This window comes from Lactobacillus sp. ESL1191 (assembly GCF_058504435.1).
Window position 1 is genome coordinate 357,083 of the sequence record NZ_CP196365.1, and the last position, 57,671, is coordinate 414,753.

Consider the following 57,671-nt stretch of genomic DNA (forward strand, 5'->3'; position numbering starts at 1 on the left):
TCATGGCTTAATATGCGCTTTTTATTGATGGGCCTCTGGGTAACGATTTATGTATCAGTTATTTCGGTTGTTCTTAGTTTTATTTTAGGCTCAATTTTAGGCATTATTAGATATTCAAAAATAAAATTCTTTGGTATTTCCAAAATAGTTGGCTTTATTATTGACATTATTCGTAATGTCCCACTATTGCTGATAATCTTCTTTACCTACTTTGGTCTACCCAACTTTGGTTTAAGACCAGAGACGATTCCGGCAGCGATTATTGCAATGACTGTGTTTGAATCAAGTATGATTGCGGAAATTGTCCGTTCGGGTATCCAATCAGTATCATCTGGTCAGATGGAAGGGGCCAGGTCAACCGGAATGTCCTTTGTTCAGGCCTTGTGGCACGTCGTGCTGCCGCAGGCTTACAAGAACATGATTCCCACCATTATTAGCCAATTTGTTTCGCTGATTAAGGATACATCGCTGGCTACGATTATTGTGGTACCGGAGATGATGCAGCACGCACAAGTAATTTACGGCCAGAATGGTAACTACATGATTCCAATGTTTGTCGCACTGGCAGTACTTTACTTCATTGTCTGCTTTACCCTGTCGGTAATTGGCAATCAGCTGGGTAAGCATTTGACGTAAAATTAAAGTTTAACTTGATAAAATTAAAGTAGATTTCACAAATTTGTGAAATCTACTTTTTTATTTACTTTGATATATCAGTTATTTGTTTATACCATTTCACAATAAACCGAGTCGAATGACTAATTTTAGCTAATTGTGATTAAAATATTTTAAGAAAAAGCTTGACAGATTAAAATTAGACAATTATATTATTATATAACATCATATAACAATTACTGATTGAGAGGTTTATTAATGAAGAAAAAATATCAACAAGAAATTGCCAAGGTTGTTGCTGCAGTCAAAAAGCGGGGAGACCTTAATCACGTGTATTTTGCAGCTTGTGGTGGCTCCATGGCCTTCTTGCAGCCAGGTGAATATATCATCAATCGCGAATGTGACATTCCAGCAACGGTATTACCAGCACGTGAGTTTACCACTCGTAACCCCCACGACTTGGGAAAGCACAGTTTAGTGGTAACTTGTTCTCATTCGGGGAGCACGCCGGAAACTAATGAGGCAACCAAGTTTGCCAGAGAAAAGGGCGCAATGACGGTTGCAATTACGTTTGCTACTGGTTCAGACTTAGAACAGAATGCTGATTATACTTTGCATTATAGTTGGGGCAAGGGAACAGACGCAGCTGATTTGAACACAGGGGTTTTGTACGGGTTCATCTTTAGCCTATTAAAGGCAGTAACGGGTGACGGTAAATTTGATAAGGGCTTGGCCGCACTGGCTGATTTAGAAAAAATTGCGGCCAGAACTAGAGCACAGTTTGACGCTATCACGAAGAAGTGGACTAGTGAGTTAAAACGAGAAAAACTAATCTATGCAGTTGGTTCGGGCATTAATGCGGGTCAAGTATATTCGTTTTCAGCCTGCTGGCTGCAAGAAATGCAGTGGATTAACAGTAGTTATATTAACTCTGGCGAATACTTCCACGGTCCATTTGAAATTACTGACTTTGATGTTCCCTTCATTATCTGTATTGGCATGGGAGTCACGCGCGAGATGGACCAACGTGTAGCTAACTTTGCCCAGCAGCATAGTGAAAAAGTTTATCTAATCGACAATAGTAAGTTTAATTTGCATGAGATTGATCCAGAGTTCCAAGAGTATTATTCACAAATTCTTGCTGGTGTAGTCTTTCGGCAATTGGCTGAAGGCTTTGCTTATGAGCGGGGTCACTCACTTGATGTTCGCCGCTACATGTGGCACTTGGATTATTAGAAAGTAGTAACTGATGAAACTAATTTCAATTGGCGATAATGTAGCCGACACATATGTTAAACAAAGGAGTTATTTTCCTGGTGGGAACTGTGTTAACGTTGCAGTTGACGCCAAAAAGGCTGGGGCTGAGGTGTCCGCCTACCTAGGGATTCTGGGTGACGATGATCGCGCACAACACATTGAAAAATCATTACAAGCAGAAAAGGTCGATTTGGTTAATTGCCGCAAGGCATATGCACCAACTGCACAACCACGTGTTTTGCTCACTACAGCGGGAGATAGAACCTTTAAGGCTGGTCCGAAAAATTCGGCCTTGCATCTGCTGTCTTTGAGACTAACCCCAGACGATTTCAAAAAAATTGCTACTTTTGATGTTAGTCACTTGAGCATCGATTCTGGAATCGAAGCATATCTTCCTGAACTTCATCGCCTAGTTAAAGTTTCATTTGATTTTTCAGATTTACGCGATGATGATTACTTCAAAAGGGTTTTGCCTAACGTTGATTATGCTTTCTTTTCAGGGCCAGCTTTAGAAGATAAGCAAGCGGTTGAGTTTGCCAAAAAATACTTAACCTTAGGTCCTGAAGTTGTTGTAATTACCAGGGGTGAGCAGCCAGCATTAGTGTTAACTTCACAAACTGCTTGTTATCAAGATCCCCAAAAAGTTGAAGTCATCGATACAATGGGCGCTGGAGATAGTTTTATCGCAGGTTTTTTAGTTTCTTATTTTGACCACAAAAACTTGGTTCAGGCAGCGCAAGCAGCCAGCAAAAATGCTGCTGCTACTTGTCAAATAGCGGGTGGTTTTGGCCACCCAAAATTTTTTTAGAAAAGAGGGATACTCATGAAAAAAGGCACAAAAATATTAGCTGCTACTGCTGCATGTTTAGGTTTATTTCTGACTGCTTGTCAAAAAAATGCAGATTCTGGTACGAACAACCAGACTAAAATCACGGTTGTTCAGAATGCGGCCGTTGACTCGCTAGATCCAATTCTAGCCTACCAAAATACTTCGTCAACAGTGGTGGCAAATGTGAATGAAGGGTTATATACCATTGATGCTAATGACAAAACACAGCTAGGACTGGCTGGCAGCGTTAAGACCAGCAATCACGGATTGACAAAAACGTTTACCATTCGTAAGAATGCGAAGTGGTCAAATGGTGATGCAGTTACAGCTAACGATTTTGTCTTTGCTTGGCGGCGCTTGTCTGATCCTAAGTTGGCTTCAGCTTTCAACTTCCAACCGGGAGCTGCAGGAATCAAAAATGCCAATGAGATCGTAGCTGGTAAAAAACCAGTTGAGTCATTGGGGGTAAAGGCAGTTGACGCCAAGACCCTAGTGGTCAATTTGGATCATGTCGTCCCCTATATGGATAAGTTACTGGCTTTCAGCGACTTTGCTCCAGTTAACCAAAAGTATTTTGAACGGGCTGGTAAGAAGTTCGCTCAGGATTCAAACCACTTAGTTTATTCTGGCCCATACCAGCTCAAGGATTGGAAATTAGGGGATAACACTATTCAATTGGTCAAAAATCCCAAGTATTGGGATGCCAAGAACGTTAAAGTTAAAGAAGTTAAGCTTGACGTTATCACCGACCCCGAAAAGGCAGCAATTGCTTTCGAAAATGGTAGTGCTGATTATGTTCATTTGAGCGGTCAATTAGCTGCTAAGTACCGTAAAGATAAAGGCTTTGAAAACGACGTAGGGAACTTTACCCAATACATTATGTTTAACCTCAAAAAGCCCGGAATGAATAATGAAAACTTGCGGAAGGCAATTTCTCACAGTATTGACCGACAAGAAATCACTACCCATATTTTAAAAGATGGTTCAATTCCGGCACACTCAATGGTTATGAAGGATTTGGTTAAGAATCCGGCTAATAATAAAGATTTTGCTGACGAATCAACAAATAATTTAACAAATTATGCGCCTGCTGCTTCCAAACAGTACTGGAACAAGGCTAAAGCGACAACTAAGGTAAGAGACTTCACCTTGTTATACGATGATAGTGATCCATCTTATGCCAATGTGGCGGCCTATATTAAAGCTCAAGTTGAAAAACATCTTCCTGGCATGAAAGTCAACCTGCAACAAGTAGCCAAGAAAACCAGATTAGATAAAATGTCGAAGGCCACTTATGATGCAACACTGACTCGGTGGGGGCCGGATTATGCCGATCCAACTGCTATTTTGAGCATGTACCAATCTAAGAATGACAGTAATTATGGTCATTGGGCCAAAGCTGAATTTGATCACTTGCTAGCGCGAGCAGACCAGACGACTGACCAGAAAAAGCGCTATCAGCTTTTGCTAAAGGCCAACAATGTCTTAATTGATAGTGCTTCTTGCCCGCCGCTCTATCAAAACGGCGCGCCTGTTCTGAAGAGAACAAATATTGAGCACCTACCAATGCATATTGCCGGTGTACCGTTCTTCTTCAAGTATGCATCAATTAAGTAAATTAATTTAAGCAAAGTTGCAAACGGGGCTGGGATGCGATCTCAGTCCTGTTTGCTTATCTTAGGAAGTAAGGAGGGATAAAGTTGAAAAAATACGTTTTAAAAAGAATTTTAATTGCTATAGTAACCCTATTTTTGATTACCTTGATTTTGTTCATGCTGGAAAAGGCAATGCCGGGCTCCCCGTTTAACGATGAAAAAATGTCACATGACCAGGTTGCCGCTCTTTATCACAAATATGGACTAGATGGTCCTGTTCCGCTGCAATTTTTGAACTACCTAAAAAATATGTTGACTGGTGATTTTGGTATATCGTATACAGTTCAGGTTAATACTCCAGTTACGACGATGATTCTGCAGCACTTTACTATTTCATTGCAAATTGGCTTACAAGCAACTTTGCTAGGCGCAATTTTAGGATTCTTCATGGGAGTTTTAGCAGCTATCAAAAAGGGCACAATCTGGGACAACCTGATGACTGGTATTTCGGTTTTAGGCATTAGTTTGCCTAACTTTGTGGTAGCTTTGATTGTTTCTTTGTTGTTTGCCTACAAGTTGATGATTTTTCCAGGGACTTACCAGCAGACCCAACCATTTATTTCAAGCATTTTGCCGACAATTGCCCTCAGTACTTTTACTATGGCAAGTATCGAGCGCTATGTGCGCAATGACATGATTACTATTATGAATTCTGATTATTATCGATTGGCAGATTCTAAGGGAATCAAAAAAAGTCAACTAATTATGCACCATGTCATTAGAAATACCTTGATCTCAGTGATTACCGTTTTAGCACCACTGATGATTGACCTGATTGCGGGGAGTATGGTAATTGAAAAAGCATTTGCAATTCCCGGATTGGGAACGCTCTATATCAGCGCAATTCAAGCCAATGACTATAATGTCGTGCTTGGTATTACCTTCTTTTATGCTGTGCTGTTCATCGGCATCATGTTAGTGGTTGATATTCTTTATGGCTTAATTGATCCGCGAATTAGATTAGATGAGGGTGAATAATTATGACAAATAAAACAAATACTGATTTTACTTTTGTCTCTAAACCTGAAATAGTTGACCATTATGCGGGTAAGTCTGCTTCTTACGGTCAGCTGGTTTGGCGGCGCTTTTTAAGGAACAAGGGAGCGGTGGTTAGTGCAATAGTGCTAATTGTCATTGCCTTGATTGCATTTCTGGCACCGTATTTAAGTCAATTTTCACCAACTACACCGTATCCGAGCCAGTCTAATTTGGCTCCCGGGACAAGTGGTCATTGGTTCGGAACCGATAACTTAGGGAGAGATATCTTCATCAGAGTGGCAGCTGGAACTTCCGTTTCATTGCGCGTTGCCCTGGTGGCAATGGCCATTGATTTGGTGATTGGAACTAGCTATGGGCTCATCTCGGGCTATTTCGGTGGTAAAGTCGACTTGTTTATGCAGCGAGTTACAGAAATATTGAGTACCATTCCAATGATTATTATTGTTACACTATTAGTCTTAGTAATGCGGCCTGGGTTGGTAAGTATTATTACTGCGATGATGATCGTCGGGTGGATTAATATGAGCCGCATCGTTAGGGCACAGGTGCTCGAACTAAAAACAAGAGAATTTGTTTTGTCAGCCAAAACAATGGGAGAAGCAAATAGCAAAATTATCTTCTCCCAGATTTTGCCCAATGCACTAGGACAAATTATTACTACCTTTATGCTGTCTGTTCCTAATGCCATCTTTTTAGAAGCCTTTTTGGCCTTTATTGGCCTGGGCGTCCCGGCACCACTTGCTTCCTTAGGAACAATGATTAACGATGGCTATACCCAAGCAATTGTCTATCCTTATATGGTGATTTTCCCAGTTTTATTCTTGGCGCTAATTATGTTGAGCTTCAACATTATTGCCGATGGTTTGCGCGATGCGCTTGAAGGGAGTTAGGAGATATGTCTCAAACGGTGTTAGAAATTAAGAACTTACAGGTCGCCTATCAAACTGAACATGGAGAAGTGCAAGCAGTTAGAGGAATTGACTATCAAGTCCAAAAAGGTGAAACAGTGGCTTTGGTGGGAGAATCAGGTTGTGGTAAATCAGCCAGCGTAAAACCAATTATGGGTGAAAAAGAAGCCAATCAAGTAATTAAGGCTGGTGAAATTAAGTTTACCTATCAGAGTAAAACCGGCGAAAAGACAATTGACTTGTTAAAGGTCAATGCTAAAGTAATGCAAAGTCAAATTAAGGGTAAAGAAATCGCGATGGTTTTCCAAGATCCGATGACTTCGCTAGATCCAACCATGAAAATTAATAAACAGGTGGCAGAGGCGGTTAAAGCTTCCAATCCAGACCTAAACAAGCTACAAGTGAAGCAAAGAGTTTTGGAGTTGATTGCAACAGTTGGTATTCAAAATGCAGAAGTTGTGCAAGGGCAGTATCCCCATCAACTGTCGGGTGGGATGCGCCAGCGAATTGTTATTGCGATTGCTTTAGCAGGTAATCCTAGTCTGTTAATTTGTGATGAACCGACTACCGGACTCGACGTTACAATCCAAGCCAAAATTTTAAACTTGATTAAGCACATCCAAAAATCCAGAAAACTAGCAGTGATTTTCATTACGCATAACTTGGGCGTAGTAGCCAACATTGCGACCTTTGTGAATGTAATGTATGCTGGCAAAATTGTTGAAACAGGAACAAGTGAAGATATTTTCTTTGATCCTAGACATCCTTATACTTGGGGCTTGCTGACTGCTGTTCCTGACGTTAATGAACAAGTTAAGAAGCTGCCCACCATTGCCGGGACGATTCCTAACCTGACCCAGCCAATCGTAGGCGATGCCTTTGCCCCGCGGAATAATTATGCTTTAAAGATTGATTTTGAACAGCAGCCGCCAATGTTTAGAATTAACCAGCACCACTATGCCGCCACGTGGCTCCTGGATAAGCGGGCTCCGCGAGTTGAAATGCCGGCATTACTGCAAACACGAATTGCTAAAATGAAGGGAGCGGGTGAGGCTGATGGCAAATAATATTTTAGAAGTGCAGAATTTAAAACAGTACTTCCCGGCGTCCAATAAAAAGCTGGTTAAGGCCGTTGATGATGTTTCTTTTTCGATTGCCAGTGGTGAGACCTTTGGCCTAGTAGGAGAATCCGGTAGCGGCAAAACGACAATCGGTCGATCACTAATTCGTCTGTACAAGCCCACGGCGGGAACCGTCACCTTTGAGGGCGAGCAGATAGCTGGTTCATTAAATAAAGCGCAAGCGGCGAAATTACGCAAAGACATGCAGATGATTTTTCAAGATCCAATGTCTGCGCTTAACCCCCGTAAAAAGGTGGGTGAAATTGTCAGAATGGGACTTGATATTCATTATCCGCAGCTTGATAAAACGAAAAAACTAACTCGTGTTCGAAAGATGCTTAAAGTGGTGGGACTTGATAGCTCATTTATTAACCGTTATCCGCAAGAGTTGTCAGGCGGTCAGCGGCAAAGAGTGGGCATTGCACGAGTTGTGATTATGCACCCGCGGCTAATTATTGCCGATGAGGCGATTTCAGCATTAGATGTGTCGGTGCAAGCGCAAGTGGTCAACTTGTTGCAAAGCATTCAAAAGGAAAGTGGTAGTGCCATGCTCTTTATTGCGCATGACTTAGCAATGGTTAAACATCTCTCCAGCCACATTGGGGTAATCCATTTGGGGCATATTGTGGAGACTGGTCCCACCGCTGAGCTTTTTGCTAATCCGGTTCATCCCTATACTCAAAGTTTGCTTACCGCAATTCCATCAACCAATCCTTTGGCAGAACAAAACAAGCAGTTGACTGACTATCAGGCTAATCGTCAGCAATATGAACATAAAGCAATGAAAGATCTTGGTCAGGGGCATTTGGTCTTAGCCGATGGATCTTGGCCAATTTAAACTGATTAATTTAGTTATATTAATTTATACAGCTTATATAAAATAATATTACACAAAAAGCTTAAGCGATAATGTATTGCTTAAGCTTTTTACCTATTGTGAACGACTATGTCAACTAGTCAGTTAAGTTTGCACTGATTTGCCGTTTGAGTAAAGTCATATCGGCCGAGTTATTAGCGGCTTTAACGTTAAACAGCTTGACCTGAATCACATACGCTAGCAATGGGCTAATCAAGATGCGCAGAATTTGGAGAGGCGTCAACTTTTGATTGATTTCGGTAAAGCGATGCTGTAAGTTCTGACAATATGCCAGCACGCCGTTTTCACCAGCGACGTATTTTTTGATGAGGTTATGCATGTTCTGGTTGGTCAATAATTCCTGTACAAATAGGCTGAAAAAATCAAAGTTAATGAGCAAAAATTGAACGCGGTCCTCAACTACAAACGATATTAACTTGGATAAATCTTGGTAGTCATTTAGCTGCACAAAAAAGTTTTCTTGGATTTCTTTTAGTAGTAGACTTAACAATTTAGTCAAGAGATCATCCTTTGATTTAAAATACTTATAGATCGTCCCTTCACTTACGCTGGCTTCATGGGCTATCTCAGCTGTTGTAGTCGCGTGAAATCCCTTTTCAGAAAATAGTTTTAGCCCGGCTAACAACACCTTTTTTGGCCGGAAGGTATTTTTTTCTGGTTGATTTCTTCTTTGTAACTTGCTAAAACTTTTCCGATATACTGTACCTACTGTGCCATTGAATCTAGTGGAATGAGTCCGGAAAAGAAAACTTGTGGCACTATAACTACCGGAATTAGTTGCATCATTTGAAATTCAGATCCAGCTAAGGTTGAGAGCAATAACCCAAAAGCTAGTGCAACAAGGGCTAATATAAAACTGATTAAAATCACATTAAAGAGCCTACCAACAACTTCGACTTTTAACAACCAAATTGTTGCAAGTACAATAATCGTAGCCTGTACAATTGAGATCAGGCCGTAGCTAATTAGATAACCAAAGACAATTTCGCTTCGCCTGACAGGTGTGGCTAATAAGCGATCGAGGGTGCCACTGGTGCGCTCTTTGAGCAGTGCTATACCAGAAATTAAAAAAACAAAAAGAAAGACGAAGAAACCGAGCAAAATTGGTACAATTTTGGCAAAGAAGCCAGTGTCTTTGTTGCCGTACCGATAATGATTATTAATTTTTACCTTAGAAGTTTGCTTGGGTTGCTTTATCTTTGAAGCAATTAGAAGATCAGCCTTTAGCAATACTCTTTGGATTTGCTTAAGTTTACTCGTTAACGTTGAAAAGTTTTCTTTTGTTAGCGCTGCGCTCAGTGCTTGCTTAGTTAGGGCAGTTTTACCAGAATCGGTGTTAGCGAAAGTAACATCGTAAGTGTTATTTTGGTATAAAATAACGGCATCAATTTTGTTGCTTTTTAAGTTAGCGTTAGCGTGCTTCTTTGAGTGGTATTTCTTAACCGTAACATGGTCAATCTTATTAAGTTTCTTATTGATAGACTGATTAACGTTAATGGTGGCAATAGTTGTTTCTGTTTGCGAATTTGCTGAAAACATAACGTTCATCAACCACATGACTAAGATTGGTGCAAGAAACATTAGTATTAATGACCGCTTGTCGTGGAATAATTCCAACCAGACCTTTTTGGCAATAGCTAGAGTTCTCATTATTCTTGTTCCTCACTTTCAGCTTTTAGGAAAACTTCTTCAATTGTGTCAACACCATATTGCCGCTCAAGCTTTTTGGTTCCGCAAAGGCAATGATTTTTCCGCCTAGCAAAAGGGCAACCCGGTCTGTTAATTCAGCTTCGTCCATAACGTGTGTAGTAATTAAAACGCTACGTCCTTGCTGTCGAATTAAGGCCAGTTCATGCCATATTTTGCGGCGCAGAGAATGGTCAATTCCAACAGTCGACTCATCAAGCACAAGCAAGTCAGGCCTGCCCAATAGGGCAATTGCTAGTGATAGTCTGCGCTTCATCCCACCAGAATAATTGCTAACCTTTTTATTTAAGTCATTAGTCAATTCGACTACATTAGCAGTATAATCAATTTCTTCAGCAAGTTTATTACCTGTGACACCTTTCATATTACCAAAAACTCCAGATTTTCTTTAGCTGTTAGTGCTTCATACAGGGCATCAGACTGCGCCATATAACCAATTTTTCCAAGTATTTTGCGAGCCGGCATGGCGGTATTAAGAACTACTGCATCACCGGAGTCAACTTTTTCCATACCCAGCATAGTTTTAATAGTTGTCGATTTACCGGCCCCCGATGGACCACCAATCAACCCCACAATTTCTCTTTTTTTAACAGTTAAGCTAATATTATTTAGCACTACCTGCTTGCCATATGCCTTGTGCAGCTGGCGTAAATCAATGATGTTTTCCATGTTTTGCTTTCCTCCTTATTTAAGTTAGTTAATACTACCTTGTCAATCAAAAGTTAACTTAATTCAATTTTTTATGAACTGAGTTACTGGAACTAATAAATTGTTATTTCTTTTTTAATTTAGTAATATTGGAATGATGAAGGAGCAAAGAAATGAATTCCGATAAGACAATTGCGGCCGTTCCGCTCTATAGAAAAGTTTATCTGGATTTGAAGCGGCAAATCCAGCAGGGGCAATTAAAGCCAGAACAAAAATTACCAAGTGAACAATATTTGTGTGAGAAGTACCAGGTTAGTAGGATAACGGTGCGCCGCGCGCTCAAGTTACTGACAGAGGAAAGGTTAATTGCCACGATTCAGGGCAAGGGGTCTTATGTCAATGCCAAAAAAATGAGTGGCAAGTTGGAGCAGATTCAAGGTTTTTCAGAGTTTGCGCTTTCCCGTGCAAAAACTAACAAACAGCTTATTATTAAACGTGAAATATTACAAAATGCTGATGTTGCCAAAGTCCTGCTTTTACCTGAACAGGCGGATTTGATTTATATTAAACGCCTTTCCGAAATAGCGGGGACACCAATGGCAATCGATGAGGCTTGGCTTTCAGCGGAACGCTTTCCTGATTTATTGGTTAACATTAATACTGCTACTTCACTGTATGAGTACCTGGAAGAAAAGTACCATGAGAGCCCGGCAAGTTCATACCGGGAGATTGGGACCATCTTGCCTAATGCTAAGCAAACGCACTTGTTGAAGTTAACTACGACTGTACCTTTATTTGAAGTAAATAAGACGGTTTATAACCAGTTTGAGCAGCCGCTTGAGTTCTCTCACTATGTTGTCCGCGGTGATGAAATGACCTACACGATTGATTCGACTTCGGATAGCCACATCTACTTTAACAATAAGAAAATGTCGTAAAAGACCATAAAAAAGCCAGTTTGAACAGTCCCTTCGGGACCATTCAGACTGGCTTTTCTTGTTTTGGTTAGGTTGTTGCTGGCTTTAAGTGTTGTGCATATGCTCGGACATTGCTTTGGACAAAAGTTTCTGGAGAAACTTTAAAGACCGTGGTGGGATATGAATGTTGCATAATTGCTTGTCCGATATTCAGTAAAACTAAGTTATCAATCTCCACTGCAGGGTTAATATCTTGGGCAATTTCACCAGATTCTTGCATCTGAGTCAATTTTTCGGTAAGAATCTTTTTGACCAAATCGAGCAGCTCCTTGATTACCCGCTCAACCTCAGGTAAATTTTTGGATTCACGAATACTGGTAAGAAAGAGGGCAAGGTGCTGATTAATGAAGTCTTGATAGATGATTGCGAAATTCATCAAGTCTTGTTCTAAGTCTCCTACCAGGTGATAATTCTGGCCAACGGTTTGAATATCATCTGAATAGCTTGCCACCAGGCGTAACAAGATACCACGCTTATCCTTGAAGTGACGAAATAGGGTACTTTCATTGACCTGGGCAGTTTGAGCAATCTTCTTAGTGGTGGTTCCTTTGTAACCATAGTTTATTAATAGTTCCGAAAAAGCCGCTAAAATTTTTTGCTCAACATCTGTAGCCATGTGCTGACCTACCTAACTAAATCCTCGAACTGTAAAATTGGTTGTTTGTGTCTTATTGTAACAATTATCACATTGATGCACAAGACGCCGAGAATTAGGCAGATGAACCCAAATTCTTGCTGTGCAGTCAGGGTTCCGCCGTACAGCAGATTGAAGTCATTTTGAATTCCATAATAAGTAGGTGTTAGGTAATGCACAGCAGTGAAGAACTTGTTCATAGCAATAAGTGGAACTGCTCCGGCTCCAGAAACTGCCTGAATCATTGTTAGGATAATATTGAAAGTGGTGCCAATCTGACCTAGTAGGAGTAGCGGAATAGAGTTGAAGTTATAGTAAAGAAAGAGACTTAGCGTGTGGTTTAAGACAATGTTCTGGTAGTTTGACAAGGTAACTGGCAGAATTTTTAAGTCGAATATGCTGACTATCAGGCTGCTAATCAAAGCCAAAACTAAAAAAGTAACTTCTAAATAAGCAAATGAACGCCACCGTCTGAACTCAAGAGCAAAGCGGGCATACACGCCGTAGAGTAGAAGAGCGCCCATCATTGCACCTAAGTTCAGCGCCATGTTAATAAAGAAGGGGGCCAAGTAGTTATTCAAACCTTTGTTAACCTGATTTTCGTGGTGGACTTTACTGGTGACAGGAGTACTTTGCCGCTGGGCTTGTTCTTTGCTCTGTGCAATGATTGTTTGCTGTTGCTTTAGGGCCTGTTGCCGTACTTGCTTTTGCTGTTGGTTGACCGCTTTCTTCAGTTGAGCGGTCAATTGTCTTTGCTGAGCGACGGGTGCTTGGGCAATTTGTTGACGTGTAGCAACTACCTTTTGCTCTGCCTGGACTTGTTTGCTCTTGATACTAGCTTGTAGTTGTTTTAGGGCCGGTTTTGCTAGCCTGAGCATCTGTTTTTGCACGATAATATTTTGGCTGATGGCATGGCTCATCTTGGTTACGACCAAATTGAGCGAACTAACCAGGGACATTTGGTTAGAATCGTTAAGATAGAAGTGTACCTTGACGGCCTGATCTTGTCGGAGGTCCCGACTGAAATGCGGCGGAATGTTAATGACTAAGTAACTATCGCGGTTATTTAGCTCCCGCTTAGCAGTCGTGAGATTGTTTTTTTCCTTAACATGCTTGAAGGGTAGTTGCTTCTTCAACTGCTTTGCCAACGTCTTGCTACCTGAGTCTTGGTTAACAATTGTTACCGGCAATTCCTTGATGTCTCGCGGCAGGTTCTGGTAGCCGGAATCATAGATCCAAAAGATCATACTGCCAAAGACGACGGTAATGAGGAAGGCTAAGGCCGTTCCTCGATTACAGAAAAATTTTTTGATTTTCATTTTTTTAACCTCACTTTGTTTAAATTTTTCATTGGAGTAGAATAACACTTTCTATGTAACGTTGCAAGCAAGTACTTGCTTTTATATAAAAGCGGGTTTAAACCAAGGTTGCGGGCTGGTTTGCGCTAAAATAAATTGCTAAAAAAGTTGTTAATACTTTTTTTAGTGGGTGAATGGTTAAAAAACTAAAAAATAATGCAAAAAAGCTTGAGTTTGCGCAGGTGTTTTCTGTACCCTTAAACTAAGTGAAAATTGGAGAAGGTTAAGAATGAAGAATTTTTTGTTTCGGCTGTATCTGCGCCTAATGAAGCTGGGCGCGAGTTTGACGAAAATCAATCAAAAGCACCTAGTGATTTTGAATGGTGCGGGGAGATCGGGCTCCAATGGTTACCTTTTTGCTAAGTACATGAGGGCTAACCATCCCGAATACGATGTGACTGTGGTTGAACCATGGCCATCATCACATTTATCATTTAAGACCTGGCGCAAAATTGGCCGGGCCAAGTTTGTCTTGACTACTCATTCTCCCTTTAAGGTCCATGCTAAGCAGGTTAATATCCAATTTTGGCACGGCATTCCGCTCAAACGGATGGGCATCATGGCCAATAATACTACTAGTAGAGCCGATTGGCGTAATGCCAAGTTATGGCAAAAGAATGCTGACCTTGTTTGCTCCAGCTCTGACCTCTATGAAACCCTGATGAGTGCTTGTACTGCGGTAGAGGCAGCTAAGTATCATAAAGTAGGTTTTCCTCGCCTTGATGCTCTATCAAGGCCGGTGATTTCTAAGGATCAATTACTACAAGACTTGTTTAAGCAAAGGGATGAACAAGCGCGAATCATTATTTACATGCCAACTTTTCGCTATGAGCTGGCCGACCAGGAAGTTATGGCGCAAATTAGTGCAGGTAACTTTTTAACTCTACCGGATTTTGCTGCAGCGCGCTTGAATGAGTCATTTAGAATTAACCACCAGTACCTGATTGTTAAGCTGCATCCCTATGAGCTGAGTTTAATCGGCGACCTGAACAGTCACTTTTCCAATATTAGTTTTCTTAATAATGACTACTTAACTGAACACGATGCTGATCTTTATGAACTCTTGGGCAGTACGGATAGCCTGATTACCGACTTTTCCTCGGTTTACTTCGACTACTTGAACTTGGACAAACCAATCATCTTTGTGACTAACTACTTAGAGCAATATGAGCAGGAGCGGGGGCTACTGCTTGGTCCGTATGATCGCGTTGTCCCCGGTTCCTGTGTTAAAACGCAGGCTGAATTGGTGCATGCCCTTGCTGCACCAGATAAGTACCAAGCCCAGCGCAAGTACTGGCTAGACCTGACCAATCAGGTTCATAGTGATTCGTACTGCGCTGATATCTTTAATTTGATGATACAAAAAGGTGAAGAGGATAAACTGTGAAAAAAACATTTTTGAATATTTTATATAATGCGGTTTACCAAATTTTCCTTGTCTTAGTGCCACTGATTACGGTACCCTACCTGTCGAGAATTCTGGGGCCAAAAACATACGGGGTCTACAGTAATGTGAACAATATTGTCCAATTCTTAATGATCTTTTGTACATTATCAGTTTCTTATATCGGTATGCGGACAATTTCACAGACGCGCGCTTTTGGCAATAAGGCCGACCTTACCGAAGCGTTTTGGGGTTTATGGTATTTCCAAGCAATCGCTGGTGCAGTGACTATTGTGCTTTTGGTAGTCGTTACTAGTTTTTTTCATCTCAAGTACGGCCCCTACCTGTTGCTCATGGTACCCTACCTAATTTCAGCTCAGGTTGACATTTCTTGGTTTTTTCAGGGGCTTGCGGCCTTTGGCCGGGTGGTAGCAAAGAACACGGCAGTTAAACTTGTTTCCGTTATCCTGATTTTACTTTGGGTGAAAGAACCTGGTGACCTCTGGAAGTACATGCTGATTATGTCGGTGTCGACGATGTTGGGTTCATTTGTCTTTTGGCTTGATATTCGCCGTTATGTTGGTCGGCCAGTGGGGCAGTTTTACCAGTATCAAACGACGGTGCGAGCAATTATCACCTTGCTGATTCCGCAAATTGCTACCCAAATTTATACTTCACTCGATAAACCACTTTTAGGCCTTTTTCAGAACTCAACGCAGGTGGCCTTTTATGACAATTCGCAGCGTATTTCTAACATGGTTCTGGGAATCATTACCAGTATTTCACTGGTGATTATGCCTAAGATGGCCGGTGAAGGACAAGGTAAGCAGAAGGTAATCTTAAAAAAATCGCTGGAAGCGACGGTCATGCTGGGAACGATCTTTGCAGTCATCATCATGGCCAATACCAAGGAATTTGTCCCCTTTTTCTTTGGCCATAAGTTTATTCCGATGACGCCGTTGATGTTTTTCTTCACCTTGACCATTATTATGATTCCAATGGGTGGTGTTTTTGCCAATCAGTTTGCCTTGGCCAATCACCGAGATCGCGATTATGCTATTCCGGTAATTGTTGGTGCAATCCTTGAATTGGTGCTAAGCTACTTCCTTGACCGCTGGTACGGCGCCACAGGAGCTATGGTGGCCATTCTACTAACGGAATTCATTGTGCTCCTTTTGCGGCTCTGGATTGTGCGTGATGGTTATGATTTCAAATATTCCTTCCGTGAAATTCCTAAATATTTGCTGATTGCGGTAATTGTCTTAGCTGTTGGGATGGTACTACCGCAGCTGGTTTCGTCCGCCTTTCTGAATATGACCCTAAAGTCCATCATTATGTTTGTTTTGTATATTTTACTGATGTTGATGATGAAGCTTGACTTTAATGAAGATATAATGATGTTACTTAAACGTTTTTTTACACGAGGCTAAAATGATTCCCAAAATTATCCATTACGTTTGGGTTGGGGGTAACCCTAAACCCAAGAACATTCAACGTTGCATGAAAACCTGGAGTAAGCACCTGCAAGACTACCAAATTATTGAGTGGAACGAGCAGAACTTTAATATTCACGAAAATCCCTACATTGAACAAGCCTACCAGGAGCAAAAATGGGCCTTTGTGTCAGATTATATTCGGGCCAAGGCAGTTTATGAGCAGGGCGGCATTTACCTGGACACCGATGTATTGGTTTTGGATGATTTGACAAGCCTATTGGCCGATCGCGCGTTTGTTGGTTTTGAAAATAAAGCTAATCCCTTTACTGCTGTTTTTGGTGCGGAAAAAGGACATCCGCTGGTTAAGGACATGTTGTCCTACTATGACAACCGTGATTTTACCTTTGACACCAAAGACCAACTAGCAGGAGTCAACACGCTTTCCGTTTCGGACATCCTTAAAGACAAGTATGGCGCCAAGCCAACTAACCAGGAACAGCTATTGCCAACGGGTATTCATGTCTATCCTGACGGAATCTTGTGCAATCCCTCTGCTGCTTCTAAGACGATCCACGTGTTTACTGGTACCTGGATGGAGGGCGCTAAGCCCCTTAAGCGCAAGCTGGTGACAGCGCTAAAGGTCAGAATCAGAAGTAAAGCTGCTGCGGGACTTTACGCTAAATTAATCAGATAAGATGACTGAGCAAGAGTTACAAAAATTGGTAGAGCAGGTATCCCTTACTTACTTTGGTCGTCCCTTTAAGCATCGTGTAAAAATTAACCGCCGCTTAACCACCACTGGGGGACGCTACCACTTAGAAGACCATCATCTTGAGATTAATGCGCATTTTTTAGTAAAGCAGTATCAAAGTGAACTAGTGGGAATTATTAAGCATGAATTGGTGCACTACCACCTCCACTTAGCTCAACGAGGATACCGCCACCGTGATCTGGATTTTTCCAGGCTGCTTAAGCGGGTAAACGGTTCGCGTTATGCCCCAGACATTGGTTTGAGCCGCAAGCAATCGCCGCGTTATTGCTACACTTGCCAAAAGTGTGGCCAAAGCTATCAGCGGGTGCGGCGAATCAACGTTTTTAAGTATGCTTGCGGAAGGTGTGGCGGTCGCCTGAATGTTGGTACTCAGCGGTAAAGCCAAGTGAGAGGCGAGCAATTATCGGGGCGGGCTAGCAGCTACTTTGTTTGACAAGTGATTAGTAAGCAAGTTATAATTCAAGTATAATTTTAGGTACCTAACTATTTTTGAAAAGGAGTTATCTAATGAGTCAAACAAGCGATAAATTAATGAAACAACTAAGTTTTGTCATGCGGGCCAGTCGCTACTTTATGTTCGAAAATAAGCAGCCAATTTCGGGGCAAAAGCGGGTGTTAGCTGTACTCAAGTTGGGCGATGGCTTAACCCAGAATTACTTGGCAGAAATCCTAGCCTTAAGACCGGGATCGCTAGCTGAATTATTGAAAAAACTGGAACTAAAGGGTGATATCAGACGTGAAACTGATGACCAAGATAAGCGGGTAAAACGGGTATATTTGACTGAGGCCGGCAAGAAAGAGGCTAGTCTGCTTGATCAGCAGCAAAAAGAGTATGATACGGCAACTTTTTTTGCCGGGTTGAACGCGGATGAACAAGCAGAATTGAGTAAGTCGTTGGAAAAGATTTCTAATGGTTGGGATGAAGGTTTCCGTAAACAAACGCAAAGGTTTGTTGATCCGACTTACCGGATGAAAGCACTGGCTAAGTGGCACAAATTTTCTGACCAGCAAGATTATCGCACTGCGGATATGCAGGATATGCGGCGTAAAATGAGGGCGTGGCGGCACGATTTTAAACGAGAAGATTTTCCTGAAAACCACCATAAATGTGCTAAAATACGTCAATATGACCAAGACTTTTGGCAAAAGTTTTGGGATAATAAGAACGAAGAAAGTTGATTAAGAAAAAGTGCAAAAAGTTTTTCAGCTTATGAAAAGCTTTTTGTTTGGATCAAAGTACTAGAAAGGCTACCTTCATGACGGTTAAATCACGTAAAAATAAGAATAAGACAGTTAAGCTACGGGATTTTTTTCACCTGTTGAGCGGATTACAGCTGAAAAAGTCACTATTTGTGCTTGGTCTATTCCTCAGCTTGATTACCAGTGCAGCTAACTTAGCGCTGCCCCTACTAACCAGGAATTTGGTCGACACCAGTAAGTGGGATAAGTTTAATTACACCAGCATGGTAATCATTGTTGTAGTCTTTATCTTGCAGCTGGTCTTAAGCACGTTGGGCGGCTTTATCTTGCGCTACTTTGGCGAAAGCGTGGTCAAGACGCTGCGCGAACGGTTGTGGGCGCACTTGCTAAAACTGCCTGTATCGTACTTTGATGAGAATAAGGCTGGGGAAAGTAGTTCCCGGTTGGTTAACGATACTGGTGTCATTAAGGATCTAATTGCAGCTCAATTCCCCAACTTTATTACGGGCGGAATTCAGCTAGTTTGTTCATTGTTTATCTTGTTTGTGATGGACTGGCAGATGGCAACGTTGATTTTTACGATTGTACCGATTGTCGTACTTATTCTATTACCGATTGGGCGGATTATGTCAAGACTGGGTCGTAAGTTGCAGACAGCCACTGCCGAACTCAATGGTGATGTTAGCGAAAAATTAACCGATGTACGTTTGATTAAGGCAAGCAATGGGGAGCGGTTTGAAAAAGACCGCGGCGATGGCTTAATTAACAAGATTTTTGGTATTGGTGTGGCCGATGCACGAGTGGAGGCAATTCTCCAACCGGTCATGATGACTTTGATGATGGCGGCCTTTGTCGGTATTCTGGCTTTTGGTATTATTCGGATTGGTCAAGGAACATTAACTAGCGGTTCGCTAGTTGCCTTTCTCCTGTACTTGTTCAATGTGATTTCGCCAGTTGCTACCTTTGCCACTTTCTTTTCGCAAGTCCAAAAAGCACTAGGCTCGACCGAGAGAATTCAAGCTATTTTGAAGTTGCAGCCTGAAAAGGCGGCCTCGAACCAGAAGCTGGATTTAACTGACAAGACCTTGACTGCCAAAGCAGTCAGCTTTAGCTATAAGGTAGGAGAGCCAGTTCTCAATGAGATTTCCTTTACTGCGCAACCTAATTCGGTAGTCGCATTCGCCGGCCCTAGTGGTGGCGGAAAGTCCACTATTTTTGCCCTCTTGGAGCGTTTCTATCAACCTGCTAGTGGTCAAATTATGATTGGCGAGCGAGATATTCAGGACGTTGACTTGGACAATTGGCGGGCTCAACTTGGCTATGTATCACAAAATAGTGCGATTTTTTCCGGGACGATTCGGGAAAACTTAGTCTATGGCTTACCGCGCACAATCACCGACGATGAATTGTGGCAGGGTCTAGCACTCGCCTACGCAGACGGCTTTGTCCGGGAATTTCCCCAGCAAATGGAAACGGAAATTGGCGAGCGGGGCATTAAACTGTCTGGCGGACAGAAGCAGCGGTTGGCGATTGCCCGAGCCTTCTTGCGCAATCCAAAGCTTTTGATGTTGGATGAAGCGACGGCCAGCCTGGACTCGGAGTCAGAAGGCAAGGTTCAGCAAGCACTTGACCAGTTGATGGTCGACCGGACAACACTAGTGATTGCCCACCGGTTGTCCACGATTGTCAATGCTGATCAGATCTACTTTGTTGAGCACGGCCAGATTACGGGACATGGTACCCACCGTGAGTTGATGAGTCAACACGAACTGTATGCGCGCTACGTGAATGAGCAGATGGTTGATTAGCCAGTTTTTTCGCAAAAATAGTGCAGAAAGTATTGTGCTAAAATCAATTTTGGGTTATAGTATTGATTGTGCTTGCGGGCATGGCGGAATTGGCAGACGCGCAAGACTAAGGATCTTGTGATCGTTTTTAGATCGTGGAAGTTCGAGTCTTCTTGCCCGCACTGAATAAAAATGGAGCTTCGGCTCCATTTTTTGTTTTGCGCCAGGCTAACGCCTAACGCCCGGTTTATTTTAAAAAATAATTACATTGCATAATTTCACCGTAAGACGGGTATACTTAAGGTAATAAGTTAAAGGTAAGGGTTTTATATGGCGAAAAGACGGAAGAGCCGGAAGCAATCTAACTGGCAGATTATTATCCGAACGTTCATAATTTTATTTGTATTAATTGTTGCATTTGCCGCTTTTCGGTACTACCGCCGACAGGCAATTCAGTCTGAGCAGCTACGGCAGGAGCAAATTGCCCGCGAAGAAGCTAGACAAAAGATCATTAGACAGCATAAAGCCTTTATTAAAGAGATTGGACCGATTGCCAAGGAAGTCAACAAGTCTTTTGAACTGCTGCCGAGCATTGCTATTGCTCAGGCCTGCCTGGAGAGTGACTATGGCCAAAGCAGTTTGTCGCAAAAATATAATAATTTGTTTGGCGTCAAGGGGACCAATCCCAATACTTCGGCGATTTTATCAACTAAGGAATATGAAAAGGGTAAGTGGGTCGTAGTGAAGGCGCGTTTTCAGATTTATGATTCCTACGAGGCATCAATTCGGGCCCATTCACGCCTTTTTCAAAAGGGGACTAGTTGGAACGCCCACCAGTACCAGCATGTTTTGGCGGCGCAGAACTACCGTAAACAGGCTTACGCACTAGTCAAGGATGGCTATGCCACCGACCCAGAATATGCCGAAAAGTTGATTAAGTTGATTGAGCAATACCACCTTGACCGCTTCGACAAATAAAGGGCGATTCAATCAATTAGTCCTTATTTTTGGTACAATAAAATAGTTATAATTTTTCAGGTTGAAGGGAATTAGAATGAGCGAAGAATCGATTTTAGCAGGATTAAACCCGCAACAGCAACAGGCCGTTAAGACAACCGAAGGGCCATTGCTTGTCGTCGCCGGTGCCGGTTCGGGCAAGACTTCGGTTTTGACCCGCCGCATCGCCTACTTAGTTGATGAAAAAGGGGTATTGCCGTGGAATATTTTGGCCATTACCTTTACTAATAAGGCTGCTAGCGAAATGCGGGAGCGGGAACGAAAGTTACTCGGAGACCGTGCTAGCAGCATCTGGATGTCTACCTTTCATGCCCTGTGCGTGCGGATTTTGCGGCGTGATGCCGAAAAAATTGGCTACGGTAGTAACTTCTCGATTGCGGATGCAGCGGAGCAATTAACGCTGGTTAAACATATTGAACGGGAGCTCAACATTAACCCGAAGATGTACGAACCGCGGGGTATTCTGGCGGCGATTTCTAATGCTAAAAATGACTTATTAACACCCGCTGCCTTTGAGGCCAGCAGTTCTTCGCCGTTTGACAAGGTGGCCGCTGAAGTCTATCACGAGTATCAAAAGCGGTTGAAGCATGACCAAATCATGGATTTTGACGACTTGATTATGCAAACTTTAGTTTTGTTTAAGCAGGATCCAACCGTGCTGCATTATTACCAGAACAAGTTCCGGTACTTGCTTGTTGATGAGTATCAAGATACCAACCAAGCCCAATATGAACTGTGCCATGAACTTGCTGCTCAGTATAAGAATATCTGTGTAGTGGGGGATGCCGACCAGTCAATCTATGGCTGGCGCGGTGCCAACATGGAAAATATTATGAATTTTGAGCAAGATTATGAACAGGATGGGGTGCAAACGGTTAAGCTAGAGCAGAATTACCGCTCCACGGGACATATTCTTGCCGCCGCTAATGCGGTAATTAAGAATAACGGTAACCGTAAGGCCAAGAACCTGTGGACTGACCAGGGTGATGGTGCAAAAATCACCTATTACCGGGCCCAAAGCGGTGATGATGAGGCGCATTTTATCATTGCCAAAATTCAGGAAGAGGTTGAGGCCAATAAGCATGCTTACAATGACTTTGCCGTCCTCTATCGGACCAATGCCCAGTCGCGAACAGTTGAAGAGGCCTTTGTGAAATCAAATGTGCCTTATCAGATTGTTGGTGGCCATAAGTTCTATGACCGTAAGGAAATCATGGATATTATGGCTTACCTTAAGTTAGTGGCTAATCCAAGCGATACAATGAGTTTTAACCGCATTGTCAATGTGCCCAAGCGGGGCATTGGGCAGGTCAGTGTGGATAAGTTTTTGACTTTGGCTCAGGACAATAACCTGTCTCTGCTGGAGGCCTTTAATCATCTTAATATGGCAGGTCTATCGACCAGGGCAGCCGCCAAGCTGAGTGATTTTGGCGCTAAATTGCGCGATGCTATTACCTTTGCCAAAGATCACAGTGTAACCGGTTTGACCGAAAAAATTCTGCAGGACTTTGGTTATACGGATGCGCTTAAGGCAGAACATACCATTGAAGCTGAAACAAGATTAGAAAACCTGGATGAATTTTTATCGGTAACCAAGCGGTTTGATGATGAATATGAAGCAGAAGACGATGACGCCAGCGCGCTCAGTGATTTTTTGGCTGAGGTTTCGCTATTAAGCGATCAAGATGACCTGGCTAATAATGATGAGCAAGTTACCTTGATGACTTTGCACGCGGCCAAGGGCTTGGAATTCCCAGTGGTCTTTTTGGTGGGGATGGAAGACGGGCTCTTCCCACTGTCGCGGGCCTTAATGGAAGACGACCAGCTCGAAGAAGAACGCCGTCTTGCCTATGTCGGCATTACTCGGGCTAAAAGCAAACTTTTTTTGACTAATGCATATTCGCGGATGATGTATGGCCGCATGCAGAACAACCCACCTTCACGCTTTTTGGAGGAGATTGATCAAACGGACCTCGATGCCGAAAACGCGGTGGTAACCAGTAGTGTCAATAACGGCTTCCAAGTTCAGACGGCGCCGTTTGCTACGGCTGATGAACGGGCCCGGGCCCAAGTTTATACTAGTCCGCAGGTAAAGCCTGCTGGTGCAATCGGAGCTGAGAAGAAGGGCTGGAATGTTGGTGACCAGGTTGACCATAAGGCCTGGGGACGCGGCGTGGTTGTTAAGGTTAACGGCCAAAGCGAGGACATGGAGCTCGATATTGCCTTTAAGGATAAGGGGATTAAGCGGCTTCTAGCAGCCTTTGCCCCAATTAAACAGGTATAATGAAATAAGTAATAAGACAAGATTTTGAATCAGGAGGGGTAAAATGGCAGATTTGACTCTTGATGAAGCCAGAAAAGAAGTGGTCGCGCTTAGAAACAAGCTCGATAAGTGGGCAGATGAATACTATTCTAAGGATGAGCCGGAAGTCACAGATAAAGTCTACGACCAGAACTACAACCGCTTGCTAGAACTGGAGCAAAAGTTTCCGCAATTGGTGACGCCAGATTCGATTACGCAGCGGGTGGGCGGACAACTTGATAGTGCCTTTACCAAAGTTACGCATGAAGTGCCAATGCTTTCAATGGGTGATGTCTTCTCCAAGGAAGAATTGCGTGAGTTTGACGAACGGGTGCAGAAGCAGGTTGGTCATGCCGTTGACTACAATGTGGAACTCAAAATCGATGGTTTGTCGATTAACTTAGAGTACACCGCCGGAAAGCTAACGCGGGCTTCAACGCGTGGCAACGGGATGGTGGGTGAAGATGTGACTGCTAACGCTCGCTTCATTGCGGATATTCCGCAGACGCTGCCGGAAAAATTAACTACAGAAGTTCGGGGCGAATGCTATATGGGCAAGGAAGCCTTTGCCAAGCTGAATGCGCAGCGTGATGAAGAAGGAGCCAGTGCCTTTGCTAATCCCCGTAATGCAGCTGCTGGTTCGCTCCGCCAGCTTGATGCTAGCGTAACCAAAAACCGGCACCTTAGCACCTTTATTTACACCTGGGTTAACCCGCCAGCAGATATCACTAGTCAGCACCAAGCAATTGCAGAATTGGACCGGCTGGGTTTTCATACCAACCAAACGGGCCTCAAGCTGGCTAAGCTAGACGAGATCTTCGCCTTCATTGATGAGTACACCCAAAAGCGTGATGATCTTCCCTATGGGATTGACGGCATTGTCCTCAAGGTTGATGACTTGCAATTGCAACAAGCCTTAGGCAATACGGTCAAGATTCCGCGCTGGGAAATTGCCTACAAGTTTCCGCCTGAAGAACAAGCAACGGTTGTTCATGAAATCAAGTGGACGGTTGGCCGTACCGGTGTGGTAACGCCAACTGCCATTATGGATCCAGTCCAACTAGCTGGAACAACCGTTTCGCACGCTGTGTTGCATAATGCCGACTTACTGCGAGAAAAGGATGTCAGGCTTGGAGACACCGTTATGCTGCACAAGGCAGGTGATATTATCCCTGAAATATCGGAGGTAGTTCTTGCCAAGCGGCCTAAGGGGACGGAGCCTTATCCAATTCCCACGGTCTGTCCCTCCTGCGGGGAAAAGTTGATTCACCTGCAAGATGAGGTTGCACTGCGTTGCATTAATCCGGCCTGTCCTGCTCAGATTGAAGAGGGCATTACGCATTTTGCTTCACGTCCGGCCATGAATATTGATGGTCTGGGACCTAAGATTGTGCGGCAGTTAATTAACCGTAAGCTGGTGCACAGTGTCGCTGACTTGTATCACTTACAGGCCAGCGACCTTGAACAACTGGACCACTTCAAGGATAAGGCCATCAGTAACTTGCTGACGGCAATTAATAACTCAAAGCAAAATTCGGTTGAGCTGCTTTTAACGGGATTGGGAATTGACCATGTGGGTGCAAAAGCGGCCCGCTTAATTGCGCAAAAGTTTAAAAATATGACTAAGATTATGGCAGCGGACGTGCAGGAAGTTGCAGCAATCGATACAATAGGCATGACCATTGCCGAAGCACTAACGACCTACTTTGCCCAGGATGAGGTTAAAGAACTAGTTGACCAGCTACGGGCCAGCGGGGTCAATATGGATTACCGCGGTCCCAGCGAAGAAACCCAGGCCGCCATTCCAGATAATTACTTCAAGGATAAGACAGTTGTATTAACGGGCACGCTGGCACATTATACGCGCAGTGAATTTACCAAAAAACTGCAAGCGCTTGGGGCCAAGGTGACGAGTTCAGTTTCGGGCAAGACAGACTACTTGATTTATGGTAAGGATGCTGGTTCAAAGTATACTAAGGCCCAAAAATTAGGTGTGCAGTTATTAACTGAGGAAGCAGCAATCGCTCAAGTTGAATAAAGGAATAGAGAAATTGAAGAAACACTTGCAGATTTTAGCGATTTTAGGAGCAGCATTGAGCCTGACTGCTTGCGGAAATTTAAAGAATTCCAACTTGGCCAACAATGCTAAAACATCGTCAGATTCGAATAATAAAACCTATCAAACAGCTGAAACTGGTAACAATGGTTATACGGTCTTGCTGAAAGACGGACACTACGTTACTAGCCCCATTGCTGGCTTAACTGCCACCAACAATGATAATTCGGTTGATACTCGTGAACTTGAACGCGGACTCGTGCAAATTTCTAAGGGGGAATATTCGACTAACTCTTTTCTTTTTCAAGAAGGACAGTATATCAGTTCCACGGTTGCTAATGACTGGTTGGGGCGTAAGTCGAAGGCCAATCCAGCTGGACTTAACCCGGCATTGGGGTCTAAGAAGCAATATAATCCTTATTATTTAGAAGAGATTATTGAGCAAGACTATTTGACGGGCTCTGGTTCAAACTACCACATTGGCGGAATGAGCATTGGTCTGGCACTTAATTCAGTTGATTACTACCAAAAGACTAAGGATGGACCGGAATACCAGGCCGCCATTTCACGGTCCAAGCAGCAGCAGTACGGGCAAGCGATTGCCCAGCAAATTGTTGCCCGCTTGCGGAAGAAGAATGCTCTAAAGAACGTGCCAATTACAATTGGTCTTTTTTCCAAGGAAAGTAAGGACGCGTTAGTTTCTGGAACTTACTTTTTGAGCGGGACAGCCGCTGCTAATAGTAGTAAAATAACTAAATGGAAAACTATTACTACCCAGGCCGAGGTATTGCCAACAGTTGGCAATAAGAAGGCAATTAATAGCAGTGACGCATCGAATTTCAACAGCTTTAAGCAATCAATTCAGAACTATTTTCCCAATATTAGTGGCGTGACTGCGAACTTACGCTATGAAAATGGCAAATTGGCGCAGGAGAATATCTCGATCACAACTCAATTTTACGGGTACGAGCAGATTCAGAGTTTTACCAGATTGGTTTTAGCCACCGCTAGAAAATATTTGGCTAATGATGTGCCGATTGAAATAAAAATCGGCTCGGTTAATGACGTGCAAGCGTTGGTTGCCAAAGAAACGGGCGATAGTAGTTATCAAGTCCATATTTATGGTGGGGAATAAGGAGGTATTTACGTGAAAATCACAGAAGAAACAATTAAACACGTTGCGGTCTTATCGCGACTGGAAATCAATGAAAAAGACCTTGGTCAGGTGACCGAGCAGATGAGTTCAATTATTAATATGGCAGATCAGTTATCAGAGGTTGATACCGCTGGTGTTGAAGAAACTGTTCAAGTAGTTGACCGTGACACCGTCTTTCGAGCAGACCAGCCAGAACACTGGCAGGATCGGACTGAACTGATGAAGAATGTTCCTGACCAGGCCAACGGCTTTATCAAGGTTCCGGTAATTATTAACAAGGATGAGGACGAGTAATGAACTACTTAAATGAAGATATTGACTCATTAAATCAAAAATTAGCCCAAGGAACGTTGGAGGCTGATCAACTGGCCCAAGATACGGTGGCCAATATTAAGCAGACTGATGACCAGTTGAATGCTTGGATCACGGTGCAAGAAGATGCCAAGCCCGACCAGGACCTGGATTTTGCTCATCATAAGTTAGCTGGAATTCCCATTGCCATAAAAGACAATATTATTACCAAGGATGTCAAGACAACTGCTGCTAGTCACATCCTGGATAACTATTTACCAGTTTATGATGCTACGGTTATTGAGAAGTTGAAAGCGGCACATGTTACCTTTGTGGGCAAGACTAACTTGGATGAGTTTGCAATGGGTTCGTCAACGGAGCATTCATACTTCGGTATTACCCACAATCCGTGGAACTTGGACAAGGTTCCCGGTGGTTCTTCCGGTGGTTCGGCCGTTGCGGTTGCTTCGGGTCAAGTAGTGGCCGCCCTGGGTTCTGATACCGGTGGTTCAATCCGCCAACCGGCTGCCTTTAACGGCATTTTTGGCATTAAGCCAACCTACGGTCGCGTTTCCCGCTGGGGTTTGATTGCCTTTGCCTCATCGCTTGATGAGATCGGCGTAATGAGCAAGCGGGCCAAAACCTCAGCTCAGGTCTTGAATGTGATTGCTGGTCAAGATGAGCACGATTCTACCTTATCAACTAGAGCCGTACCGGATTTCACTCAATTTATTGGTCAAGCTGTCAAGGGGATGCGGGTTGCTGTTGTTAAAGAATACCTCGATGCAGTTGATGGCGACATGCACGATGTAATCGAGCAGCAAATAGCCGTTTTGAAAGAGGCTGGCGCCATTATTGATGAGGTTTCTTTACCGCTGACTAAGTATGTTGTGCCAGACTATTACATCATCGCTTCAAGTGAAGCTTCTTCGAACTTACAGCGATTTGACGGTATTCGCTACGGCTATCGGTCCAAAGATGCTAAAGACTTGCTTGATGTTTATGTTAAGTCACGGTCTGAAGGCTTTGGTGAAGAAGTTCAGCGCCGGATTATGTTAGGGTCGTTTGCCTTGTCAGCTGGTTCATATGACCGCTTCTTTAGACAAGCGGCTAAGGTTAGAACCTTGATTTGCCAAGATTTTGACCGGATTTTTGCCGACCATGACGTGATCGTGGGACCTACGACGACTACTCCAGCCTTTGATATTGGCAGTGAAATTGCTGATCCAATCAAGATGTACAATAATGACATCCTGACTATTTCGGCCAATTTAGCCGGAATTCCAGCGGCCAGTGTACCAGCCGGTTTGGTTGACGGGATGCCGGTCGGCCTGCAAATTATGGCCAAGCGCTTCGATGAGGGCAGCATCTTCAAGGTAGCCGACTTTATTGAACGTAGTAACAAGTTCTATGAACAAACACCAACGGGAATGGAGGATTAATTGATGAATTTTAAATCAACGATTGGGTTCGAGGTTCACTTCGAATTAAAAACGAAGAGTAAGATTTTTTCACCTTCACCAGTAAGTTACGGTGCCAAGCCCAACACAGAAACTAATGTGATTGACTGGGGCATGCCCGGGGTGCTGCCATACGTCAACAAGGACGTTTACCGGTTAGGAATTATGGTTGCGCTAGCTACGCACGCTCATATTTTGCCTAACACGCACTTTGACCGGAAGAATTACTATTATCCCGATAGTCCGAAGGCCTATCAGATTACCCAGTTCTTTCAGCCATTAGCCCGCGACGGCTACGTGGAAATTGAAGTGCACGGCAAGAAGAAGCGCATCGGTATCCATGAAATGCATATTGAAGAAGATGCTGGTAAGAACACACACGGTACCAATGGTTTTTCTTATGTTGACTTGAACCGGCAGGGCGTGCCGCTACTGGAAGTTGTTTCGGAGCCCGAGATTGCTGATCCAGACGAAGGCTATGCTTATTTAGAAAAACTACGGAAAATCGTTCAGTTTACCGGGGCTTCCGATGTTAAGATGGAAGAGGGTTCAATGCGGGTTGACACCAACATTTCAATCCGTCCAGCCGGTCAAAAGGAACTGGGCACCAAGGTTGAGATGAAGAACCTGAACTCCTTTGAGCACGTGCGCAAGTCGCTGGCTTATGAGCAAAAGCGCCAAGAGCAGGTTTTACTTGCTGGCGGCCGCGTTCAGTTGTCGACCCGCCGCTTTGATGATGCTACGGGCAAGACGGTCTTAGAACGGGTAAAGGAAGGCGATGCGGACTACCGCTACTTCCCGGAGCCTGACCTAGCACCAGATCACATCAGTCAGGAATGGATTGATGAGATTGAACAGACCCTGCCGCGCTCCGCTGAAGCGCGCTACCAGCAGTATACCGGTGAGTTTGGCCTTAAGGACTACGATGCCGAGGTACTGTTGCAAACCAAGGAAAGCTCTGATTTTTATGATCAGACCGTGGCTGCAGGAGCCGATCCGCAACTGGCTGCCAACTGGATGAATACTCAGGTCAACGGTTACTTGAATGATAATCGTGTTGACCTAGCCGATATCGCGCTTACACCGGAACACTTGGCAGCCATGATTAAATTGATCAAGGACGGCACGATTTCATCCAAGATCGCCAAGCGAGTCTTTGCCGAAACCGTTAAGAACGGTACGGATCCGCAGAAGTTTGTTGAGGACCAGGGCATGGTTCAGTTATCCGATACCAGTGTACTTGAGCCGATGGTCAAGGAAGTCGTTGACAATAATCCACAATCGGTCGAAGACTTTAAGAATGGTAAGGACCGGGCAATTGGCTTTTTGGTCGGTCAAATCATGAAACAGACCCGCGGCCAGGCCAATCCGAAAGTCATCAACCAGCTTTTGAATAAAGAATTACAAAATCGTTAAGGTGCTTTGGTGAGAAATTAAGTAAGGGATAACTATGACTAAAAAAGCAAGATTGATCTATAATCCTGTATCTGGTCACGAACAGATGCCCAAAAATGTTGCTGATATACTTGATACCATGGAACAAGCGGGGTATGAAGCGAGTGCTTTTAGAACTACGCGGGAAAAGCAGAGTGCACAAAAAGAGGCCACGCGGGCAGCCCAGGCAGGCTTTGAGCTGATTGTAGCGGCTGGTGGTGATGGCACGATTAATGAAGTTGTCAATGGCATTGCCTTTTTGGATAAGCGGCCGAAGATGGCGATTATTCCTGCTGGCACAACTAATGACTATGCCCGTGCCCTGCATATTCCGCGCGAAAATATTGCGGAGGCTAGCAAGGTTATTCTCAAGCATAAAACGCGGAAAATGGATATTGGCCAGGCAACTTTTGCCGGTGAAAATCAGTACTTCGTCAATATTGCGGCCTGTGGTTCATTGACAGAATTAACCTATGGGGTACCATCCGAGATTAAATCTGCCTTGGGTTACACGGCTTACTTGATTAAGGGTGCAGAAATGCTGCCGCACCTAACTGAGAACGAACTCCGTCTGACTTATGATGAGGGCGTCTATGAGGGTAAGTTGGCGATGTTGCTACTTGGCATGACCAATACGATTGGTGGCTTTGAGCAAGTGATGCCTGATGCAGAACTTTGCGATGGACTGTTTCAGTTAATGATTGTCAAGACATCTGAGCCGGTAAAATTACTAAGGCTCATGGTTTTGGCGATGAACGGCAAGCATGTTGACGATAATGACATTATTTATACCAAAACGACCAGCCTGAAGATTGAACTACTGGGTAAGAGTGTTGGCAAGAAGCTGCCAGTTAACCTTGATGGCGAGATTGGTGACTACTGTCCAGTTACCTTTAAGAACTTACAGCAACGGATTGAATTTTACGTTGGCGAATAAATTAAAATAAATAGGCTTCTACTTAGAGTAGGAGCCTATTTATTAGCAAAAAAGCGGCCGACTCCGCTTTTTTTAATTTAGATATTCGATGTCTTCTTGAGGATTTACTTTGAACGTCCGGTAGTTGGTTTCTTTAGCCAGTTCTGGAGTCAACTTAACACATCTAATGCGTTGGTTGCCATAAGTTGAATAATAGTAGCTGCGGGACTCAGCGCAAATGTAGGCTGAGTAGCAGGTGTAATCAAAGGTACCGTCCGTAGTTACAACGATTCCGCGCGGGATGCTGACCGATTCCAGCATATGATGAGCGAGACTGACTGCCGCAAACTCATCTGGGGCTTGTTCAACGTTGTTTTTCATGAAGGCGGTTCTGATGAAACGGGACACAGGGGTAAAGTCTCCTGGTAGACCGAAAGTACCTGAACCTTGACTAAATGGCCTGAGGGTTTTACCAAGGAATTCAATCTCGGCGTGTTGTTTAGGTCTGACAGCAAGGTAATTCCGTAAGTTGGTTTCGTGCCAATGGTAGTCGGGGCTATTCGTCATCACGCCGACTGAATCCTTAATAATGTGAATACCATCAGCTTGGGGCTCAATAATTACACTGGCGCCAGAAGTATCGGAGAAGATGTAGTGTAGCGGCGGCACAACTTTCAAGGTCGGGCTGGCCTCGTTGACCAGAGCCAGTTTATTTTGGAACAAGTCCTCAACGTCAGTCAAGGAAGCGGCTTGCGATAAAACGGCGGAGATTACCTTGTCAGGAGAAACAGCCCACTTGTTGGCCTCAGCTCGCTCCACATAGTTGGCGTAGCCAGGGAAGTATAAGACGGCTCCGGTTACGCCGGCGTCGTTGACTCCGTCAAAGGTAATGGGCGCATTGTCGCTATCCTGAAGTTGTCCCATACCGAGAAAGGCGTGTTTGCTGGTAATTTCTTGCTGATCCTGATATGAAACGATGAAGGGCTGGTCTTTTGGGGTAAAAACAAGCTCCTGGGCCATCTCCATCATAAAGTCCATTGTTCGGGACAAAAAGTGCTTTTTGTCCTTGGTTTCCATTGTAAAACTGCTACAACCAATCATATTATTCCTCACTTGTTCTAGTAACATTAAAATTAAATATGATAAAATTATAACCTGCTTAAGTATTCGGTGCAAGGCTTAATACTATATGACTGGCCTTGTTAAATGGCTGCTGGCGCTGTATCAATAGGTAAGACGTGGCTAGAGCGAGTAACAAAAACTAACAAAAAAATGCTTTTAATAGCTAACAATCTTCGTTAATTATTAAAAGCACTTCACTTTGATTAAAATATAATGATGATTATAACTAGTTGCGACTACTACCACCAAAGATCTCCAGCAAGAACAAGAAGATGTTGGCGAAGTCTAGGTAGAGCTGCAGGGCTCCAATAGTAGCTAGACCGGTAGAGGAAACTTGGTCGCCGTAATTGTTGTAGATATTCTTCATCTTGTTGGCGTCACTAGCGGTTAAACCAGTAAAAATTATTACGCCAATGAAAGAGAAGATGTAGGTGATGGTCGGGTTGTGCAGAAACATGTTAACAATCCAGGTCACGAGGAAACCGAGCAGTGCGGCACTCAGGTAGGAGTTCCAGTTAGACAGGTCCTTCTTGGTGAAGGTGCCAAAGGCGGACATCGCGATGAAGACCACCGCTGATGAAATAAAGGCAGAAGTAATCTGCGTGCCAGTGTAAAAACCTGCAATCAGGGCAAACTCAAAGCCATAAATCGCGGCAAGGAGACCGAGCATAATCAGGCTGGCAACCGGGTTGCGGTTGGCTTTAGCGCTGATTCCCCATGATAGGCCAAACGGCACGAAGAGCAGTATCCACATGAAGGTAACTGGCATACCCATTACGGCAGACCGAAAGACGGTCATGGTCAGGTAGGCCACTAAGGCCGAGACCAGCACTGAAGCACCCATCAAGGCATACATTTTGGTCAAAAAACCATTAGTTTCGGAAATGGAGTGAATTTGGCGTCTGTCTGAATTATTTTCAAAGTTATTCATAAAGCACGTCCTTTCTTTAATTATATTAATATTTAAGCTAACACATCGCGGAGGAAGAGTGAAGGAAAACGAATTAACTTAAGGTAATATTTAAGCTAACGCAGGTAATTACTTTTGTTGCATTTTCGAGTAAAATAGATATGTTAACTAATGTTTGTAAAAAAGGACAAAAGATGGAAAAGAATCAAATTATCGACTTAGAAATTACTGACTTGTCATACGAAGCCATGGGCGTCGCCCACTACGAGGGGATGACGGTCTTTGTCACTAGCGCCCTGCCGGGCGAGACGGTCAGCGCGAAGGTCTTGAAGGTGAAGAAGCACTTCGCCTTCGCTAAAATCGAAAAGATTATCAAGGAGAGCCCCGATCGCGTCAACATTAAGCTCAACGAGTGGGTACAGACGGGTCTAGCGTCGCTGGCTCACATCAAGTACGACAAGCAGTTGGAATTTAAGCGCACCCAGGTGGTCAATTTGCTTAAAAAGGCGCACTTGGACAACGTTGAAGTTAGCGAAACGCTGGCTAGTCCAGAAGAGATGGGCTACCGCAACAAGGCCCAAGTGCCGGTGCGCGAAGTTGACGGCCAACTCGACATCGGCTTCTTTCGCCGTCACTCGCACGATTTGGTGCCGCTGACCAACTTCTTCACGACCGATCCCGAAATTGACCGGGTCCTGGTAGCGGTGCGCGATGTCTTGCGTGAGTATCGCGTACCAGCCTACGATGAAATCCACAACAAGGGTGAAGTCCGCTATTTGGACGTCCGCCGATCGAAGTCAACGGGCGAAATCATGGTTATCTTGGTCTGCCTGCATAAGGACTTCCGCCAGTTACCTAAAGTTGCCGAAGCCATTAAGGAAATTGACGGCGTGACCAGCCTGGTCCTGAATTATAACCCGAAGAAGACCAACGTCATCCTGGGCAAGGTTGACTACCTAATCTTTGGTAAGCCGCAAATCACTGACCAAATCGGCGAGGTTAAATTCCGCATTTCACCTGAAAGTTTCTTCCAAATTAACTCGCTGCAGACGCCGCGTCTTTATGATTTAGCCATCAAGCAGGCCGACCTCAAACCAACTGACTTGGTCGTTGACGCCTATTCCGGCATCGGCACCATTGGCTTAAGCGTAGCGGGTCACGTTGAAGCCGTACGCGGGATTGAGAGTGTCCGTGACGCGGTCAAGGACGCCAACAATAACGCTGAACTGAACGACATTCATAACGCCAAGTATGTTGCGGGCAAGGCCGAAGAAGTCATGCCGAAGTGGGCCGCCCAGGGAATGAAGGCCGATGTGATCTTTGTTGATCCACCAAGAAAGGGCCTGACGCCCGAATTTATTGAGGCCGCCGTCAAGACTAACCCCAAGAAGATCGTCTACGTCTCCTGCAACCCAGCCACGCTCGTGCGCGATCTGCAGGACTTCCAAAAGAACGGCTACACCTTCAGCCGCATCGACCCCGTCGACATGTTTCCCCAAACTCCGCACGTGGAAGCAGTGACGGTGCTGGAATGCACAAAAAAACGCGGATTTGATAGCATTTACGAGTAATCGAAAGTGTACTAATTCTGATTTGGACGATCGGAATTAGTATATTTTTTGCTTTTGGGGCTGGTGGGTCGAGTTTTCTATATTTTATTTCGATAGGGGAGTACATGACCATCAATTAGCACTGAGATATTTAAAGTATTGTTAGTCCCTTTTCAAGCTAGACAAGTGTTTTTTGTATTGTCAAGAAATTATTTAGTGCTGCCGATACTTTTTTAGATGCTAGAATGCCATAATCAGTAGTGATATTAGTTTTGAGAGGATTTGAAACTAACTTGGGGTTAAAGAACGCTATGGTAAAGTGTATCAAATACTACAATCAAAATAGAATCAGGTACATGCTAAAAGACCGCATCTCAATTGAATATCGGAATACGCCCTTGACGAACATGAATTAATGTTAACGTCCAACTTTAGGGTTTAACTTCATACATTCTATCTGTTATGAGCTTTTATCTTTAATTCGACACTGTGCCACATTGTTCGCTAATGAACTAATGATTAGAATACGTTAAGTATTTACATTGCAGACAGTAAATAAGTATTGATAAGTTAAACCAATAGTATATCATTATAATTAAATGTAAAATTGGAGCGATGCATAAATGCTAACGACGAAACAGGTACAAATTAAATTAAATGTAACGCGGCAAACACTTTATTTATGGCGTAAACAAGGGCGTATAACTACAATTAAAAAAAAGAATGGTCAAATTCTTTGGAATGAATCTAAAGTTTTAGAATTAAAAAGCAAACGAGAGAGAGAGAGTAATACCAAAAATAAGAAAATGAATTTTGAAATTCAAAACCGAAGATATCTTGGATCGAAGGAAAAACTATTACCTTTTATTAGCAAAATTGTACATAAGCACATGAGAGAAGTGAAAACTGTTGCTGATATTTTTGGTGGAACAGGTGTTGTGGCAGATATGTTTGCTGGAGAAGGGAAACGTATCATTGTTAATGATATTCTTCATTCTAATTATTTGATTTATCAAACGTTTTTCAGCAATGAGGAAATTGATTCTGGACTAATTAGACAAGCGCTAAATTATATGAACAGTCTTCAAGGATATGGTGATGGATATCTAAAAAAAGTATATGGTAATAGGTATTTTAGTTTAAGAAATGCGGATAAAATTGGTAGTGCACGTCAATGGGTTGAGGACAATAAGACAAAATTTAATCATCGAGAATACGCTAGTCTTATTACTTCTATAATCTATGGTAGTGATAAGATTGCTAACACTGTTGGTCATTATGATGCATATCGTAAAAAAATGGACTCTTTTAATGATGTAACATTTAAAATGCCGGTAATTCATAATTACAGTAATAATAATATATACAAAGAAGATGCTAATAAACTAGTTCGTCATATCTATGCTGATTTAATTTATATTGATACACCATATAATTCACGGCAATATGTGGATACATATCACGTTTTGGAAAATATTGCTGATTGGAATAAACCAGAGGTTGTTGGTGTTGCTAGAAAGAGTATAGATAGAAAAGGTAGGAAAAGCGAATATAATTTAGTTAGTGCTCCACAAGCGTTTGATGATTTAATAAGTCATATTAACGCTAAATATGTTTTGGTATCGTTTAGCAATATGTCCCACAAAGGTGCAGGACGATCAAATTCAAAGATATCTCATGAGGAAATAATCACCTCTTTAAGCAAACGTGGCCAAGTTAGTGTCTTTTCTAAGGAATTTAAACCATTTTCTTCTGGTAAGTCTAATATTAAAAATCATCAAGAATTATTATATTTGTTACGGGTGAAGCAGCATGATTAAATCATTTTTAAACTACACAGGAAGTAAATATCGTATCATGGACCAATTAATATCTTTATTTCCTGGTCACTGTGATTCGATGGTTGATATTTTTGGCGGTAGCGGTGTGATTACCGTTAACTATCAAGGTACTGATAATTTTATTTTCAATGACAATAATAAACCGTTAGTAGACCTTATCAATTACATTGCAAACCACTCTATAGAATCCATTGAAAAATCTGTTGATAAGATTATTGCCGAATATGGTTTAACAGATACAATGTCCCATGGATACGAATACTATCAAGCTTCTTCGACCAAGGGACTTGCTGATATTAATAAATCCGGTTACTTAAAATTACGTAAAGATTACAATAATTCAAAAGATCTAACGCTGAAGCCTTTGTATTTATATACTTTAATTATTTTTGGATTTAATAATCAGATTAGATATAATAAACGAGGACTTTTTAATAATCCTACAGGAAAACGTGACTTCAATAAAAATATGAGAAAAAAGCTTCAGGCTTTTAGTAGTGCATGGAAAGCAAAATCTCCTTATATAGTTTCAAAGGACTTTCGTAATATTGAAATTGCCAAGGGTGATTTTGTGTATGCTGATCCTCCTTATTTAATAACAGCAGCTACTTATAATGAAAATGGTGGTTGGACTGCTAAAGATGATCAGGATCTTTTGGATTATTTAGATAAAATTGAAAAAAAGGGAGCAAAATTTGCTCTTAGTAATGTTTTAGAACACAAAGGAAACGAGAACGTTAAGCTCATTAATTGGAGTAAAAAGTATAATGTATTTAATATTACCAACACATTTAAAAACTCTAATTATCATACGAAGCGTTTATCAAGTAAGGAAGTATTAATCACAAATTATGAAACTTCAATCTGACGAAAAAATATTTAATTTGTATGACACAAATGGGAGAAGAAAGGATATTTTAAATGCCTATAAGATTTATCTAACAATATTAAATGATATAAACATAAACCAGGTTAATCCGTGGGCGCCATATCCGAAATCTCTAAACCAATATAAATTTTATAAACGAGCAGTTAATGATTCTATTGGTACGTTTAATGAACATCCTCAATATGACGCCTTTGAGGATTACTTAAAAAGCAATCCACTCTTTAATAAAAAGTTTTATAAGCTAGATTCGTCACTAGACTTTAATAAAGTGATTTACACAAATAAAAAAGGAAAAGATTATACAATTAAAGCAATTTTGGATACAGCCATTGAATCTCGTGCTCGCCACTATACCTCGTCTTTGAACAATATAGGTTTTGTGTCAAACAATAGAGAATTAACCCCATCAGGGAAAGCGTTAATTAGCCCTTCAGTAATTAATACTGATATTTTGGAAAAAAATTTAAATTTATCTTCGGATAATTTATTAACGTTACGTCAAATTCTTAAAGTAAGAATTTTTGATTCAAAAGGGGAACGATATTATTCTCCAGGAAAGTTTGCATTATATTTGGTTTTAAAACAGTTTAGTGACAGGAATATTTATAGTGTTTCAAATTTTATGAAAATTGTGCAATTAGTATCGCCTACCGGTAAATACACTATGAATGATATTGATAATCAATTACAAAAAAACGGATTTGAAGGACTTTTGTCATTGCTCATTAACAATGGTAATAATAAAGAAACGGAATTTATTCAGAATTTAGGTGACAAACAAATTCCGAAGAATGAATTTTATAAATTATTTACTAACAGGAAATCGTCAATTACTAGTGATATTTATTTTGATTTCTATAATTCCTTATGTAAATTTATACTAGATCGTAACGAAAGCAATTTTATTGAAATTAAAGAATTAATGAAAAAGAGTCGAAATAAAGAGATTTTAAAGAAAGCATTTGGCTATGGGAAGAAAATTTTTAAGATTTCCCCCAAGACATCATTTAGAAAATTCATGTTTGATAATGGTAATCATGAATTCCTTAAATGTTCCTCGATAAGAGAGTTTAATCATACTTTTTATAGCTTTTTTACCGGTTCTAAGTCTGCAGATCGTCTAAAAGAAAACAAAAGTGAAACTAAATATATTCTTGAGGCTACAGGATTATTTAAAACAGAATCTGGAATTATGACTATTAGAAACGAGGATCTATTTAAAAATCAGAAGATTATTATGAGTCTTCGAAATGATATTTTAAATTCTGGCTCTTTTGATGATTATGAATCTACACCTACAAGTTCGTTTGGCCAAATGAAGCCTTTGATAGAAATACTGGGCACTACCGAAAAAGACGTTGAGCTACAGATTGACTTAGTAACAAAGAAATATGGATTAGATAAGTCTACATCTCTTGAACAGTATCTGGATAATAATCGGTCGCAGGAATTTGAAGACTTTGTCAAGAATGAATTTCCAAAAGAAAAAGTGTTTGATATTCTTTGCTTGTTTAAGAATAGGGATAATGATGCAAAAATTCAAAAAGAAGTAACAAATAAAGCGGATGTTCCAACAATTTTCGAATATGTTTCAGGGCTTGCTTGGTATTATTTATCGGATGAGCATTATTGCTTATTGAAAACTTTTAGACTAACGTTTGATGCAAATTTTTTGCCATTAACTCATGCAAGTGGTGGAGATGGTGACCTTATTGTTAACTATAATGATAGGGTGCTGATGATTGAGGTTACCTTAATGAATAAAAATGCACAAAAAAGAGGAGAATGGGAACCTGTTCTACGTCATTCAGTAAACTTATCTATTAACTCTGATAAACCCTCAACAACATTATTTCTTGCTGATAAACTTGACAATAATACTATTAATATTTGGAGAGCAGTTGCCTCAGTACCTTTAGAATCATCTAATAAAGTAGGTAGCTTTACAGATACAGCAGTTAAAATTATGCCATTGCAAATTGATGATTTTATTGCATTTAGCAAAGATTCGGGCTTTAGTTCAAAACATTTAATGAATGCAATTGATAAATCGTATGAGCCGTTAGCAAAAAAATCATTTGATAATAAATGGAGAAATGAAATTATCGAATCTGCGATAAAATAGATAATAAGTTTAGTGAAAAATTTCCTAAGGTAAATACTTTAGATTTGCTGCGGAGTGATCGTTACAAAGATCCTGATTATTATTCTGTGTAAAAAATGATTATGTAGGATTATTTTGATAAGTTTTACCCTAAATCACCTAGAACACTAGCTTTAATATTAATTTCTAAAATTCAACAAAATTTGGTAGTTTAGGGGCGAGTATCCTAACTATATTTGGAAGTACTTCGAAGAAAACAATATTGACGTCAAGATGGAAGAAGGTGATGAAGACTTAATTAAGCGCTATGTGGTTGATTTTATTACATTCAGCTATTATCGATCACGAGTTATCTCGGCGGATTACGAAGAGCCAGCAGAAAAAACAACGGATTCATTAGAAGGCCTGGTTAATCCGTATCTTCCCAAAACTTACTGGGGCTGGTCGATTGACCCGACTGGTTTGAGATTAGCTTTAAATGATCTATGGGATCGGTACCAAAAGCCATTGTTTGTAGTAGAAAATGGTTTAGGAGCGAAAGACCAAGTTACTCCTGACGGAAAGATCCATGATACATACAGAATTGACTACATGAGGGAACATATTCAGGCAATGAAAAAAGCAATTGAGGATGGCGTTGACTTGCGCGGCTATACAATGTGGGGACCGATTGATATTGTAAGTAATGGTACCGGTCAATTGTCTAAGCGTTACGGCATTATTTATGTAGATCGTGATGATAAAGGGAAGAGAACCCTTAAAAGAATAAAAAAAGACAGTTTTGCTTGGTATCGCAAAGTTATTCGTTCAAATGGTGAGCATTTAATGTAAAGTCATTTTTATATCAAGTGATTAAAAAGTCACGAACATGTCTTGTTCGTGACTTTTCACTTGCCCCAGCTATATTTCCTTTTTCAAAATGTTCGCCAGCACTCGTTCCTTTAATTCGCGGCTGTCAACGTTGGTGTGGATCTCATAGCCGCGCGCCAGGACTTCGCACAAGTAGAGTTGGGATACCTGGCCCGCTACGGAACCGATGTTGGAGAACTCGCTAACGGCGGTTTGCAGTTGGACATCACCCAGTTTAGAAATGGGGGCACCCAGATCGTTAGAAATGGTGATAATTTTGGCCCCACTTTTCTTAGCCAGTTTCAATGAATCATAGGTGTCCTTGGTGTGCCCAGAGAGCGACAATCCGACTACGACATCCTCCTTATTTAGCATGGAACTGATCTGTACTTGGATATGAGGGTCAATTTCGGCGTGGGCAATCAATCCAATGCGCAGCCAGGTCTTGGCGAAGTCCAAGGCAGACTCGCCTGAGTGACCAATCCCAAACAGGTAAACTTCACTAGCTTGGGCCAACAATTTGACTGCGGCGAGCAGGTTTTCGGAAACAAGGAGGTTTTCGGTTTTCTTAATTGAATTAATTAATAGATTGGCACTGTCGACATAGAATTTCTTGTGGTCGACGCGTTGATTAGCCTGACCTTGCGTAATTGATTCTTGGGCCAAGAAGATTTTTAAGTTAGAAAAACCCGAAAATCCGAGCTTTTTGCAGAGGCGGATGATGGTGGCGTCACTGGTATTGGTAGCTGCACTTAGGGATTTAGTTGTATCATAAATTACCCGTTCGGGATGGGTAGCAATAAAGTTAGCTAATTTTATTTCAGATTTGGTTAAATCATCTTTATATTTGTTAAATAATTGAATAAAATTCATAATTGTTAAAGTTCCTTGTTTTTTATTAAAGTATACCAGTTTTTTCAAAAAATGATTGCTTTTCTTTAGCTATAATAATATTATATTTCGAGTAATAAAACTTCAAAACTACTTTTTTTGGGAGAAAAAATACAGATGAAGCAAGAAGACTTTGCCAGGCAGGTTCATGGGGGCTTAATTGTTTCATGTCAAGCACTGCCCGGTGAGCCGCTCTATTCTGAAACGGGCGGCGTCATGCCACTCATGGCCAAGGCTGCAGCAGAAGCTGGAGCAGTTGGTATCAGGGCCAACACGGTGCGCGATATCCAAGAAATTAAGGCCGTCGTTGACTTGCCGCTCATCGGCATTATTAAGCGGGATTACCCGCCGGAGCAACCCTATATTACGCCGACCATGAAGGAAGTTGATGAGCTGATTAAGACTGGCGTTGAAGTTATCGCCTTTGATTGTACTTTAAGACCAAGGCATGATGGAAAGACGACCACTGAATTTATTAAAGAAGTCAAGCAAAAGTATCCTGACCAACTCTTCATGGCTGATATTGCCAATTTTAATGAGGCCCAGCAGGCTTATGAAGCGGGCATGGACTTTGTCGGGACCACACTTGCGGGCTATACTGCTGAAAGTGCACATAAACCTGGTCCCAATTATGCTTTAATCAAAAAAATAGTTGCTGCTGGCATACCCTTGATTGCCGAAGGTAAGATTCATACGCCGGCTGAGCTCAAACGGGTAATTGACCTGAATCCTGTGGGCGTCGTTGTTGGCGGTGCGATTACCCGGCCTCTGCAGATTGCCCGCACTTTTACCCGGGTATTTGCCAGCAAGTAGGAGAGTAAAATGACTAAAAATAACCGATTCGCGGCAATTGGCCAGTGGTTCACTCAACTAGGCCAAGCTTTTATGCTGCCAATTGCCATTTTACCGGTAGCCGGTCTATTGTTAGGGCTAGGCGGTGCATTGACCAATGCCGCCGCTATCTCAGCCTTTCCGCTACTGAATCAGCCCTGGTTACAGAACAGCTTAAAAATTATGAATATGGCTGGCAATGCGGTGTTCAGTAACTTAGCCCTAATTTTTTCAATCGGTCTGGCCGTGGGATTGGCGAAGGGGGACAAGGGGACTGCTGGTCTAGCCGGTGGTGTGGCCTATGTGGTATATGCGTCCACCATTTCGGGTCTGCTCCAACTGTTTAATCCAAAAAATACCATTGATACCGGAGTTTTGGGGGCAATTGTGATTGGCTCGGTGGTCGCGGCCTTGCACAACCGCTACCGCAAAATTGAGCTGCCGCAATTTTTGGGCTTTTTTGGGGGATCGCGCTTTGTCCCGATCATTTCCGCAATTGCGGCTATCGGTTTTGGGGCAATCTTCTACCTCATTTGGCCACCTCTTCAAGGCTGGCTGGTTGCTGCCGGCCAAGCCATTGCAGCCATGGGCAGTTTGGGGAGCTTTCTTTATGGCTTTTTATTGCGATTGACAGGAGCCGTCGGCTTGCACCATACGATCTACCCCATGTTCTGGTACACTGCGCTAGGAGGAACGGCAGAAGTTGCCGGTCGGACAGTTGTTGGTGCGCAAAATATCTTCTTTGCCCAACTGGCTGATCCCAACTTCCATGGTCTCTTTACCTACGGTACCCGCTTTTTTGCGGGGCGGTTTGCCACCATGATGTTTGGTTTGCCAGGTGCCGCTTTGGCTATGTACTATTGCTTACCCCAGGCTAACCGCCAAAAAGCTGGTGGTCTGTACTTGTCCAGTGGCTTAACGTCCTTTCTGACTGGGATAACGGAACCGCTGGAGTATTCATTCTTGTTCGTTGCGCCTTGGCTTAAAGGATAACCGTGAGATTGACGAAGCCAGCATTAAGCAGTTGGGCTCACCTGGAATCTTAAAAGTTGGCGGTGGTATTCAGGCTATTTTTGGCGGAAAGGCTGATCTTTATAGCCAGGAAATCAATGAGATTCTGGCTCATCCCGAAAAAGTCCCGGTCGGCTTAAGCGATCAGCAACCTGTTAAGGCTGCTGGTGCAGCGGGCGGACAAGTTGAGTTTGCAGCCACTGGTAGCGGCTTGTTCAGGGATTTGACCGAGGTCAATGACGAGGTTTTTGCCCAAAAAATGATGGGTGAAGGTTTTGCGGTTGAACCCAGCAGTGACCATGTCTATAGTCCAGTAGCCGGTGAAGTGATGACGGTCTTTGATACGAAGCACGCCATCGGCATAAAGACGATAGAAGGGCTTGAAGTTCTGGTTCACATGGGAATTGATACCGTGGAGCTAAATGGTAAACCGTTCACGGTAAATGTTAAAGGAGGCGATCAAGTAACTGCAAGTACCATACTTGCCACAATGGACCGGGCTGCCATCACCGCAGCCGGTAAACAGACTGCTGTCATCACAGTTATCACTAATGCGGTCAGTCATGTGGCCCAAGCCATGGCCGAGGTGCAAACCGACTCCCAGGTTAAGGCGCATGATGGTGTCTTCAAGGTTTTGACTAAGTAAACTGTTGTGCTATACCCCCAATTTAGCATACTTTTAATGACCAGTTGACAAGCATTAGGTGACATGATAAATTGGCACCAAACGAGACGTTCATTAAGCTAGCGTAACTAACTTGACGCCCCCAACTGCACTGCTCAATTAGCTGAGAGTTGGTGTTAGGAGGAGTAGTGTACGTTGCCTGGCTGATGAATGCTGGTATAAGTTGACCAGCAGCGGCGTGGTTGCAGTTTTCGTGCAAACTAGTAGTTGGCAGTTACCAGGACTTATTGCGAGAGTGATAGACCAGGTGATATTTAAAGCACTCGTTCTTGTATTAGGGACGAGTGCTTTTTTGCTAATTTGGGAGGTAGTAAGATGACCAAGACAGTATATAGTAAGGCAAATATCTATCATGGAAAAGTAGAAAAAATCCAAAATGAAGGCTACTTATTAGTTGATGATCAGTCTGGTAAGATACTTGCGACAGGCAGCGGCCAGGCTCCGCAGGCGGATAAAGTAGTTAAGTTAGCAGGAAAGTATGTGATGCCGGGTTTGATTAACTGCCATACCCACATTATCATGGACCCAGCAACTGCTGACGGTAGGTTCAAAAAAAGTTGAGGGCACGGCTGGTCCTGGTGCTGGCTTCCACGTAACCGGTTCAGGTGAATTTGTTAGGCAGGGTCCCGAATATGAGAAAATGAAAGCAAAATTCCCTTGACTCCGGGCTGTTTTAAAAATCACCATAACTAAGATTAGCCAAAAGATATAGGACTGGCTGCTGGCCGTTTTTTTCAATTGCTAATAGTTTAATTATTTATTAAATAAAGCTGTGATTATTTACCACTATTGGTTAAAATAGGGGTAATTGACTTTTAGTAAAAAGGAGGATTTATTTAATGAAAGCTTTACTATACAATATGACGCCGGAGCAACAGGTATACGTCGACAAGTGGACTAAGGCTCATCCTGAAGACACATTGGTCACGACAACCGCTGACTTAGATTCGACCACGGTGGAACAAGCAGCAGGCTATGATGTAGTCAGTGTTTTACAGGTTGCTGATATCGACGACGAAGCGGTTTACCAAAAGCTGACCGCTTATGGAATCAACCAAATTGCCCTACGGTCGGTGGGTTATAACATTATTAATTGGGAGTTTGCCCACAAGTACAATCTACTGGTTACTAATACGCCGGCTTATTCACCCCGGGCGGTTGCAGAGAATACCCTGACCTCAGCCATGTATCTGCTGCGTAAGTGGGGACAGATCTTCAAAAATGAAAAAGAAGACCTGAACTTTGTTCGTGAAGAGAGCCTGATGAGTGATGAAATCTACCACCAAACTGTTGGCATCATTGGCGTGGGTCGCATTGGGACCGCTACTGCCGAGATCTTCCATGCACTTGGGGCCCGAGTAATTGGCTATGATGTGGTAGAAAACCCGGCTAACGAAGCCTTTCTCGAATATACTGATTTTGAGACGGTAATTAAAGAAGCCGATATCTTGTCTTTGCATACGCCATTTGACCCTTCGATGCAGGATATGATTGCTGCAGAGCAATTCAAGCAAATGAAAAACACCGCGGTTATTATTAACGCCGCCCGCGGGCCCTTAATTAATACTCCAGCCCTAATTGAAGCACTGCAGAACCATGAGATTGCGGGCGCGGCCTTGGACGTGATGACAGGTGAAGAAGCTATCGTGATGAAGAAGTTCAGTCGCTTAAGTGAATTGCCGCAAGATTATCAGGAGCTGGCCAAGATGCCGAACGTGGTCTTCACGCCGCACTCGGCCTATTATACTAAGACTGCGGTCAAGAATATGATTGAACAAAGTATGACAGACGTAAAGCGGGTATTAAATGGTCAGAAGCCGATTTATCCGGTTGAGCAATAATAAGTAAGAGGGATGACTAGTTTTGCCAATTGGTCATCTTTTTTGGTGCGAAATTAACAAATTTGCGCTGGATCAATTATAATTATAATATTGGTATAATAACTTGGTACTAAAAAGGCGGAAGAACAGATGAAAAGGTTTCATCATAAATATACCCTGCCGGCAATTGTTTTGCTATTGGTCGCGGCAGTGGTGTTATTGCTGATCGGATTAGCTAATTTGCGAAGCCAGACAACACTACCGCCAGATGCTAATTCAAGCGCAATTGGGGTTGAACTTAATCAAAATTATGGCTACGTCGACCTCCATGAATTACAGGAGAATGGTGTTTCTTTTGTGTACTTAAAGAGTACACAGGGCCGGTCATACTTTGACGACGACTACTTGTCATACCGTGACCAAGTTTTGGGGACCAAGTTGGCCTTTGGTACCAGTATCGTCTACAGTAACGAATCAACGCCGCAACAGCATTATCATTATTTTCTGAAAAAGGTGGGCACTAATACGGGCACTTTACCTATTTTGCTAGAGCCAGCTGTTGCTGAACGAAGTGTGCACTACCTTAAGCAAATGGCCCACTTTGCTCAAATGCTGGAAAGTCAGGGCAAACGGGTAATGATTGAGCTGGAAATTCAGTATAAAAAATATTTTCCCGCCGATGTGCTCTTTGCAACTAGTGGCAAAAAAGCGCCCAATAAGCTGCAGTATTCCTTCTGGCGTTATACAAATACTGGCCGTGTAAAAGGAGTTTCGGGATTAGAAGATGGGGTAGCCATGCTGGCGTATAATGGTACCGTGATGCAATATAAACAGAAATATGGGCAGTTAACACAATAATGAAAACAGAAATTCAAGCAGTTTTAACTAAGTTAGGCTTGGCGCAACCAACCCTGATTCAACAAGAAACACAAAAAATAATTAGTCAGGGTGCCAGTTGTATTGCCTTAGCCAAAACAGGCACTGGCAAGACGCTAGCCTATGGCTTACCGGCACTTGAACGGATAACGGTCGGGCAAGCTAATCAAATGGTTATCATTGCTCCCACCACGGAATTGGCAGTCCAGATTCGGCATGCCCTGAATCCTTTTATCCATGCCTTGCAGCTGACGGGAATTACGCTAGTCGGAGCAGGTAACCGCAAAAGGCAAGAGGACAATTTGAAAAAGCAGCACCCAGAGGTTGTCATCGCAACACCAGGACGATTTTTCGACTTTTTTTCAAGTAAGCGCATTAGCGCTGACCAGGTCAAGACGCTAGTCATTGACGAAGCCGATGATGTTTTGGAATTCAGTAAGCTGGACCTACTGGGATCGTTTGGCCAAAACATGGCGCCCGACGCCCAGATTCTCTTATTTGGGGCTACTGAATCGGAAATTACCCGTCAGGCCAATGAGCTTTTTGGCCGTAATTTTGACCTGGTTGACGTGCGAGCGCAACAGCAAACGACCATCAAAGACTACTTTTTGCAAGTAGACAATGCCCACAAGGTTGACTATGTTCAGCGGCTGCTGCGCCTGGACCACTTCAAGGGAATCTTGTTCTTTGATTCAAATCAGACGATGTTGCGCTTTGCTGGTATTTTGGGCCATACTAAGTCCAAGTTTGGTTTGCTAGCCAATGAATTTAGTAAGCAAAAAAGAGCAGACGCCTTGCGTGACTTTAAGACGGGGAGGACGAGCTTGCTGCTGGCTACCGACCTGGCCGCCCGCGGCCTAGATCTGGCTGGAGTTACCTATGTGATTAATTTTGATCTACCAAGTGAAGTTAACACGTACTTGCACCGGGCAGGCCGAACTGGCCGAATGGGGGCTAAGGGTTATGTAGTAACACTGGGCGATGACCATGACTTGCGCGACTTGAAAAAGTTGCTGGGCGGTGAGCTAAAACCGGTCCGGGTCTACTTTAAGGAGGGTCACCTGTCGACTGAGTTGCCTAAGCGGAATCCAGCTCTCAGCGCCCCCCAAAAGCCGGCACCCGCTAGCAAGAAAAAGAAGAAGCACAAGCAGCGGAATAAAAACAAGGGCTATCATCCGCATTATCTAAAAAAGAAGGAGCAAAAATGAGTCGATTAGTGTCATGGCTTGAGGATTATGTCTTACCGCTGGCTAACAAAATTGGACAAGCGCGGTGGTTAGTGGCCTTGCGTGATGCTTTTGTTTCCATTATGCCGATTACGATTGCGGGCTCGGTTGCAGTGTTAATTAAGAGTTTGATTGCTGCTGCCAAGCATGATCTGGGCTGGAAGGCGTTCGCTTGGGCGATGCAGCCGCTCGTCTTAGTCAGTAATGTGGTTTGGCGGGGCACGTTTGCCCTGTTTGCCCTCTTTTTGGCGATGTCCCTGGGCTATCACTTAGCTAAAAGCATGGAAATTGATCCAATTGCTGGAGCGCTCGTTGCGGTGTCGTCTCTGGCCATGAGCATTGCTAACCTGACTAAGCTAAAAGTGGCTGGGAAAATGGTTCCAATTCAGCATGCTTTTGATATTTCACAGTTTTCAACGACTGGTATTTTTACAGCTATTTTGTTTGGTACCATCGGTGTGTCAATTTTTGCGCTTTGTATCAAGGCAAGGTTTATGTTGCATCTTCCGGCCAATTTGCCCTACGCTGAACAGATGGCCTTTGAATCATTGATTCCAGGAATTACCGCAATTTTTGGCGTTGGCATGATTAACTTTGTCTTTCAGACAGTGACGGGTACCTACTTTGGTAACTGGCTACTCCACTCAATTCAGACGCCACTGGTGAAGTTGGGGCAAGGTTTTGGAATGGTATTACTGGTAACGCTACTAGTCCAAGTTTTTGGCTTCTTTGGGATTAACGGCTTGAGTGTTTGGGCGCCAGTTCTTGATTCAATTTGGTTAACCGCGCAGAATATCAACATCACAGCAGTGCGTAATGGTCGTCCGGTATCATTTTTGTGGGTACGGGGCTCCTTTGATGCCTTTGTGTGGTTCGGCGGTACGGGGGGCACGTTGATGCTGATTGTGGCTATTCTACTGTTTTCGAAGCGCAGTGACTACCGGACCATTGCCAAGGTGGCACTTGCTCCGGGCATTTTCAATATTAATGAACCGATTGTTTTGGGTCTGCCGGTCGTCCTCAACCCAATTTATGTTATTCCCTTTATTTTAGCGCCGCTAGTTAACGTAGCCTTTTCATACTGGGTGACGATGATGGGCCTAGTTAACCCGGTGCAGGCCGGTGTTCCGACGGTGATGCCGCCAATCATTGGTCCGTTTTTGGCCTGCAACTATGACTGGCGGGCCATTATTTTGTGCATCATTAATATGGTGATTGCACTGGCAATTTGGACGCCCTTTGTTTTTGCTGCAGACAAAATTGCTGATGCTAATAACCCGCAACCGTATTTTAACCGGCAGTATTAATTACTAAAAATATTGGCTTTTAAGACTTAAATTTGGTAAAGTTAATCTTATGCGACCCCGTAGTTCATCTGGATAGAACAATGGTCTCCTAAACCGTAGAGGTGAGTTCGAATCTCACCGGGGTCATTAAAAATGCCGTTAAGCCTTCATTAGCTTAAATGTTAGCCCCTTAAACTAAAACGCCTTACCGCTAGTAGGTAAGGCGTTTTTTTGCTCTAAATAATCTTCCTTAGCCTAGGGGTTTGGTCATCAAGATTGTCACCAAGCAAGCGATTATCATAAAAGTGCAGACTGATACTGCTAGTAGTGTCTGACGTACTTTAGAAGAGTGGCTGCGATCAAAGGAAAAGACCAAGCTAAAGCTGGCAATAACAATCAAAAAGCCCGTGGCTAGTAATAATAAAAAGTCGTAATGCATTTTTTACCTACTTTGTTTTACTTGTAATTAAAGCACATTGACTTGTCTTTTTGCCAGGAAATCTTTAATATTAAAGCGGAGGCTTTTATGACGAAAATTAAAGTAATGACCGTTTTTGGAACACGGCCAGAAGCAATCAAGATGGCACCTTTGGTCCTAAAGTTAAAGGCGGATGACCGTTTTGATGAAGTCACGGTGGTCACGGCCCAACACCGAGAGATGTTGGATCAGGTACTTGAGATTTTTAAAATCAAACCCGACTATGATTTCAACATCATGAAGAAAAACCAGTCGCTTGAGGCAATCACAGCTAAAGTTATGCTTGATTTGTCCGAAGTGATTAAAAAGGAAGAGCCAGACATGGTGTTGGTCCACGGTGATACAACTACCAGTTTTGCGGCTAGCCTGGCCAGTTTTTATGAGCAGCGCCCGATTGGGCACGTTGAGGCCGGATTACGTACCTGGAATAAGTACTCGCCGTTCCCAGAAGAAATGAACCGGCAGATGACCGATGACCTTTGTGACTTATACTTTGCGCCAACTAAACTTGGTAAGGAAAATTTGCTGAAAGAAAATCATCCAGCCGCCAATATTTTTGTTACTGGGAATACGGCCATTGACGCGCTACAGCAAACCGTGCAAGCAGACTATCACCATGACGTACTTGACCTGATTAAGCCCGGCCACAAGATGATCTTGGTAACGATGCACCGCCGCGAAAATCAGGGTGAGCCCATGCGGCGGGTATTTAAGGTCATGAAGCAGGTGGTGGACAGCCACCCAGACGTTGAAATGGTCTTTCCGGTCCACCTGTCACCCAAGGTGCAGGAAGTTGCTAGCGAAATTTTAGGCGATGATGAGCGCATCCACCTGATTGCTCCGCTTGATGTAGTTGATTTTCATAATTTAGCTAAGTTGAGCTACTTTATTATGACTGATTCGGGCGGTGTTCAAGAGGAGGCACCAGCACTGAACAAGCCGGTCTTGGTTTTACGCGATACGACTGAACGACCAGACGGTGTCACGGCGGGTACCCTGAGATTAGTGGGAACCCAGACTGAAAATGTACGGTCCGCCATGGTGGAATTACTTGAAAATCAAGCGGTCTATAATCAGATGGCTAATGCCAAGAATCCTTATGGAGACGGACACGCCTCCGAGCGCATTATAGCAGATTTAATCTACTATTTGGCCTCGTCCCCCGGCGAACGACCACGTGATTTTGCCTAAAAAACAAAAAACCAAGAAGTAATTAATGACTTCTTGGTTTTTTGTTAGTAATTTTTTGGGAACTATTTTTAAGTCGTTTTTTGGCTCGTTCAATCATAGTTGCCTCTTGGGCCTGGAAGACTGAACGAGTGGTCAAGTAGTTAAAGATACCGACTAACACTTGGTCAATAATTTTTACTAGCAATGCATTGAGCCCAAGCCAGGAGAGTCCAACCAACATAATCAAACTGTCAGGCACGAGACTGATAATCCGATAGGTAAAAAAGAAGATTAGCTTTTGCCAGGTTGAGTGATCGCGGTCAACATTGTTAACAAAGACAGCTTTCTGGTTAAAAATAAACGAAGCTAGGTTGGAAATCACAAAGGCGATGGTATTGGAAATTAAGATGGCACTGTGCCACCACTTGTGCAAGACCATGAAGACAATTGTATTAAGCAGTGCGGCAATAAAACCAAAAATCATGTAAACAACTAAATTGCGGTGGCGTTTGACAACTCTTTGCGCGAGCGAGCGAATAGCCGGATCGCTAGTCGAATTGAATTTTTTATTATCTTTAATCATTTAACTGATCAGCCATTTCCTTAGCCGCTTGGTCAATTGCAGCGATTGCCTCATCGTCTGGTGCATTTTCAATGGTTAGGGGCGGGGTAAGTTCTTTGGCCCCGACTTGTTTGAATATTTTTTCAAAGTCGAAAACATTCTCACAGAAGTGGTCGGCGTAAACTCGGTCACCGCTGCCCATTACCGCAAAATACTTGCCGTTTAAATCCAATTCTTTTAGTTGTGCGTAAAAGTCGGCAACTTCATCGGTCATCGTTCCCTCACCATAGGTGTAGGTGACAAAGATGCAGAGGTCACTGCTTAAGTAATCACTGGCATCAGTGAATTCGGCCTCACTGCTCTCCACTTCAAAGTCAAGCTCTTGTAGGCCTTCTTCCAAGATTTCTGCCATATCGGCATCGTTACCAGTCATACTAGCGTAGACAATTCTCGCCTTCATAGTCTTCAAACCTTTCGTAATATCACTTTATCACAACATTATACATAATTATACATAATTTTCGTGCGCTATTGAAATGCTTTAGTAAACTTTTAAAAAAAGCTATAATGTAAATAAGATATTTATTTCAGAGGAGAAGTTGAAATTTGATTACTATTAAATCCGTTCGGGAACTTAAGGGCATGCAGTCTTCTGGTCGCCTCTTGGCGTCAATGTTTGAAGGACTGCGCGCTGTGATTAAGCCAGGAATTACCACCTGGGCAATTGAAGAATTTTGTCAGGACTTTGTTAGCAGCCGGGGGGGCCGCTTGTCAGAACAGGGCTTTGAAGGCTATCAGTATGGCACCTGTATCTCGGTCAATGACCAGATTGCACATGCCACGCCGCGCCGCGATACTGTTTTAAAAGAAGGTGACTTGGTCAAGGTTGATGTTACCTGCAACCTTAACGGCTTTGAAACAGATTCATGCACGACCTATCCAGTCGGTCAGATTTCTGCAGCCGACCGTGATTTAATGGAAGTAACGCAAGCGGCAATGTATCTCGGTATTGACCAGGCGGTTGTAGGTAACCGCATTGGTGACATTGGGGCTGCGATTCAGCACTTTGTTGAAGATGAGCATCACTACGGCGACGTGAAGGAATTAGTCGGTCATGGAATTCAACCGACTATCCATGAAGATCCAGAAGTACCGCACTGGGGGAAGGCTGGCCATGGTCTGCGCTTGCGTGAAGGGATGACCATTACTTGTGAACCAATGGTGGAAGCTGGCGGAGACTGGCGCATCGAGCAAAAGTCAGTTGACGATCCCAATGACGACTGGGTATTTTATGCTACCCCGGACGGCTCCAAGTCAGCGCAATTTGAGCATACCTTTGCGATCACCAAAAACGGCCCCAAGATTTTAACCCTGCAAAAACCGTATGACGGCTATGAAAAGTATTTACCGCATTTTGACGAAATGGATGATTAAGGTGAATGAGTAAAAAAATGGCGGCGGCCAGACGATATGTTGCTTCGTTTAATATGAAGCTCTCACTCAAGTTTACCCAGGGCGAAGTCTTAACCAGTGCGATTGCAATTGCTTATTATGTATTGTTTTCCATTTTTCCGCTGATTATTATTACCGGTAACGTTTTGCCCTTATTTCATATTGACACGACCCCAATTGCCAGTTATCTCAAGTTGATTTTTCCTGATCGGATCGCCCAGTTCATCATGCCGATTATCAACTCACTACTGAAGCGTAAGTCGACTGGTTATATTTCCTTTGGTATTGTTTTAGCAATTTGGTCTGTTTCTTCTTTGGTTAATGCAATTCGGATCGGGATGAACCGCATCTATGGTGTTCGTTCCATTGAACTACGTCAAAAGTGGCAAGTGACCGTTTGGACCCGGTCGATTACTATCATTTTGACCAACCTAATGATTATTTTCTTTACCTTGCTTAGTTTGACCTTTATTTTTGGGCAGCAGGTATTAGAATTTTTGCGGCCGATCTTTGCTTTTTCAGTTGGTGAAATCGAAAATATCTTTAGCTACCGTTATCCGATTGTGATGATTACACTGATTTGTGCGCTGTATTACCTGAATTACTTTTTGCCCAACATTAAACTTAGAAAGCGGGTTATTTGGCCAGGAGTTTTAACTACATTGTGTGGTTGGCTACTTTTGTCCTGGCTGTTTAGTTTTTATCTGCATCACTTCCACATTAGCTGGGAGAACTATGGCATTATTGGAACCTTCATTATCTTCATGTTGTGGCTTAATATTGCCTCTGTGCTTTTTTTAATGGGGACTTGCGTCAATGCTGCAATTGTGTCGCTGAGATATGGTGAAGTACAGTATTCTGCTGGTCATTTGGCCGAGTACATTCAAAGAAAGCGGCATCATTAAATTGGTACAGTGATAATTAATTTGGTATATTAGGATTTAAATTGTGATTAGAAAGCGTGTAGAGGTATGAAAGTAAGAAAAGCCATTATTCCAGCAGCTGGTCTTGGTACGCGGTTTATGCCCGTTACCAAGGCAATGCCTAAAGAAATGTTGCCGATAGTGGATAAGCCGACAATTCAATTTATTGTTGAAGAGGCTAAAAAGTCAGGAATTGAAGATATTTTAATTGTTACTGGCAAAAATAAGCGACCGATTGAGGATCATTTCGATTCCAATCCGGAACTTGAACAAAACTTACAGGAAAAGGGTAAGACTAACCTGTTGAAAATGTCACAAGATATTACCCATTTAGGGATTAATATCTACTACACGAGACAGCCCTATCCAGCTGGCTTGGGTGATGCAATTGCCCGCGGGCGCAGTTTTGTGGGCGATGAGCCCTTTGTTGTAATGCTGGGTGACGACTTGATGATGGATAAGGTGCCTTTAACTAAGCAGCTAATTAATCGGTATGATGAAACTCATGCATCTACAGTTGCCGTGATGCCGGTACCCCACGAAGAGGTTTCTAAGTATGGGGTAATCGAACCTGAAAGTGAAATTATGCCAGGCCTTATTAATGTTAAGTCCTTTGTTGAAAAGCCGGCAGTGGACAAGGCACCGAGTGACTACGCAATTATTGGCCGTTACCTGTTGACCCCGGAAATTTTTGCGATTTTGAATGAACAACAGCCAGACCAGGGTGGTGAAATTCAATTGACAGACGCAATTGATACAATGAACAAGACCCAGCGTGTTTTTGCCCATGTTTTTGAGGGTACACGTCACGATGTTGGGAACAAAGAAAGCTACCTTGAAACTTCGATTGAATATGGCTTGAAGCACTCGGAGACCAAGGATGCCCTCCGGCAATATATTATGGCCCTGAGCCAACGACTGGCGGATAAACCAGAGAAAAATAACAAATAGTTAGCATTTTAGAAGCTGCAGTGATGCGGCTTCTTTTTTAGGGTAAATTTTTTCTTAATGTCGGCATAATTACTACCTTGACTTAATAAAATTAGGTAGTATGTATCTAGTAATGTGACTCTTTGTGCGAGGAGAAAATTTAATGAAAGATATTTTTATTGTTGCTACTAAACGCACTCCGTTTGGCCGTTTTCGTGGTCTGTGGGCCAAGCAAAATGCTACTAGTTTAGGTGAGTTGGCCTTGACAGAAACATTAAAAAGCATTGGACTAGATGCTAGTGAACTTGACGCCCTCTTTATGGGTAATGTGCTGAGTGCGAAGCTGGGGCAAAATATGGCCAGACAAGTTGCCTTAGGTGCAGGAATGAAGGCAACCACCAGCAGCGTTACCGTTAATGAGGTCTGCGGTTCTAGCCTGAAGGCCCTCCGTCTGGCCCAGGGCCAGATGGAGCTGGGTGACTTTGACCTGGTTGCGGTTGGCGGGGCTGAGAGCATGACTAATGCAGCTTATTATGCAGCCGCTAAAAACGCGCCGGCCACCCACAGTGAAATGATTGATAACGGCTTAAGAGATGCCTTTTCAGGACAACACATGGGTTTGACTGCGGAGCATGTCGCCGCTAAATACCAGATAACGCGGGCTGAAATGGATGAATATAGCCTGCTGTCACATCAAAAGGCAGTCGCAGCTGTTCAACAACAGGCTTTTGCCCAAGAACTTATTCCGGTTAAGCACGAGGGAAAAATAGTGCAGCAGGATGAAAATATTCGTGCGGATACCAGTTTAGCAGCACTGGGCAAGTTGAAGCCGGTGTTTAAGGAAGACGGACTAGTGACAGCTGGCAATGCATCGCCCTTAAGTGATGGTGCCAGCATGGTAATTCTGGCGAGTGCAGCAAAGGTTAAGGAGTTAGGCCTAAAGCCCTTGGCACGCCTTGGCGCTTTTGCCGAGTCCGGGATAGACCCAGCGTACATGGGTTTTGGACCATATTTTGCGGTTAAAAAATTGCTCAAGCAAACCAGTAAACAGATTACCGATTATGATGTAATTGAAGTTAACGAGGCCTTTGCTGCCCCGAGCGTAGCTTTGGTCAAGGAATTAGCAATACCAAGGGAACGCCTGAACATATTTGGCGGAGCAATCGCACTGGGGCATCCGCTGGCAGCTACGGGTACGCGCTTGGTCGGGACAGCAGTCAACGCAATGGCCCAACGGGATGGACACCAGGCGTTAGTCACCTTGTGTATCGGCGGCGGCCAAGCAATTGCCTGCGAGTTGTTGGACGCTAGGTAGATGAAATTCTATGAATTAAGTCCCGCGCAAAGGCGAGCTTGGCTAGCGGAACGAGGCATCAAGCTCGACGAAATAGACCCGGCCATTTTGCACGAGCTCGACCACTTGAGTGAAAATGTGGTAGGGCAGTTACGGTTACCGGTTGGAATAGTGCCCCAAATAGTGGTTAACGGTCGTAATTACATAGTCCCGATGGCAACTGAAGAAACTTCCGTTGTGGCTGCGGCCAACCACGGTGCCAGTCTCTTTGCTTGCGGGGGCGGCGTTGAGGCAGTGGCTTATCGAGATGGAATTTACGGACAAGTAATTTTACAGGTGGATGAGAATTTTAAAGTCGCTGACTTAGAGCAAGCCTTTCCAGACCTAATTGCTCAGACTAATGACCACTTCGCTAGTTTAGTCAGACATGGGGGCGGCGTGCGAACCATCACTGTCCACCACCAGGGCGACTTGGTCTACCTTAAAGTGCTGATCGATCCAGCTGAAGCGATGGGTGCTAATCGCGCTAACGCAATCTTGGAGTATCTTGCTCTGAAATTGGCAGATTACGCCGGAGTCGTGAGCAAGTTATTTGCTATCTTGTCCAATTACCCCAGCCAGTTTACCAAGGCAGAAGTCAGCCTGAAAGTGAAAACGGTGGGCGGAATTGCAACAGCCAAGCGTATTGCTCTCCTGAGTCAACTAAGCCAGGATGATCCTTACCGGGCAGTTACCAATAATAAGGGCATTATGAACGGGATTGATGCGGTGTTACTAGCAACTGGCAATGATACCCGAGCCGTCGAGGCTGCTTGCGGAGTCTGGGCCAGTCACCACGGTAAGTACGGTAGCTTAAGTAAATGGTGGCTAGAAGGTGATCTGTTAGTCGGTCAATTAGTAGTCCCACTGGCAATTGGAACGGTTGGCGGTTCAATCAATGCCAGAAAAGATGTCCAGGAAAATTACCAGATCTTAGGCCAGGGTATTACTAGCAGTGAATTGGCAGGTGTCATGGCGGCTATTGGCTTGGCCAACAACTTGGCTGCCTTGCACGCAATTGCAACTGCTGGTATTCAAGCGGGACACATGAAATTGCAGGCTCGAAATATTGCAGCCAGTCTGACAGACAATCAGGCGGAAAGAGCGCAATTGGTGAAAGAACTGGTTGCTAAGCGCATTTATACGCAGTCTGCTGCTGAAGCAGTGTTGAAACAGATAAGAGAGGAAAAATAATGCAGGTCGGAATTGATCGAATCGGTTTTTATACACCAAATAAGTATGTTGATATGACAGAACTCGCACAAGCTCGAGGGGACGATCCCAACAAGTACCTGAATGGGATTGGGCAAAGTCAGATGAGTCTTGCCGATCAAACTCAGGACGCTGTGTCAATGGGGATTAATGCAACGCTCAGATATGCAAATCAGGTTGATATGAAGACGGTTGATTTGCTTATTATGGGAACTGAAAGCGGGGTTGATCAGTCTAAATCCGCCTCGTTATTTGTCAAGAGTGCCTTAAAATTGTCGCCTGAAGTGCGTACCTTTGAAATTAAGGAGGCCTGCTTTGGCATGACGGCTGGCATGATGATTGCCTGTGATTATGTGCGTTTGCACCCGCAGCGGAGCGCAATTGTGATTGGGAGCGACTTGGCGCGCTATGGCCTTGGTACAAGTGGTGAAGTTACCCAGGGAGCGGGCAGTGTTAGTGTCTTGATCAAGGCTAATCCTGGTATCTTAACTATTGGTGCCGATCATAGTGCATGCAGCAGCGATATCAATGATTTTTGGCGTCCTAACGACTCACTGGTAGCCTTGGTTGACGGCAAGTATTCGACTGAAGTTTACTTAGACTTCTTCAAGCGGACCTTTGCCGATTATCAAAGACAGACCCAGAAGCAGACAAGTGACTTTGCGGCGCTGATTTATCATCTACCCTTTACCAAGATGGGCTATAAGGCCAATCGGTTGGCAGTTGACCAGCAAGATACGGCAATAGTGAAGCGCCTGGAGCAAAGTTTTACCGCTTCTGCAGTCTATAGTCGTGAAGTTGGGAATATTTACACCGCCTCGCTATATTTGAGTTTGCTTAGTCTGTTGGAAAATGGCCAGTTAAAAGCGGACGATCTGGTTGGCCTATTTTCCTATGGATCGGGCGCAATGGGAGAATTTTATG

At 43.2% G+C, this 57,671-nt stretch carries 49 protein-coding genes, 2 tRNA genes and 4 pseudogenes (2 of these 55 running past the window's edge); 44 read left to right on the forward strand and 11 right to left on the reverse strand.

The genetic code is table 11. From position 1 onward, the window contains the following. The 8 genes from ACSYSN_RS02015 to ACSYSN_RS02050 form a co-directional block, all read left to right on the forward strand. On the forward strand, positions 1-636 hold the 3' portion of the coding sequence (locus ACSYSN_RS02015; RefSeq protein ID WP_491712547.1) for an amino acid ABC transporter permease. 24 nt of this gene lie to the left of the window's left edge; the window shows 636 of its 660 coding nt (coding positions 25-660); its start codon lies beyond the left edge, outside the window; the stop codon is at positions 634-636. A 237-nt stretch (positions 637-873) separates the two neighbouring features. Next, complete coding sequence (locus ACSYSN_RS02020; RefSeq protein WP_491712548.1) at positions 874-1,851, forward strand: SIS domain-containing protein; 978 nt, start codon at positions 874-876, stop codon at positions 1,849-1,851. A gap of 13 nt (positions 1,852-1,864) precedes the next feature. Beyond that, complete coding sequence (locus tag ACSYSN_RS02025; RefSeq protein ID WP_491712549.1) at positions 1,865-2,680, forward strand: PfkB family carbohydrate kinase; 816 nt, start codon at positions 1,865-1,867, stop codon at positions 2,678-2,680. A gap of 15 nt (positions 2,681-2,695) precedes the next feature. Beyond that, positions 2,696-4,318 carry a peptide ABC transporter substrate-binding protein gene (locus ACSYSN_RS02030; protein WP_491712550.1) on the forward strand — a complete coding sequence of 541 codons (1,623 nt, stop codon included), beginning with the start codon at positions 2,696-2,698 and terminating at the stop codon, positions 4,316-4,318. An 83-nt stretch (positions 4,319-4,401) separates the two neighbouring features. Further along, positions 4,402-5,334 carry an ABC transporter permease gene (locus tag ACSYSN_RS02035; RefSeq protein WP_491712551.1) on the forward strand — a complete coding sequence of 311 codons (933 nt, stop codon included), beginning with the start codon at positions 4,402-4,404 and terminating at the stop codon, positions 5,332-5,334. A gap of 2 nt (positions 5,335-5,336) precedes the next feature. Next, positions 5,337-6,245: an ABC transporter permease gene (locus tag ACSYSN_RS02040; protein WP_491712552.1), complete on the forward strand. Its 909-nt coding sequence runs from the start codon at positions 5,337-5,339 to the stop codon at positions 6,243-6,245. Positions 6,246-6,250: 5 nt separating this feature from the next. Then, complete coding sequence (locus ACSYSN_RS02045) at positions 6,251-7,330, forward strand: ABC transporter ATP-binding protein (RefSeq protein WP_491712553.1); 1,080 nt, start codon at positions 6,251-6,253, stop codon at positions 7,328-7,330. Beyond that, positions 7,320-8,222, forward strand: coding sequence for an ATP-binding cassette domain-containing protein (locus ACSYSN_RS02050; RefSeq protein ID WP_491712554.1), 903 nt, complete (start codon positions 7,320-7,322; stop codon positions 8,220-8,222). Before ACSYSN_RS02045 ends, ACSYSN_RS02050 begins: the two co-directional genes overlap by 11 nt. A 115-nt stretch (positions 8,223-8,337) precedes the next feature. Here ACSYSN_RS02050 and ACSYSN_RS02055 read toward each other — a convergent pair whose 3' ends face one another. From ACSYSN_RS02055 to ACSYSN_RS02070, 4 genes and pseudogenes are all read right to left on the reverse strand, one after another. Continuing rightward, entirely contained in the window at positions 8,338-8,760 is a 423-nt protein-coding gene (locus ACSYSN_RS02055; RefSeq protein WP_491712936.1) for a hypothetical protein, read from the reverse strand. Between the two features lie 57 nt (positions 8,761-8,817). Next, positions 8,818-8,889, reverse strand: a pseudogene (locus ACSYSN_RS02060) (TetR family transcriptional regulator); the annotation flags it as partial. A 77-nt stretch (positions 8,890-8,966) separates the two neighbouring features. Further along, positions 8,967-9,911, reverse strand: coding sequence for an ABC transporter permease (locus tag ACSYSN_RS02065; RefSeq protein ID WP_491712555.1), 945 nt, complete (start codon positions 9,909-9,911; stop codon positions 8,967-8,969). After that, positions 9,911-10,637 (reverse strand): annotated as a pseudogene (locus ACSYSN_RS02070) (ABC transporter ATP-binding protein). The gene ACSYSN_RS02065 and the pseudogene ACSYSN_RS02070 overlap by 1 nt, the downstream one beginning before the upstream one ends. A gap of 152 nt (positions 10,638-10,789) precedes the next feature. On the opposite strand from ACSYSN_RS02070, the gene ACSYSN_RS02075 reads away from it, so the two are divergent. Next, positions 10,790-11,554, forward strand: a complete 765-nt coding sequence (locus ACSYSN_RS02075) for a GntR family transcriptional regulator (RefSeq protein WP_491712556.1) — start codon at positions 10,790-10,792, stop codon at positions 11,552-11,554. A gap of 67 nt (positions 11,555-11,621) precedes the next feature. Here the strand turns inward: ACSYSN_RS02075 and ACSYSN_RS02080 are convergent, their stop codons facing one another. Next, positions 11,622-12,209, reverse strand: a complete 588-nt coding sequence (locus ACSYSN_RS02080; RefSeq protein WP_491712557.1) for a TetR/AcrR family transcriptional regulator — start codon at positions 12,207-12,209, stop codon at positions 11,622-11,624. A gap of 8 nt (positions 12,210-12,217) precedes the next feature. Further along, positions 12,218-13,546, reverse strand: a complete 1,329-nt coding sequence (locus tag ACSYSN_RS02085) for a YhgE/Pip domain-containing protein (protein ID WP_491712558.1) — start codon at positions 13,544-13,546, stop codon at positions 12,218-12,220. Positions 13,547-13,814: 268 nt separating this feature from the next. Here ACSYSN_RS02085 and ACSYSN_RS02090 point away from each other — a divergent pair, with 268 nt between their 5' ends. The 15 genes from ACSYSN_RS02090 to ACSYSN_RS02160 all read left to right on the forward strand — a co-directional run bounded on the left by ACSYSN_RS02090 (position 13,815) and on the right by ACSYSN_RS02160 (position 30,817). Further along, positions 13,815-14,972 (forward strand): CDP-glycerol glycerophosphotransferase family protein, encoded by a 1,158-nt coding sequence (locus tag ACSYSN_RS02090; RefSeq protein ID WP_491712559.1) that lies wholly within the window; start codon positions 13,815-13,817, stop codon positions 14,970-14,972. Continuing rightward, positions 14,969-16,399 carry an oligosaccharide flippase family protein gene (locus ACSYSN_RS02095; RefSeq protein WP_491712560.1) on the forward strand — a complete coding sequence of 477 codons (1,431 nt, stop codon included), beginning with the start codon at positions 14,969-14,971 and terminating at the stop codon, positions 16,397-16,399. The genes ACSYSN_RS02090 and ACSYSN_RS02095 overlap by 4 nt, the downstream gene beginning before the upstream one ends. Before the next feature lies 1 nt (position 16,400). Then, complete coding sequence (locus tag ACSYSN_RS02100) at positions 16,401-17,099, forward strand: glycosyltransferase family 32 protein (protein WP_491712561.1); 699 nt, start codon at positions 16,401-16,403, stop codon at positions 17,097-17,099. A gap of 1 nt (position 17,100) precedes the next feature. Beyond that, positions 17,101-17,556 carry a SprT family protein gene (locus ACSYSN_RS02105; protein ID WP_491712562.1) on the forward strand — a complete coding sequence of 152 codons (456 nt, stop codon included), beginning with the start codon at positions 17,101-17,103 and terminating at the stop codon, positions 17,554-17,556. A gap of 128 nt (positions 17,557-17,684) precedes the next feature. Continuing rightward, complete coding sequence (locus ACSYSN_RS02110) at positions 17,685-18,356, forward strand: MarR family winged helix-turn-helix transcriptional regulator (RefSeq protein ID WP_491712563.1); 672 nt, start codon at positions 17,685-17,687, stop codon at positions 18,354-18,356. A 77-nt stretch (positions 18,357-18,433) separates the two neighbouring features. Further along, entirely contained in the window at positions 18,434-20,185 is a 1,752-nt protein-coding gene (locus ACSYSN_RS02115) for an ABC transporter ATP-binding protein (protein WP_491712564.1), read from the forward strand. Between the two features lie 74 nt (positions 20,186-20,259). Further along, positions 20,260-20,346: transfer RNA gene (locus tag ACSYSN_RS02120), tRNA-Leu, on the forward strand. A 148-nt stretch (positions 20,347-20,494) separates the two neighbouring features. After that, on the forward strand, positions 20,495-21,142 hold the full coding sequence (locus tag ACSYSN_RS02125; RefSeq protein ID WP_317637882.1) for a glycoside hydrolase family 73 protein: 648 nt from the start codon (positions 20,495-20,497) through the stop codon (positions 21,140-21,142). A 76-nt stretch (positions 21,143-21,218) separates the two neighbouring features. Further along, the gene (gene pcrA / locus ACSYSN_RS02130) at positions 21,219-23,465 is read left to right on the forward strand and encodes a DNA helicase PcrA (protein ID WP_491712565.1); all 2,247 of its coding nucleotides are present in this window, start codon (positions 21,219-21,221) and stop codon (positions 23,463-23,465) included. 43 nt (positions 23,466-23,508) lie between these two features. Beyond that, positions 23,509-25,521, forward strand: a complete 2,013-nt coding sequence (gene ligA, locus ACSYSN_RS02135) for an NAD-dependent DNA ligase LigA (RefSeq protein ID WP_491712566.1) — start codon at positions 23,509-23,511, stop codon at positions 25,519-25,521. Positions 25,522-25,534: 13 nt separating this feature from the next. Beyond that, positions 25,535-26,674 (forward strand): CamS family sex pheromone protein, encoded by a 1,140-nt coding sequence (locus tag ACSYSN_RS02140; RefSeq protein ID WP_491712567.1) that lies wholly within the window; start codon positions 25,535-25,537, stop codon positions 26,672-26,674. Between the two features lie 12 nt (positions 26,675-26,686). Continuing rightward, positions 26,687-26,989: an Asp-tRNA(Asn)/Glu-tRNA(Gln) amidotransferase subunit GatC gene (gene gatC, locus ACSYSN_RS02145; protein WP_491712568.1), complete on the forward strand. Its 303-nt coding sequence runs from the start codon at positions 26,687-26,689 to the stop codon at positions 26,987-26,989. After that, positions 26,989-28,428 (forward strand): Asp-tRNA(Asn)/Glu-tRNA(Gln) amidotransferase subunit GatA, encoded by a 1,440-nt coding sequence (gene gatA, locus ACSYSN_RS02150; protein WP_491712569.1) that lies wholly within the window; start codon positions 26,989-26,991, stop codon positions 28,426-28,428. Before gatC ends, gatA begins: the two co-directional genes overlap by 1 nt. Before the next feature lie 3 nt (positions 28,429-28,431). Next, positions 28,432-29,862 carry an Asp-tRNA(Asn)/Glu-tRNA(Gln) amidotransferase subunit GatB gene (gene gatB / locus ACSYSN_RS02155; protein ID WP_317637888.1) on the forward strand — a complete coding sequence of 477 codons (1,431 nt, stop codon included), beginning with the start codon at positions 28,432-28,434 and terminating at the stop codon, positions 29,860-29,862. Positions 29,863-29,896: 34 nt separating this feature from the next. Beyond that, positions 29,897-30,817, forward strand: a complete 921-nt coding sequence (locus ACSYSN_RS02160; protein ID WP_491712570.1) for a diacylglycerol kinase family lipid kinase — start codon at positions 29,897-29,899, stop codon at positions 30,815-30,817. Positions 30,818-30,889: 72 nt separating this feature from the next. Here ACSYSN_RS02160 and ACSYSN_RS02165 read toward each other — a convergent pair whose 3' ends face one another. Beyond that, entirely contained in the window at positions 30,890-31,873 is a 984-nt protein-coding gene (locus ACSYSN_RS02165) for a choloylglycine hydrolase family protein (RefSeq protein WP_491712571.1), read from the reverse strand. Between the two features lie 271 nt (positions 31,874-32,144). Next, positions 32,145-32,849, reverse strand: a complete 705-nt coding sequence (locus ACSYSN_RS02170; RefSeq protein ID WP_491712572.1) for a Bax inhibitor-1/YccA family protein — start codon at positions 32,847-32,849, stop codon at positions 32,145-32,147. Positions 32,850-33,022: 173 nt separating this feature from the next. Here ACSYSN_RS02170 and rlmD point away from each other — a divergent pair, with 173 nt between their 5' ends. The 5 genes and pseudogenes from rlmD to ACSYSN_RS02195 all read left to right on the forward strand — a co-directional run. Continuing rightward, the gene (rlmD, locus tag ACSYSN_RS02175; protein ID WP_491712883.1) at positions 33,023-34,399 is read left to right on the forward strand and encodes a 23S rRNA (uracil(1939)-C(5))-methyltransferase RlmD; all 1,377 of its coding nucleotides are present in this window, start codon (positions 33,023-33,025) and stop codon (positions 34,397-34,399) included. 602 nt (positions 34,400-35,001) lie between these two features. Further along, positions 35,002-36,198, forward strand: a complete 1,197-nt coding sequence (locus tag ACSYSN_RS02180; protein WP_491712573.1) for a DNA adenine methylase — start codon at positions 35,002-35,004, stop codon at positions 36,196-36,198. After that, entirely contained in the window at positions 36,191-37,087 is an 897-nt protein-coding gene (locus ACSYSN_RS02185) for a Dam family site-specific DNA-(adenine-N6)-methyltransferase (protein ID WP_491712574.1), read from the forward strand. The genes ACSYSN_RS02180 and ACSYSN_RS02185 overlap by 8 nt, the downstream gene beginning before the upstream one ends. Continuing rightward, a complete protein-coding gene (locus tag ACSYSN_RS02190) occupies positions 37,071-39,233 on the forward strand; it encodes an AlwI family type II restriction endonuclease (protein ID WP_317637895.1) in 2,163 nt (720 codons plus the stop codon). The genes ACSYSN_RS02185 and ACSYSN_RS02190 overlap by 17 nt, the downstream gene beginning before the upstream one ends. A 201-nt stretch (positions 39,234-39,434) precedes the next feature. After that, positions 39,435-40,043: pseudogene (locus ACSYSN_RS02195) on the forward strand (glycoside hydrolase family 1 protein); the annotation flags it as partial. Positions 40,044-40,112: 69 nt separating this feature from the next. Here ACSYSN_RS02195 and ACSYSN_RS02200 read toward each other — a convergent pair. Then, positions 40,113-40,934, reverse strand: a complete 822-nt coding sequence (locus ACSYSN_RS02200; RefSeq protein ID WP_491712575.1) for a MurR/RpiR family transcriptional regulator — start codon at positions 40,932-40,934, stop codon at positions 40,113-40,115. 135 nt (positions 40,935-41,069) lie between these two features. Here ACSYSN_RS02200 and ACSYSN_RS02205 point away from each other — a divergent pair, with 135 nt between their 5' ends. The 9 genes and pseudogenes from ACSYSN_RS02205 (at position 41,070) to wecB (ending at position 50,356) form a co-directional block, all read left to right on the forward strand. Further along, entirely contained in the window at positions 41,070-41,765 is a 696-nt protein-coding gene (locus ACSYSN_RS02205; protein ID WP_491712576.1) for an N-acetylmannosamine-6-phosphate 2-epimerase, read from the forward strand. A gap of 9 nt (positions 41,766-41,774) precedes the next feature. Next, a pseudogene (locus ACSYSN_RS02210) lies at positions 41,775-43,440 on the forward strand (glucose PTS transporter subunit IIA). Positions 43,441-43,794: 354 nt separating this feature from the next. Continuing rightward, positions 43,795-44,040: a hypothetical protein gene (locus ACSYSN_RS02215; RefSeq protein ID WP_491712577.1), complete on the forward strand. Its 246-nt coding sequence runs from the start codon at positions 43,795-43,797 to the stop codon at positions 44,038-44,040. 278 nt (positions 44,041-44,318) lie between these two features. Continuing rightward, complete coding sequence (locus ACSYSN_RS02220; RefSeq protein ID WP_491712578.1) at positions 44,319-45,320, forward strand: D-2-hydroxyacid dehydrogenase; 1,002 nt, start codon at positions 44,319-44,321, stop codon at positions 45,318-45,320. Between the two features lie 129 nt (positions 45,321-45,449). Next, complete coding sequence (locus tag ACSYSN_RS02225) at positions 45,450-46,157, forward strand: GH25 family lysozyme (RefSeq protein WP_317637902.1); 708 nt, start codon at positions 45,450-45,452, stop codon at positions 46,155-46,157. Further along, positions 46,154-47,383, forward strand: a complete 1,230-nt coding sequence (locus ACSYSN_RS02230; protein WP_491712884.1) for a DEAD/DEAH box helicase — start codon at positions 46,154-46,156, stop codon at positions 47,381-47,383. The genes ACSYSN_RS02225 and ACSYSN_RS02230 overlap by 4 nt, the downstream gene beginning before the upstream one ends. Then, positions 47,380-48,708 carry a PTS sugar transporter subunit IIC gene (locus ACSYSN_RS02235; protein WP_491712579.1) on the forward strand — a complete coding sequence of 443 codons (1,329 nt, stop codon included), beginning with the start codon at positions 47,380-47,382 and terminating at the stop codon, positions 48,706-48,708. The genes ACSYSN_RS02230 and ACSYSN_RS02235 overlap by 4 nt, the downstream gene beginning before the upstream one ends. 53 nt (positions 48,709-48,761) lie before the next feature. After that, positions 48,762-48,834 (forward strand) — tRNA-Arg (locus ACSYSN_RS02240). Between the two features lie 379 nt (positions 48,835-49,213). After that, positions 49,214-50,356 carry a non-hydrolyzing UDP-N-acetylglucosamine 2-epimerase gene (gene wecB / locus ACSYSN_RS02245; protein WP_491712580.1) on the forward strand — a complete coding sequence of 381 codons (1,143 nt, stop codon included), beginning with the start codon at positions 49,214-49,216 and terminating at the stop codon, positions 50,354-50,356. Between the two features lie 22 nt (positions 50,357-50,378). On the opposite strand, the gene ACSYSN_RS02250 is transcribed toward wecB, so the two are convergent. Together ACSYSN_RS02250 and ACSYSN_RS02255 are read right to left on the reverse strand one after the other, a co-directional pair. Then, positions 50,379-50,918, reverse strand: a complete 540-nt coding sequence (locus tag ACSYSN_RS02250; protein ID WP_491712581.1) for a GtrA family protein — start codon at positions 50,916-50,918, stop codon at positions 50,379-50,381. After that, positions 50,911-51,357 (reverse strand): flavodoxin domain-containing protein, encoded by a 447-nt coding sequence (locus tag ACSYSN_RS02255; RefSeq protein WP_491712582.1) that lies wholly within the window; start codon positions 51,355-51,357, stop codon positions 50,911-50,913. Before ACSYSN_RS02255 ends, ACSYSN_RS02250 begins: the two co-directional genes overlap by 8 nt. Before the next feature lie 146 nt (positions 51,358-51,503). On the opposite strand from ACSYSN_RS02255, the gene map reads away from it, so the two are divergent. The 6 genes from map to ACSYSN_RS02285 form a co-directional block, all read left to right on the forward strand. Then, positions 51,504-52,331, forward strand: coding sequence for a type I methionyl aminopeptidase (gene map, locus ACSYSN_RS02260; protein ID WP_491712583.1), 828 nt, complete (start codon positions 51,504-51,506; stop codon positions 52,329-52,331). Between the two features lie 5 nt (positions 52,332-52,336). Next, positions 52,337-53,254 carry a YihY/virulence factor BrkB family protein gene (locus tag ACSYSN_RS02265; protein WP_491712584.1) on the forward strand — a complete coding sequence of 306 codons (918 nt, stop codon included), beginning with the start codon at positions 52,337-52,339 and terminating at the stop codon, positions 53,252-53,254. A 66-nt stretch (positions 53,255-53,320) separates the two neighbouring features. After that, complete coding sequence (galU, locus tag ACSYSN_RS02270; protein ID WP_491712585.1) at positions 53,321-54,223, forward strand: UTP--glucose-1-phosphate uridylyltransferase GalU; 903 nt, start codon at positions 53,321-53,323, stop codon at positions 54,221-54,223. A gap of 142 nt (positions 54,224-54,365) precedes the next feature. Then, on the forward strand, positions 54,366-55,517 hold the full coding sequence (locus tag ACSYSN_RS02275; RefSeq protein ID WP_491712586.1) for a thiolase family protein: 1,152 nt from the start codon (positions 54,366-54,368) through the stop codon (positions 55,515-55,517). Beyond that, positions 55,518-56,729, forward strand: a complete 1,212-nt coding sequence (locus ACSYSN_RS02280) for a hydroxymethylglutaryl-CoA reductase (protein ID WP_491712587.1) — start codon at positions 55,518-55,520, stop codon at positions 56,727-56,729. Further along, positions 56,729-57,671, forward strand: the 5' portion of a protein-coding gene (locus ACSYSN_RS02285; protein ID WP_491712588.1) for a hydroxymethylglutaryl-CoA synthase. 221 nt of this gene lie beyond the right edge of the window; 943 of the gene's 1,164 nt are visible here — the first part of the coding sequence; its start codon is at positions 56,729-56,731; its stop codon lies off the right edge, out of view. Before ACSYSN_RS02280 ends, ACSYSN_RS02285 begins: the two co-directional genes overlap by 1 nt.

Bases quoted from the DNA above. Each gene is read 5' to 3' on its own strand.
- ACSYSN_RS02020 (WP_491712548.1), top strand. From the start codon at position 874: ATGAAGAAAAAATATCAACAAGAAATTGCCAAGGTTGTTGCTGCAGTC.
- ACSYSN_RS02025 (WP_491712549.1), top strand. From the start codon at position 1,865: ATGAAACTAATTTCAATTGGCGATAATGTAGCCGACACATATGTTAAA.
- ACSYSN_RS02030 (WP_491712550.1), top strand. From the start codon at position 2,696: ATGAAAAAAGGCACAAAAATATTAGCTGCTACTGCTGCATGTTTAGGT.
- ACSYSN_RS02040 (WP_491712552.1), top strand. From the start codon at position 5,337: ATGACAAATAAAACAAATACTGATTTTACTTTTGTCTCTAAACCTGAA.
- ACSYSN_RS02045 (WP_491712553.1), top strand. From the start codon at position 6,251: ATGTCTCAAACGGTGTTAGAAATTAAGAACTTACAGGTCGCCTATCAA.
- ACSYSN_RS02050 (WP_491712554.1), top strand. From the start codon at position 7,320: ATGGCAAATAATATTTTAGAAGTGCAGAATTTAAAACAGTACTTCCCG.
- ACSYSN_RS02065 (WP_491712555.1), bottom strand. From the start codon at position 9,911: ATGAGAACTCTAGCTATTGCCAAAAAGGTCTGGTTGGAATTATTCCAC.
- ACSYSN_RS02075 (WP_491712556.1), top strand. From the start codon at position 10,790: ATGAATTCCGATAAGACAATTGCGGCCGTTCCGCTCTATAGAAAAGTT.
- ACSYSN_RS02080 (WP_491712557.1), bottom strand. From the start codon at position 12,209: ATGGCTACAGATGTTGAGCAAAAAATTTTAGCGGCTTTTTCGGAACTA.
- ACSYSN_RS02085 (WP_491712558.1), bottom strand. From the start codon at position 13,546: ATGAAAATCAAAAAATTTTTCTGTAATCGAGGAACGGCCTTAGCCTTC.
- ACSYSN_RS02090 (WP_491712559.1), top strand. From the start codon at position 13,815: ATGAAGAATTTTTTGTTTCGGCTGTATCTGCGCCTAATGAAGCTGGGC.
- ACSYSN_RS02100 (WP_491712561.1), top strand. From the start codon at position 16,401: ATGATTCCCAAAATTATCCATTACGTTTGGGTTGGGGGTAACCCTAAA.
- ACSYSN_RS02105 (WP_491712562.1), top strand. From the start codon at position 17,101: ATGACTGAGCAAGAGTTACAAAAATTGGTAGAGCAGGTATCCCTTACT.
- ACSYSN_RS02110 (WP_491712563.1), top strand. From the start codon at position 17,685: ATGAGTCAAACAAGCGATAAATTAATGAAACAACTAAGTTTTGTCATG.
- ACSYSN_RS02115 (WP_491712564.1), top strand. From the start codon at position 18,434: ATGACGGTTAAATCACGTAAAAATAAGAATAAGACAGTTAAGCTACGG.
- ACSYSN_RS02125 (WP_317637882.1), top strand. From the start codon at position 20,495: ATGGCGAAAAGACGGAAGAGCCGGAAGCAATCTAACTGGCAGATTATT.
- pcrA (WP_491712565.1), top strand. From the start codon at position 21,219: ATGAGCGAAGAATCGATTTTAGCAGGATTAAACCCGCAACAGCAACAG.
- ligA (WP_491712566.1), top strand. From the start codon at position 23,509: ATGGCAGATTTGACTCTTGATGAAGCCAGAAAAGAAGTGGTCGCGCTT.
- gatA (WP_491712569.1), top strand. From the start codon at position 26,989: ATGAACTACTTAAATGAAGATATTGACTCATTAAATCAAAAATTAGCC.
- gatB (WP_317637888.1), top strand. From the start codon at position 28,432: ATGAATTTTAAATCAACGATTGGGTTCGAGGTTCACTTCGAATTAAAA.
- ACSYSN_RS02160 (WP_491712570.1), top strand. From the start codon at position 29,897: ATGACTAAAAAAGCAAGATTGATCTATAATCCTGTATCTGGTCACGAA.
- ACSYSN_RS02165 (WP_491712571.1), bottom strand. From the start codon at position 31,873: ATGGAAACCAAGGACAAAAAGCACTTTTTGTCCCGAACAATGGACTTT.
- ACSYSN_RS02170 (WP_491712572.1), bottom strand. From the start codon at position 32,849: ATGAATAACTTTGAAAATAATTCAGACAGACGCCAAATTCACTCCATT.
- rlmD (WP_491712883.1), top strand. From the start codon at position 33,023: ATGGAAAAGAATCAAATTATCGACTTAGAAATTACTGACTTGTCATAC.
- ACSYSN_RS02180 (WP_491712573.1), top strand. From the start codon at position 35,002: ATGCTAACGACGAAACAGGTACAAATTAAATTAAATGTAACGCGGCAA.
- ACSYSN_RS02185 (WP_491712574.1), top strand. From the start codon at position 36,191: ATGATTAAATCATTTTTAAACTACACAGGAAGTAAATATCGTATCATG.
- ACSYSN_RS02190 (WP_317637895.1), top strand. From the start codon at position 37,071: ATGAAACTTCAATCTGACGAAAAAATATTTAATTTGTATGACACAAAT.
- ACSYSN_RS02200 (WP_491712575.1), bottom strand. From the start codon at position 40,934: ATGAATTTTATTCAATTATTTAACAAATATAAAGATGATTTAACCAAA.
- ACSYSN_RS02205 (WP_491712576.1), top strand. From the start codon at position 41,070: ATGAAGCAAGAAGACTTTGCCAGGCAGGTTCATGGGGGCTTAATTGTT.
- ACSYSN_RS02215 (WP_491712577.1), top strand. From the start codon at position 43,795: ATGACCAAGACAGTATATAGTAAGGCAAATATCTATCATGGAAAAGTA.
- ACSYSN_RS02220 (WP_491712578.1), top strand. From the start codon at position 44,319: ATGAAAGCTTTACTATACAATATGACGCCGGAGCAACAGGTATACGTC.
- ACSYSN_RS02225 (WP_317637902.1), top strand. From the start codon at position 45,450: ATGAAAAGGTTTCATCATAAATATACCCTGCCGGCAATTGTTTTGCTA.
- ACSYSN_RS02235 (WP_491712579.1), top strand. From the start codon at position 47,380: ATGAGTCGATTAGTGTCATGGCTTGAGGATTATGTCTTACCGCTGGCT.
- wecB (WP_491712580.1), top strand. From the start codon at position 49,214: ATGACGAAAATTAAAGTAATGACCGTTTTTGGAACACGGCCAGAAGCA.
- ACSYSN_RS02250 (WP_491712581.1), bottom strand. From the start codon at position 50,918: ATGATTAAAGATAATAAAAAATTCAATTCGACTAGCGATCCGGCTATT.
- ACSYSN_RS02255 (WP_491712582.1), bottom strand. From the start codon at position 51,357: ATGAAGGCGAGAATTGTCTACGCTAGTATGACTGGTAACGATGCCGAT.
- ACSYSN_RS02265 (WP_491712584.1), top strand. From the start codon at position 52,337: ATGAGTAAAAAAATGGCGGCGGCCAGACGATATGTTGCTTCGTTTAAT.
- galU (WP_491712585.1), top strand. From the start codon at position 53,321: ATGAAAGTAAGAAAAGCCATTATTCCAGCAGCTGGTCTTGGTACGCGG.
- ACSYSN_RS02275 (WP_491712586.1), top strand. From the start codon at position 54,366: ATGAAAGATATTTTTATTGTTGCTACTAAACGCACTCCGTTTGGCCGT.
- ACSYSN_RS02280 (WP_491712587.1), top strand. From the start codon at position 55,518: ATGAAATTCTATGAATTAAGTCCCGCGCAAAGGCGAGCTTGGCTAGCG.